This window comes from Methanoculleus sp. (assembly GCF_036677455.1).
In the GTDB taxonomy this organism is placed as follows: domain Archaea; phylum Halobacteriota; class Methanomicrobia; order Methanomicrobiales; family Methanoculleaceae; genus Methanoculleus.
On sequence record NZ_JAVBWL010000032.1, the window covers coordinates 1 to 57671 of the forward strand.

50 protein-coding genes (1 of these 50 running past the window's edge) are annotated in these 57671 nt (G+C 63.1%); 25 read left to right on the top strand and 25 right to left on the bottom strand.

The annotated features are described in order from the left end of the window. Positions 1-872 (bottom strand): ORC1-type DNA replication protein (locus V6K60_RS07435; RefSeq protein WP_332449885.1); only part of this gene is annotated, 872 nt, incomplete at its 3' end. Between the two features lie 147 nt (positions 873-1019). Further along, positions 1020-1262: a hypothetical protein gene (locus V6K60_RS07440; RefSeq protein ID WP_332449886.1), complete on the bottom strand. Its 243-nt coding sequence runs from the start codon at positions 1260-1262 to the stop codon at positions 1020-1022. A gap of 180 nt (positions 1263-1442) precedes the next feature. On the opposite strand from V6K60_RS07440, the gene V6K60_RS07445 reads away from it, so the two are divergent. Then, positions 1443-1949, top strand: a complete 507-nt coding sequence (locus tag V6K60_RS07445; RefSeq protein ID WP_332449887.1) for a hypothetical protein — start codon at positions 1443-1445, stop codon at positions 1947-1949. A 196-nt stretch (positions 1950-2145) separates the two neighbouring features. Here V6K60_RS07445 and V6K60_RS07450 read toward each other — a convergent pair whose 3' ends face one another. The 3 genes from V6K60_RS07450 to V6K60_RS07460 form a co-directional block, all read right to left on the bottom strand. Then, positions 2146-3330, bottom strand: coding sequence for an inorganic phosphate transporter (locus tag V6K60_RS07450; protein ID WP_332449946.1), 1185 nt, complete (start codon positions 3328-3330; stop codon positions 2146-2148). Between the two features lie 5 nt (positions 3331-3335). Then, entirely contained in the window at positions 3336-3965 is a 630-nt protein-coding gene (locus tag V6K60_RS07455; RefSeq protein ID WP_332449888.1) for a DUF47 domain-containing protein, read from the bottom strand. Positions 3966-4159: 194 nt separating this feature from the next. After that, positions 4160-4468, bottom strand: a complete 309-nt coding sequence (locus V6K60_RS07460; RefSeq protein WP_332449889.1) for a DUF1894 domain-containing protein — start codon at positions 4466-4468, stop codon at positions 4160-4162. Between the two features lie 164 nt (positions 4469-4632). Between V6K60_RS07460 and V6K60_RS07465 the strand changes: the two genes are divergently transcribed. After that, entirely contained in the window at positions 4633-5181 is a 549-nt protein-coding gene (locus V6K60_RS07465; protein ID WP_332449890.1) for a hypothetical protein, read from the top strand. Positions 5182-5250: 69 nt separating this feature from the next. Continuing rightward, complete coding sequence (locus tag V6K60_RS07470) at positions 5251-7893, top strand: aminotransferase class V-fold PLP-dependent enzyme (RefSeq protein WP_332449891.1); 2643 nt, start codon at positions 5251-5253, stop codon at positions 7891-7893. 368 nt (positions 7894-8261) lie between these two features. Here V6K60_RS07470 and V6K60_RS07475 read toward each other — a convergent pair whose 3' ends face one another. From V6K60_RS07475 to fdhF, 4 genes are all read right to left on the bottom strand, one after another. Beyond that, positions 8262-9002, bottom strand: a complete 741-nt coding sequence (locus tag V6K60_RS07475; RefSeq protein WP_332449892.1) for a formate dehydrogenase accessory sulfurtransferase FdhD — start codon at positions 9000-9002, stop codon at positions 8262-8264. A gap of 28 nt (positions 9003-9030) precedes the next feature. Beyond that, positions 9031-9495: a VOC family protein gene (locus tag V6K60_RS07480; RefSeq protein WP_332449893.1), complete on the bottom strand. Its 465-nt coding sequence runs from the start codon at positions 9493-9495 to the stop codon at positions 9031-9033. A 278-nt stretch (positions 9496-9773) separates the two neighbouring features. Further along, a complete protein-coding gene (locus V6K60_RS07485) occupies positions 9774-11012 on the bottom strand; it encodes a Coenzyme F420 hydrogenase/dehydrogenase, beta subunit C-terminal domain (protein WP_332449894.1) in 1239 nt (412 codons plus the stop codon). Further along, positions 11013-13082, bottom strand: a complete 2070-nt coding sequence (gene fdhF / locus V6K60_RS07490) for a formate dehydrogenase subunit alpha (protein ID WP_332449895.1) — start codon at positions 13080-13082, stop codon at positions 11013-11015. Positions 13083-13396: 314 nt separating this feature from the next. Here fdhF and V6K60_RS07495 point away from each other — a divergent pair, with 314 nt between their 5' ends. The 4 genes from V6K60_RS07495 (at position 13397) to V6K60_RS07510 (ending at position 17241) form a co-directional block, all read left to right on the top strand. After that, positions 13397-14038 carry an FmdE family protein gene (locus V6K60_RS07495; protein WP_332449896.1) on the top strand — a complete coding sequence of 214 codons (642 nt, stop codon included), beginning with the start codon at positions 13397-13399 and terminating at the stop codon, positions 14036-14038. A 63-nt stretch (positions 14039-14101) separates the two neighbouring features. Then, positions 14102-14908, top strand: a complete 807-nt coding sequence (gene tsaA, locus V6K60_RS07500) for a tRNA (N6-threonylcarbamoyladenosine(37)-N6)-methyltransferase TrmO (RefSeq protein WP_332449897.1) — start codon at positions 14102-14104, stop codon at positions 14906-14908. A 67-nt stretch (positions 14909-14975) separates the two neighbouring features. Further along, positions 14976-16805, top strand: coding sequence for a substrate-binding domain-containing protein (locus V6K60_RS07505; protein ID WP_332449898.1), 1830 nt, complete (start codon positions 14976-14978; stop codon positions 16803-16805). Positions 16806-16845: 40 nt separating this feature from the next. Then, positions 16846-17241 carry a nuclear transport factor 2 family protein gene (locus V6K60_RS07510; RefSeq protein ID WP_332449899.1) on the top strand — a complete coding sequence of 132 codons (396 nt, stop codon included), beginning with the start codon at positions 16846-16848 and terminating at the stop codon, positions 17239-17241. Positions 17242-17254: 13 nt separating this feature from the next. Here the strand turns inward: V6K60_RS07510 and V6K60_RS07515 are convergent, their stop codons facing one another. Together V6K60_RS07515 and V6K60_RS07520 are read right to left on the bottom strand one after the other, a co-directional pair. After that, entirely contained in the window at positions 17255-18112 is an 858-nt protein-coding gene (locus tag V6K60_RS07515; protein WP_332449900.1) for an META domain-containing protein, read from the bottom strand. A 180-nt stretch (positions 18113-18292) separates the two neighbouring features. Beyond that, a complete protein-coding gene (locus V6K60_RS07520) occupies positions 18293-19903 on the bottom strand; it encodes an META domain-containing protein (RefSeq protein ID WP_332449901.1) in 1611 nt (536 codons plus the stop codon). 255 nt (positions 19904-20158) lie between these two features. On the opposite strand from V6K60_RS07520, the gene gpmA reads away from it, so the two are divergent. Then, positions 20159-20905 (top strand): 2,3-diphosphoglycerate-dependent phosphoglycerate mutase, encoded by a 747-nt coding sequence (gene gpmA / locus V6K60_RS07525; protein WP_332449902.1) that lies wholly within the window; start codon positions 20159-20161, stop codon positions 20903-20905. Positions 20906-21017: 112 nt separating this feature from the next. Here the strand turns inward: gpmA and V6K60_RS07530 are convergent, their stop codons facing one another. Both V6K60_RS07530 and V6K60_RS07535 read right to left on the bottom strand, forming a co-directional pair. Continuing rightward, entirely contained in the window at positions 21018-21470 is a 453-nt protein-coding gene (locus tag V6K60_RS07530) for a HEPN domain-containing protein (protein WP_332449903.1), read from the bottom strand. A gap of 3 nt (positions 21471-21473) precedes the next feature. Continuing rightward, a complete protein-coding gene (locus tag V6K60_RS07535; protein ID WP_332449904.1) occupies positions 21474-22121 on the bottom strand; it encodes a nucleotidyltransferase domain-containing protein in 648 nt (215 codons plus the stop codon). Between the two features lie 446 nt (positions 22122-22567). Here V6K60_RS07535 and gap point away from each other — a divergent pair, with 446 nt between their 5' ends. The 3 genes from gap to ppsA are packed head-to-tail and all read left to right on the top strand — an operon-like array spanning position 22568 to position 27078. After that, positions 22568-23575 (top strand): type I glyceraldehyde-3-phosphate dehydrogenase, encoded by a 1008-nt coding sequence (gap, locus tag V6K60_RS07540; protein ID WP_332449905.1) that lies wholly within the window; start codon positions 22568-22570, stop codon positions 23573-23575. 12 nt (positions 23576-23587) lie between these two features. Beyond that, the gene (locus tag V6K60_RS07545; protein ID WP_332449906.1) at positions 23588-24643 is read left to right on the top strand and encodes an NAD(P)-dependent oxidoreductase; all 1056 of its coding nucleotides are present in this window, start codon (positions 23588-23590) and stop codon (positions 24641-24643) included. Next, entirely contained in the window at positions 24640-27078 is a 2439-nt protein-coding gene (gene ppsA / locus V6K60_RS07550) for a phosphoenolpyruvate synthase (RefSeq protein ID WP_332449907.1), read from the top strand. The genes V6K60_RS07545 and ppsA overlap by 4 nt, the downstream gene beginning before the upstream one ends. Positions 27079-27088: 10 nt before the next feature. Here the strand turns inward: ppsA and V6K60_RS07555 are convergent, their stop codons facing one another. Further along, positions 27089-29536: a plasma-membrane proton-efflux P-type ATPase gene (locus V6K60_RS07555; RefSeq protein WP_332449908.1), complete on the bottom strand. Its 2448-nt coding sequence runs from the start codon at positions 29534-29536 to the stop codon at positions 27089-27091. Positions 29537-29645: 109 nt separating this feature from the next. On the opposite strand from V6K60_RS07555, the gene glgP reads away from it, so the two are divergent. Next, a complete protein-coding gene (glgP, locus tag V6K60_RS07560; protein ID WP_332449909.1) occupies positions 29646-31418 on the top strand; it encodes an alpha-glucan family phosphorylase in 1773 nt (590 codons plus the stop codon). Between the two features lie 168 nt (positions 31419-31586). After that, entirely contained in the window at positions 31587-31784 is a 198-nt protein-coding gene (locus V6K60_RS07565) for a hypothetical protein (protein WP_332449910.1), read from the top strand. Positions 31785-32232: 448 nt separating this feature from the next. On the opposite strand, the gene malQ is transcribed toward V6K60_RS07565, so the two are convergent. From malQ to V6K60_RS07585, 4 genes are read right to left on the bottom strand one after another with little or no spacing between them, the layout of a single operon-like run. Further along, entirely contained in the window at positions 32233-33732 is a 1500-nt protein-coding gene (gene malQ, locus V6K60_RS07570; RefSeq protein ID WP_332449911.1) for a 4-alpha-glucanotransferase, read from the bottom strand. Positions 33733-33765: 33 nt separating this feature from the next. Beyond that, positions 33766-34578 carry a proline dehydrogenase family protein gene (locus V6K60_RS07575; protein WP_332449912.1) on the bottom strand — a complete coding sequence of 271 codons (813 nt, stop codon included), beginning with the start codon at positions 34576-34578 and terminating at the stop codon, positions 33766-33768. A 20-nt stretch (positions 34579-34598) separates the two neighbouring features. Next, the gene (locus V6K60_RS07580) at positions 34599-35402 is read right to left on the bottom strand and encodes a class I SAM-dependent methyltransferase (protein ID WP_332449913.1); all 804 of its coding nucleotides are present in this window, start codon (positions 35400-35402) and stop codon (positions 34599-34601) included. A gap of 6 nt (positions 35403-35408) precedes the next feature. After that, entirely contained in the window at positions 35409-36179 is a 771-nt protein-coding gene (locus V6K60_RS07585; RefSeq protein WP_332449914.1) for a TIGR04255 family protein, read from the bottom strand. A gap of 26 nt (positions 36180-36205) precedes the next feature. On the opposite strand from V6K60_RS07585, the gene V6K60_RS07590 reads away from it, so the two are divergent. Next, positions 36206-36901 (top strand): diacylglycerol/polyprenol kinase family protein, encoded by a 696-nt coding sequence (locus V6K60_RS07590; protein WP_332449915.1) that lies wholly within the window; start codon positions 36206-36208, stop codon positions 36899-36901. Between the two features lie 138 nt (positions 36902-37039). Here V6K60_RS07590 and V6K60_RS07595 read toward each other — a convergent pair whose 3' ends face one another. From V6K60_RS07595 to V6K60_RS07625, 7 genes are all read right to left on the bottom strand, one after another. Continuing rightward, positions 37040-37495 (bottom strand): hypothetical protein, encoded by a 456-nt coding sequence (locus tag V6K60_RS07595; protein ID WP_332449916.1) that lies wholly within the window; start codon positions 37493-37495, stop codon positions 37040-37042. A 240-nt stretch (positions 37496-37735) separates the two neighbouring features. Beyond that, positions 37736-38104, bottom strand: a complete 369-nt coding sequence (locus tag V6K60_RS07600) for a hypothetical protein (RefSeq protein ID WP_332449917.1) — start codon at positions 38102-38104, stop codon at positions 37736-37738. A 108-nt stretch (positions 38105-38212) separates the two neighbouring features. Beyond that, positions 38213-39166, bottom strand: a complete 954-nt coding sequence (locus V6K60_RS07605) for a methyltransferase domain-containing protein (RefSeq protein ID WP_332449918.1) — start codon at positions 39164-39166, stop codon at positions 38213-38215. Between the two features lie 228 nt (positions 39167-39394). Then, a complete protein-coding gene (locus V6K60_RS07610) occupies positions 39395-40162 on the bottom strand; it encodes a class I SAM-dependent methyltransferase (protein ID WP_332449919.1) in 768 nt (255 codons plus the stop codon). Positions 40163-41104: 942 nt separating this feature from the next. Beyond that, positions 41105-42253: a molecular chaperone DnaJ gene (dnaJ, locus tag V6K60_RS07615; protein ID WP_332449920.1), complete on the bottom strand. Its 1149-nt coding sequence runs from the start codon at positions 42251-42253 to the stop codon at positions 41105-41107. Between the two features lie 5 nt (positions 42254-42258). Continuing rightward, entirely contained in the window at positions 42259-44085 is a 1827-nt protein-coding gene (gene dnaK, locus V6K60_RS07620) for a molecular chaperone DnaK (protein ID WP_332449921.1), read from the bottom strand. A 4-nt stretch (positions 44086-44089) separates the two neighbouring features. After that, on the bottom strand, positions 44090-44599 hold the full coding sequence (locus V6K60_RS07625) for a nucleotide exchange factor GrpE (RefSeq protein ID WP_332449922.1): 510 nt from the start codon (positions 44597-44599) through the stop codon (positions 44090-44092). Positions 44600-44912: 313 nt separating this feature from the next. On the opposite strand from V6K60_RS07625, the gene purH reads away from it, so the two are divergent. The 11 genes from purH to V6K60_RS07680 form a co-directional block, all read left to right on the top strand. Further along, a complete protein-coding gene (gene purH / locus V6K60_RS07630) occupies positions 44913-46397 on the top strand; it encodes a bifunctional phosphoribosylaminoimidazolecarboxamide formyltransferase/IMP cyclohydrolase (protein WP_332449923.1) in 1485 nt (494 codons plus the stop codon). Between the two features lie 23 nt (positions 46398-46420). Further along, complete coding sequence (locus V6K60_RS07635; RefSeq protein ID WP_332449924.1) at positions 46421-46864, top strand: GNAT family N-acetyltransferase; 444 nt, start codon at positions 46421-46423, stop codon at positions 46862-46864. Between the two features lie 119 nt (positions 46865-46983). Further along, positions 46984-47676, top strand: a complete 693-nt coding sequence (locus tag V6K60_RS07640) for a DUF4013 domain-containing protein (RefSeq protein WP_332449925.1) — start codon at positions 46984-46986, stop codon at positions 47674-47676. Positions 47677-47883: 207 nt separating this feature from the next. Continuing rightward, positions 47884-48525, top strand: a complete 642-nt coding sequence (locus V6K60_RS07645; RefSeq protein ID WP_332449926.1) for a DUF4013 domain-containing protein — start codon at positions 47884-47886, stop codon at positions 48523-48525. A gap of 251 nt (positions 48526-48776) precedes the next feature. Next, a complete protein-coding gene (locus V6K60_RS07650; RefSeq protein ID WP_332449927.1) occupies positions 48777-49472 on the top strand; it encodes a DUF4013 domain-containing protein in 696 nt (231 codons plus the stop codon). A gap of 177 nt (positions 49473-49649) precedes the next feature. Next, positions 49650-50318: a DUF4013 domain-containing protein gene (locus tag V6K60_RS07655; RefSeq protein WP_332449928.1), complete on the top strand. Its 669-nt coding sequence runs from the start codon at positions 49650-49652 to the stop codon at positions 50316-50318. A 94-nt stretch (positions 50319-50412) separates the two neighbouring features. Next, positions 50413-51924 carry a 2-isopropylmalate synthase gene (locus tag V6K60_RS07660; RefSeq protein WP_332449929.1) on the top strand — a complete coding sequence of 504 codons (1512 nt, stop codon included), beginning with the start codon at positions 50413-50415 and terminating at the stop codon, positions 51922-51924. Then, positions 51896-53569 carry a biosynthetic-type acetolactate synthase large subunit gene (gene ilvB / locus V6K60_RS07665; RefSeq protein ID WP_332449930.1) on the top strand — a complete coding sequence of 558 codons (1674 nt, stop codon included), beginning with the start codon at positions 51896-51898 and terminating at the stop codon, positions 53567-53569. The genes V6K60_RS07660 and ilvB overlap by 29 nt, the downstream gene beginning before the upstream one ends. Continuing rightward, positions 53566-54069 carry an acetolactate synthase small subunit gene (gene ilvN / locus V6K60_RS07670; RefSeq protein WP_332449931.1) on the top strand — a complete coding sequence of 168 codons (504 nt, stop codon included), beginning with the start codon at positions 53566-53568 and terminating at the stop codon, positions 54067-54069. The genes ilvB and ilvN overlap by 4 nt, the downstream gene beginning before the upstream one ends. A 206-nt stretch (positions 54070-54275) precedes the next feature. Further along, positions 54276-55859 (top strand): sodium:solute symporter family protein, encoded by a 1584-nt coding sequence (locus tag V6K60_RS07675; protein ID WP_332449932.1) that lies wholly within the window; start codon positions 54276-54278, stop codon positions 55857-55859. A 299-nt stretch (positions 55860-56158) separates the two neighbouring features. Continuing rightward, a protein-coding gene (locus tag V6K60_RS07680; protein WP_332449933.1) for a sodium:solute symporter family protein crosses the window boundary here: on the top strand, positions 56159-57671 show its 5' portion. It continues 74 nt past the right edge of the window; only the first 1513 of its 1587 coding nucleotides appear in the window; its start codon is at positions 56159-56161; its stop codon lies beyond the right edge, outside the window.

Here is a 57671-nt window from a genome sequence, read left to right on the forward strand (position 1 = left end):
GCCCGGATGGTGCAGGCGAGGTGGACGTGCTTTGCCTGCTCGTAGGCCCTCGTGATATCCTCCTCGACGACCTCGGTGCGGGCGGCGCACTCCGCGTTCAGCACCGCCCGCTTCATCAGGTCAAGCCCCACCCGCACGTCGCCCGACGCCATCGTCTGCTCGACGATACGGTCGAGCATCGGCACAGAGAACACGCCAGGATAGAGCCCGACCCGGATCCGGTCCTGGAGGATGCCCCGGATCTCCCCGGCGTCGTAGGGCGGGAAGTAGATATCGGAGGGGCGGAACGGCGAGATGACCCACCTGCTCAGGTCACTCGCGAGGTCTATGTCCATGTCGCTCACCGTCGCAAAGACCGCTGCCCGGGCGCGGGGGTAGTCCTGGTGCAGCCGGAGCAGGGAGTTGACGACATCGCCGAGGGTGTTGTTGTAGTGGAGCAGGTTCGCGTCGTCCAGGCAGACGATCAGGCTTATCTCTCGCCGCTGCAGGGCGCCGCCGATCGCGTCCATCACCGACTTGATCGATATCCCGGTCCGCGCCGGAGCATGGCCGAAGACCGCTGCGTAGATCCGGGAGAAGACCATGTACTTCGTCCGGTCGTTCTGGCAGTTCACGTAGACCGGCACGATCTTCTTTGTGGTCTGCTCGAGTTCGGCAAAGATCCGGAGGACGCTGGTTGTCTTCCCGGTTCCGGGCAGCCCCCTGCAGATGGCGGAGAGAGCCCGCCCGCCTTCGAGTGCGGGGCGGACCTGGTAGGCAAGGTCGTTGAGCTGGCTCTCGCGGTAGTTGAAGAACTCGGGAACGTAGTCGATCTCGAAGACATCGATGCTCCGGAAGAGGGTCTGGTCGGCCATGAGGAGTCGTTTTCTCATGCAAGGATCGTCGGGGGGCGGCTATTTAAGCGGGAGCCGTGCGCATGGTGAAAGTGAAAAAGGGATTATGCCAGGATGACTTTTGCGCTCATATCGCCGTTGCTGGGTCCGATAGAGGCATTGTTTGCGAGAGTTCAATGTGGCCGATCACCCGCCGAGCACCCGCACAATCACCGCGACCACCCCGCCGACGACCCCGCCGGCCCCGGCACTGACCGTCGATACCCTCCTCTCTTCTCCCGCCTTCTCCGCCCGCCAGCCCTCCAGCGCCCGGATCCGGCTCTCAAAATCCTCGTCCTGCGCCTCCATCTGCCGCAACATCCGGCAGATCCACTTCACATCCCGGTTCGTCTCGTAGACGAGCTCCCGGGTAGTCTTCTCATTGGTCATCCTGGTAACCCTCCCGGAGAATGATAAGGAGTCGATGACAAAAAGGCTGACCGTAAGGATTATATTCGAGAATCGGAGTCAAATTCAGCGTCCCCGGTAAAGTCAGGCTAATCTCCTCCCCCGCTGACCCTATAGTTGTCTGTCATATTCCCGGGAGCATACAGACATGGAGAACCAACCATGGCAGACTTCGTGCAGAAGACCGTGAACAAATCGGCGGTCCGGGACCTCGCCGTCCCGATCGCCACCGTAACGTCGTTTAACACCCTCGTCGAGAGCGTCATCGCCGACAACCCCTTCGGGTGCGTCGGGTATACGACCAAAGCCGGCGAGACCATCGCCCCGGTCGTCCGGAACCGCGAGCACTACACCGCGAAGGTGAACTTCCTCGACGGCGAGGGGAAAAGGGTCGGGACCGTCTCCCTGCAGTCCCCCTCGATCGCCGCGTTCGAGGCGAACGCCGCGGAGGCTCTCGCGAACGCGACCCTCGCGGCCGCGATGGGCGGCTACGCCGAACGCGACTTCGGCGGCGAGAGCTACTACTGTCAGCTCAAGTGCCACGACCCGTCCGGTGACGACTACTACGTCACCTTCACCCGGAAGACCGTCCGGGTCTCGTCCTACCAGGACGACGCCATCAAAGGCAAGGTCGATACCTGGGCCGACGACGTCCCCGCGCTGGACTGAGAGGGGGAACCCCTCTCTCCTTCCAGAGGCTGAGGAAGATATCTTAGAAGACAGAGAGGCTATTCTCCCCGATACCTTCAGATAACCGCTCATTGAACGTTAAAGCATCATTCGCATGATGTGCTCTCCTATGACAATTGGAGCAAAGGGAAGTACCGGTTCGTCCCCACGGGTATGGGGAACGCGGGCGCCTCCCTCAAACGCCCCCACCAAACACCGCCTGGCCGGCGAGATAGCAGAGCCCGGCCACGATCGCCGCCGCCGGGATGGTCAGGATCCACGCGGCGACGATCTCGCGGACCACGCCCCACTTGACCGCCGAGTAACCGCGGGTTGCGCCGACGCCCATGATCGCGCCGGTCGTCGCATGGGTCGTCGAGACCGGGACACCAAAGATGTTCATCAGCGACAGGACGCCCCCGGCGGAGGTCGATGCGGCAAACCCCTGGTAGGGCCGGATCTTGGTGATCCGGTTGGCCATCTTGTCGACGACCCGCCAACCCCCGAGAAGCGTGCCGATGGACATTGCAAGCGAAGAGGCCAGTATCACCCAGAGCGGGACAGCAAACTCGGTGATCAGCCCGCCGGCAAGGAGCATGGCGGTGATGATCCCCATCGCGTTCTGGGCGTCGTTGCCGCCGTGACCGATCGCCTGGAGCGATCCCGAGAAGATCTGGAGGTTCTTAAAGATGCTAGATAAGCGCCGCGGAGCATAGTTGCGGAAGGTGTAAGCGACAACGATGGCGAAGATAAACGCGACTATGAACCCGAGCGTGGGGGAGATGACGATGAAAAGAATGACCCCGAGGATGCCGCTGACCTCCAAAAGTCCCATTATAATGGCGAGCGGGATGGTCAGCGTCACCCCGATGATTCCCCCGACGAGGAGGTTCCACGGCTTGAACTCACCCTTATGGTACGCAAATGCACCCGTGATGACCGCACCGAGGGCTGCGCCGATGAACCCATAGAAGAGAACCTGCTCGACTGTATCAAGCGACGGCCAGAGCACCGCTCCTGTCCCGGCAGCAGCAAGACCGGTGCCGAGGAGCCCCCCGATCAGAGCGTGGCTGCTCGATACCGGGATCCCGAGGAGCGACGTCACGAGGACCCAGAGGACCGCACCGATCAGGGCCACCAGGATCAGTGTCGGCGTGAGAATGCCGGCGTCGACGATCCCCCGCCCGATGGTTGCTGCAATTGCTGTGGTGAAGAGCAGGGGGCCGAGGAGGTTGAAGACTCCGGCGAGGAGGACCGCCTGCAGGGGGGTTAAGGCTTTGGTCGCGATGATGGTGGCGATCGAGTTTGCGGCATCGTTCAAACCGTTTGCAAAATTAAAAAGTAGCGCGAGAAGGATGCCGAGGATGATGATCGGATCCATGGCCATCAGGTGTGTCTGATGGCTATGTCGCTCAAGACGTTTGCAACGTCTTCACACTTATCGGTCGCCATCTCAAGGTTTTCGTAGATGTCCTTGAGCTTGATGATGGTGACCGCATCCTTCGTCTTGAAGAGGTCCATGATGGCATGGCCGAGGACGTTGTCTGCAATATTCTCCAGGCGGTTCACTTCGATGCACCGCTCTTCGATAAGGCCCGGGTCCTTGATCGACCGTATGCCGGTGACGGCCTTCTCGATCTCGATGACGCTGAGCTGGATCAGTTTTGCCAGCTGGATCATCGAGTCGTCGGTCTCGGTGATGCCGTAACCGTACATCTGCTGTGCGGTGCCGTCGATGTAGTCGAGGATGTCATCCAGCGCCGATGCGAGACGGGAGATCTCTTCAGGTTCAAGCGGCGTGATGAATGTCCGGTTCAGCTGCTCGTAGATCTGGTGTGTAATGTCATCTCCCTGGTGCTCGATCTGTTTCATCCGGTGACACTGCTCTTTCACGTTCTCGAAGTTCTCAACGAACTCAACGAGAAGATCGGCTGCGGAAACGACTGTTTTCGCCATCTCATCAAAGAGGTCAAAAAAAGCCTTATCCTGGGGGACTACCCACTCCTTAATGCCCACGATGATCGCTATAAGTTTCTCCCGTCAGGGGCTATATATCGATCGGTCATGCTATCCGGGAAGGGTGGCTGGATACGGCGAAAAGGAGGAGGAGGCCGCGCAATGCCTCCTGGTGAGCGCATCGACCGGCGGTCGGGAGCGGCCCGTCCGACGTGGTACCAGAGAACGGTGCGGAGCCGTTCCCGCACCGCCCCTCACTCCGAGACTTTCACGAGGTTGTCGCGGATGAACTCGATGTCCGCGTCCTTTGCCGCGATCTCAAGGAGCATCGTCCCGTAACCGGGGCAGGGCTTCGTAAACGGCAGCAGAATCCTCTTCTTCCGGATCTGGAGGCCGACGAGCATGGGCTTCTTCAAGAGCATTCGGATGTCCTTGAAGACGAATTCCGGCGGCATCTCGTAGTACTCTTTACTGTGCTTTCGCACGTAGTCGTTCACCTGATCAGGTGTCACATCCATGAGAAGCACCTGTCCACCCAGGTTGTTCACGCAGCGCGAGGCCATCTATAGATGATTCGTATTCAAACGAATAAACCTTGCGCTGGTTCCCCGGGCTGCCGCCTTCGAGGCCGCCCCATCACCGGGCATCGTGCCGCGTTGCTCCCAATATCGACCGCCCTTCTGTCGGGAAGAGGAATAGTTATCCCATACCGGGCAGATACTCCGGTATGAAGCCGTATGGAATGCCGGCCCGCTCGCCCCGGGCTCGTCTCTTCCTCCTGGTGGCTTTCTTTGCCTTCTTCATCATGCCCTGCTCCGTCTCGGGTGCAACGCCCCCGCTGCTTCCGTCTCTCACGCTCTCGGTATCAAACGACACCCTCTCCGGGAACGAAGACCTTGCTATCTCTGTCACCTGGAGCCGGGACGCGAGTTTCTACCACCCCCCGGGAAGCGTCGACGTGCTGTTCTACAGCGCCGGATCGCCCGTTGCAGGCTACACGATCCCGGGAGACGATCGTGCGGCCGCCGATGACAATACGCGGCATTTCCGCGGGACAGTAGCTGCCTCGGAGTTGCCGGAGGGGAGACTCCTGCTCGTCGCCACCGACCCGGTCTCCGGCGCCGAAGCCCGCGCCCCGGTCAACGTCACCGAACCGGGCCGGGACTTCTCCGGTACCCGGCCGGCGGGGTCTACCGACACCGCCTTTCTCCAGGTCGCCGTGGTCCTGCTGGTCGCCCTCGGTGCCGGTCTCGGCCTGCTCGTGCGGCGGCCGTGAAGGGGGACGCTACACCCCGGCGCCCCCCACCGGTTCCCTTAATGTCTGCAGAAAACAACTATTCTTTACGTGATCCGCGAACCGGCAGTAAAAAAAGTTCTCTACTGGTGCGACCAGTGCAACGTCCCCCTCATCGGGCGCACCTGCTCCTGCAAGACGAGGGTCCGGGAGATAGAACTCCTGCAGCCGCACGACGTCCGCCCGGCCCTCGCAGCGGATATGGCCCTCATACGGCGCCTTCTCTCCGAACGGTTCGGCGACGTACCCCTGCCCCACGTCGTGCTCCTGAACAAGACCGGCGGCGCCGACCGGGCTGACCTGGTGATCGTCCACGGCGACCGGTTCGGTTGGCTCTCGTTCGACCCGGTCACCCGGAAGTTCAGCCTAGATATCGCCCCCGAGGCACTTCCGTACATCCTCCCGTATGCAACGAGAGGCATCATCGATCTCGAGGCCGAGCCCGCTGTGCGTGCGCATAAGGGCCGCGTCGGCGGGAAACGGTTCGCCCTGGCGACCGGCGTGCCCGACGGGACAGTCATCGTCGCCTACAAGAACCGGTTCGGCACCGGCGTCGTCAAGGACGGACAGGTCCGGGTGAAGGAACTCGTCTCTGTTGCGCCCCGCACCCGGCCCGACCCGGACTGGGACGTGGTGATCGAGAGGAACCGCTACCACTTGAAGAACCTTGAGAGGAACGCCATCCGCACTATCAAGAAGCACATGAACGACCGGCCATGCGCGAACGTCTCGTTCTCCGGCGGCAAGGACAGCACCGCCGTCCTCCACCTCGCCCGCAAGGCGGGGGTGGAGAAGGCGTTCTTCATCGACACCGGGATCGAACTCCCCGAGACGGTGGAGTTCGTGGCGTCGCAGGGCGTCGAGATCATCCGGAAGGGCGGCGACTTCTTCCAGGCGGTCGAGAAGGCAGGCCCGCCGGGGAAAGACCACCGCTGGTGCTGCAAACTCCTGAAACTCCACCCCTTAAAGATCTACCTCGCCGATACCGGCCCCTGCGTCACCATCCAGGGGAACCGCTGGTACGAGTCCTGGAACCGTGCCGACCTCGACGAGACGAGCCAGAACCCGGCAAACCCCATGCAACTGAACGTCTCGCCGATCCGGAACTGGCGGGCGCTCGAGGTCTTCCTCTACCTCTGGTGGCAGGAGGTCCCCATGAACCCGCTCTACGAGAAGGGTCTTGAGCGGATAGGCTGCTACCTCTGCCCGGCGGCGCTCGAGAGCGAGTACGAGGGGCTCCGGGAGATGCATCCGGACCTGACGGATCGCTGGGACGAATTCCTTATCCGGTGGGCGGAGAAGAATGGGTTGCCGGATGCCTACCACCGGTGGGGACTCTGGCGGTGGCGGGCGCTGCCCCCGAAGATGCGCGAGGTCTGCCGGGAGCGGGGCATCGCCGTGAACGAGGACTTCACCCTGAAAGAGGCCCCGGTAACGAGAGCGGCCCAGGTGACACGTATGAAGACAGTCGGAACAACCCGTGAGCCGGCACCGCCGGCAGAAAAAGAGTTCGCCCCGGAGGATATCCGGAAGGACTTCCCGATCCTCGGCGATATCATATACCTGGACAACGCGGCGACGAGTTTCTCGCCGGAGCCGGTGGTGGAGTCGGTCGTCGAGTTCGAGCACCGTTACCGGGCCAATGTCGGGCGGGGCGTTCACCGCCTGACCCGGATCGCGACGCAGCGCTACTGGCACGCCCACGAGAAGGTGGCCCGGTTCATCGGCGGGGAGGCGGGGGTCACGGTCTTCACGAAGAATGCCACGGATGCAATCAACATGGTCGCGCAGGGCCTCTCCTGGAAGCCGGGCGACCGCGTGGTGACCACCATCCTCGAGCACCACTCAAACCTCCTCCCCTGGAGGGCGCTCGCAAAGCAGGGTGTCGCGCTCGACGTGATCGGGATCGATGCCGACTACGCGCTCGACCTTGCCGCACTAAAAGAGACCCTTGCCGGCGGTGGCGCCCGGCTCGTCGCCGTCACCCACGCCTCGAACGTCCTCGGCGTGACGACACCTGTTGCGGAGATCTCCCGGCTCTGCCGTGAGCACGGCGCGCTCCTCCTTGTGGACGCCGCTCAGTCGCTGCCGCACATGCCGGTGAACGTCGCGGAACTCGGCTGCGACTTCCTCTGTTTCGCGGGGCACAAGATGTTCGGGCCGATGGGAACCGGGGTTCTCTGGATGCGGGACCTGCTCCTTGAGTCGCCGGCTCTCGGCGGCGGCATGGTCACGAGCGTGACCGCCGACGGCTACGTCCCCGCGGAGGGTTACCAGCGCTACGAGGCCGGCACGCCGAACGTCGGCGGCGGGATCGCGCTCGGCGTCGCCGTGGACTACCTCTCGGCGATCGGGATGGAGAAGATCCACCGGCACGAAGAACGCCTGACTGCCCGGCTCATCGCGGGGCTCTCTGCGATAGACGGGGTCACGGTCTATGCCGCCCCGAGCCCGGGTGCCCGGATTGGGGTCGTCTCGTTCACGATCGACGGCGTCCACCCGCAGGAGGCCGCGCAGATGCTCGACGAAGAAGCGGATATCCAGGTGCGGTCGGGGCACCACTGCTGCCAGCCGCTCATGGAGCACCTGAACCTCCCGGAAGGGACGGTCCGGGCGAGCATGGCGGCGTTCACGACGGAGCAGGAGATCGATCTCCTGGTTGCGGCCGTCGAAGAGATCAGCCGGGGCCGGTGAGGGGTTTCTCAATCCTCTGGCCCTGCCCGGATCTCGGCGGCGTCAAGTTTCGGCAGGTGCGACTCGCGGCGTTCTGTCGGGAACGACTGCCCCGCAGCACACGAGTTCGAGGAGACTGAAGGCGTAGGGGTATGCCCCACCCCGCCCGCGCTTCGCGCTCCTCAGACGCACCTGCGGTGCTCATGCTCCGGCCCTACGGCCCGTCGCACCCCACACCAGGGGCGGGGGCAGTGCGTGGCGATAACCGGCGGAAAGCCGTGCACGGTTCTTTTCGGATCTTCATAAAGTTGGGCCATGGGATATTGCCATAGGGGAACGACGCTCCGCAGGACAGGAGTTCGACCACTGTCAGGTGCGGGGGAGGGCCCCTACCTCCCTACCCCTTCTATCCTCCCCGGATGCGTATACACCGCCATCTCCGGGGTTCCCGCGGACCCGACGATGGCAAGGCCGGTCTCCTCCGCGATCTTCACGGCAAGAGCGGTCGGGGGTCCGGTGGAGACCAGCACCGGGATGTTTGCGACGAGGCACTTCCGGACCATCTCGGAGGTGACGAGGCCGGTGCTGACCGCAATCGTCCGGGCGAAGTCGAGACCGTCACGGAGCCCCCGCCCGATCACCCGGTCAAGGGCGTTGTGCCGGTCGATGTCCTCGGAGCGGGCGGCGATGCGGCCTTCTAGAACAAGAGCGACCGCGTCGAGCGGTTCGGGGGCGGTGAGCGCGGCGACGGCTTTTACGAGATCCGGGACGGTAACCGAAAGATCGGAGTCTATCGCGGGCAGTTTCTGCGTGTCGATATAGGAGACGGCACCCCCGCACCCCGAGAGGATGGTCTTCTTCACGCTGACCCGCTTGAAGATGTTCGTCGTGAGGACGCTTATCCGGTTCTCCTCGATTCTGACCGACTCAAGCTCGCCGGTGTCCCTGATGATCTCTTCGGTGTAGAGGTAGCCGGTGACGAAGTCTTGAAGTCCGGTCGGGCTCAGGATCACCGTCGTCAGGTGCCGGCCGTTGACGAAGATCGCCACCGGTGCTTCTCGCGCGGTCTCCCGGGCGACCTCTCCGGCGGGGCCGCCGCCGATGCAGATACAGGTAATTTTCTTGAACATGACTCCTCACTTCGTCCGGTGCGCCGTCTCATATACACTGCCTGACGAACTCCTCGGGCATCAAGGTGCGCCGTGCCGTCTCTTCTATCGAGAGCCCGCTCGCGAGGAACCTTCTGGCAACGTTCTCCATGGGCTCGCCGACCTCGACGATGTGTCCATCCGGGTCGTAGAGCCGGACGGCCCGCTGCCCCCAGGGCTGCTCTACCAGACCGTGGACATACTCAATGGAGCCGGTATGGTTCAGCCGTTCGAGGAATGCGTCGAGATCGTCCTCTTCGAAGTAGAGCTCGGCGTTCTTCGATCGCACGGTGATATCACCTTCATCGACGCAGATGAGACTTGCAAAGTGCGACCGGAGGTGAATCGCAAAACCGCCCTCGAACGCCACGTTCTCACCGAGGTCATGGCCGACACTCTGGCCGAGCACCCCCTCGTAGAAGGCTCTGGACACCCCTACGTCGCGAACGACGATAAGCGGGCATATAAACTTCATCCTGCTCTCCTTACCTTTTCGTAGGAGATCACAGGAGTTCAGTCTTCCGATCGCCGGTTCCGTCGTGTGGAAAATCAGAACCGCTCCATCCGGGCAGAAGAGAGGTTTTCCTGGCCGCTCGATGGAGCGGGAGACCCTCCCGCATCCTCGGGCGTTACCCGACCCTTCTGCGCCCCGGCACGGGCACATCGAGGTCTTTTCTGGAACTCAAGTCAGTTGTTCAACGTTCGACGACAGGCCCGGCCGAAGCCGGCCGGGCCCGTTCTTAAGTGTTCAAGTTACTTAAAGACGTCGTAGATCTGGTCGCTGCCTGTCTCGAAGAGCCGCTGGCGTTCCGCCTGCTCCTCAACGAGCGCAAGGACCGGGAGCTCCATATCCACACCCGGGGTGTGGCCGAACATCTTCTCCATGTCCGTCTGGAGGGCGTGCATGTAGAGCGAGTTCGCGATCTCCATCGGGCAGTTCTCCTCGCACTGGCCGCAGTTGACACAGGAGTCCGACACGTGAGCGTAGCGGATCAGGTGGAACATGAACGGCACAGGGAGCACGCCCGGCGGGACCAGGTAGGGCTTCTTCGTGCTGCACTCGACACAGTAGCAGATCGGGCAGTTCTCGATGCAGGCGTAGCACTTGGTGCACCGGGACGAGTCCTCCATCATCGTCTGGAGGCGCTCCTTCCCTTCCCCGAGTCCCTCGAAGTAGCGTGCCCGCCACTTGTCGCCGAGTTTCAGCATCGAGTTCTCGACCTTGCCGCGGATCTCGATACCCTTCGGGTTTGCGGGCTCGGTGGCGAGGGCCCCGGCCTTGACAGCCGCGTTGAGGAGGTTTGCCCCCTTCTCGGAGCAGACCTCGACGAAGGTGGCCTTCCCGGCTTTTTCTCCGATGACGCCCCAGTTCCCGCAGGCGAGGTCCGCCTGGCGGGGGACCTTCATCTTGCACCGGCGGCAGTTGGAACGGCGGCCGAAGCCCGCCTCCTCGAGTTCGTCCATCGAGATGCCCTTGTGCTGGCCGTCCTTCGTGACGATGATGAACTGGCCCTTGTCGATCTCTTCCTTGACGACGTCGTTCGGGTCGACCCCGAACTTCTCGGCGATCATCTTCCGGGCAGCCACGGGGCTCACGGACCCACCGCAGTTGACGCCGATCAGGAGGAGGTTGTCCAGGTTGACCTGGTTGCGCTTCGCGAGTTCGTAGATGCCCATCGCGTCGCAACCCTTCACCGTCACCCCGAGACGCATGTCCCCGGCACCGTCCAGGTACTTCTTGATCAACTTCGAGAGCAGGAGCGTCCCGCAGTGGAGCGAGCCTGCCGTCTGTCCGAGCTCGGCGGGGTCGGTGATGATCGTGGGGACCGCATCGTAGAGGTCCACGCCCTTCTTGACCGCCAGCACGGCGTCGACGATCTCGTTTTCCAGGGCGTACTTAAGGAGCCCGGTCACCGCACCGCCGCACTCCGCCACCTTGGCGATGTCGGCGTTCGTCGTCCAGGCGTATACCATATCTCCCTTTGCTGCCATTTACTGCACCCCCGTGATCTTCTCGACGGCAACAGCACTGTGCTTCAACTCCGGCATCTTGGAGAGCGGGTCGAGCGCGGTGTTCGTCAGCTGGTTCACAGACCCCTTCCCGCCGAAGTGCATCGTCATCATCAGCACGCCGGGCGCGACTTCGTCGGTCACCCTGGCAAGGGCGTCCGCCTGCCCGCGCCTGCCGCGGAGCCGGATCTTCTCCCCGTTCAGGATGTTCAGCCGTGCTGCATCCTCGTTGTTGATCTGCACGTAGGCTTCCGGCACCTCCTGGTGGAGGATCTTTGCCCGGCCGGTCTGGGTCCGGGTGTGGTAGTGGAAGATCAGACGTCCGGTCATCAGGGTGAACGGATACTCTTCGTCGGCGACCTCCGCGGGCGGCCGGTGTTCGATGCCGAAGAAGTGTCCGAGACCATCGGCCGACGAGAACTTCTCGCGGTGCAGGATGGGGGTTCCGGGGTGCTCCAGGGTCGGGCAGGGCCAGTGGACGGACTCGGGCTTCTCCATCCTTGCGTAGGAGATGCCGGCCATCGACGGGGTGACCCGCCGCATGTCGTCCCAGATATCCTCCGGCGAGTTGAAGTCAAAGCCGTTGAGATTGAGTTTGTGGGCGAGGTCGACGAAGATCTGCCAGTCTTCCTTCGCGTCTCCGGGGGTATCGACGGCCTTACGGATCCGGTTGACCCGCCGCTCGCCGCTGGTGAACGTCCCGTCCTTCTCTGCAAAGGATGCGCCGGGCAGGATGACGTCGGCGTATTTCGCCGTCTCGGTCATGAAGATGTCCTGCACGACCAGGAAGTCGAGTTTCTCAAGCGACCGCATGACATGGTTCGAGTCGGGGTAGGAGACGACCGGGTTTAACGCGAAGATGTACATCGCCTTGATCGGGTCGCCGCACTGGGTGATCTGTTCGGTCAGGGTCACGCCGTAGTTGCTGGCAAGCCCGGTGACGCCCCAGAGTTCCTCCATCCGCTTCCTTGTGGCGTCGTCCTCGCACTTCTGGTAGCCGGAGAAGACGTTCGGGTAGGCACCCATGTCGCAGGCGCCCTGGACGTTGTTCTGGCCACGGAGCGGGTTGACACCGACACCGGGTCTCCCGACGTTGCCCGTGAGCATCGCGAGGTTTCCGAGCGACCGGACGTTGTCCGTGCCGGTGGTGAGTTCCGTGATGCCGAGGCAGTAAATGATCACCGCGTTATCTGCGTTGGCGTAGATCCGGGCGATCTCCTTGACCCGCTCGGTCGGCACGCCGGTGATCGACTCGACCTCGGCGTAGTTCTCCACGGTCTTCTTCAGTTCGTCGAACCCGCTCGTCCTCTTCTCGATGAACTCCGCATCATGGAGGTTCTCCTTGATGATCCAGTACATGATCGAGTTGATCAGGGCGATGTTCGTCGAGGGGTTGTAGCGGACGTACTCGTCGGCCAGACGCGCCGTGGGGGTGTAGCGCGGGTCGCAGACGATGACCTTCTTGCCGGCCTTCTTCGCCTGGAGGACCCGGCGGGCTGCGAGCGGGTGCGCCTCGACGCTGTTCGCGCCGATCATGAAGATGACGTCGGCGTTCTTGACGTCCTCGAAGGGGTTCGTCGCGGCGCCGGAGCCGAACGAGAGCGAGAGCCCGGCGACGGACGGCCCGTGGCAGATACGCGCGCAGTTGTCGATGTTGTTCGTCTTGAAGGCGACGCGCGCGAGTTTCTGCATGATGTAGCACTCTTCGTTCGGGGTCCGGCACGAGACCTGGAAGCCGAGGGCGTTCGGCCCGTACTTGTCGCTGATCTCCGTGAACTTCGAGGCGATAAGATCATAAGCCTCGTCCCAGGAAGCCTCGACGAACTCGCCGTTCTTCTTGATGAGGGGTTTCGTCAGCCGGTCGGGGCTCTGGACGAACTCCCAGCAGGTTGCTCCCTTGGGGCAGAGTTTGCCCTCGTTGATCGGGCTCCTCTTGTAGGGTTCGACCCCCACGAGTTTGCCGTCGTTCACCACGAGGTTGAGCCCGCACCCTACACCGCAGTAGGGGCAGGTCGTGGGGACGTACTGTAATTTTCCATTGGTTTCAGCCATTCATATTCTCCTGATGGTTGCATTCAACGTCTTGCCAAACATGTCGAAAGGTGGACATGTTCACAGTAGTTTTACTCTACTTCATAGTATATAAATTCAAACTAATCTGGTTAACAAAAACCGATATGTGGGGGAGTATAATTGATATTTATAAATTCCAAACCGCCGCATACGGAATAGTTGCCCTAATGTTGCGGCCCATGCAATTATACGACACTCCAACGATTGTATGCAATATCTATTCCTTCAGAGTTAATTAAATGTTATTAATTGATCCAAAATATTTACAACTCATCGTGATCAAATACTCCTCTGTGCAACCGAGACTGAACCATACCTGGGATGACATCGAGGCCCGGCTCAAGTCCAAAGGGTCCACCCTGGAATTGATCGATAATTTCCGGAGATGTATCGACTTTCACACCTATGCGGCCCCGGGGCTCCTGGTCGGGGTCTATATAGTGGACTATGCCCTGGAACTCCTGAATTCACCCGGTGATGAGAAGATCTACGCCGTCTGTGAGACGACGAAGTGTCTGCCCGACCCCCTGCAGGTGATCGCCCACTGCACAACCGGCAACCACCGTCTCCGGGTCATCCCGATCGGGAAGTTCGCCATCACCATGAACGGGCCTGCCGAATCCCCATACGTGGACGGGATCCGGGTCTTCGTCGACAGTGAGAAGATCGGGCGATATCCGACGTTTGCCCTGTGGTACACGAAAGACCCTCTCTTCGACCCGAGAACCCGGGGCATCGCGCTGATAGACGAGATCATCGATGCGGGACGCGATATGCTCTCGTATGAACGGGTGCGAGTAAAAGTGCCCCAGAAATGGCCCTGGAGGTCCGCAATCTGTTCCATCTGCGGCGAGCTGGTTCCCGACAACATGCTCGTCAACGGGGCCTGCGCGGACTGCCGGTCACAGTCCTACTACGAGAAGACGGCGTGTTGAGAACGAGGGATCTCCCCCTCCCCGTGCGGAGGGCTTAACCTTCAGCGACAGAGAATGCACCGCATGGAACTTCTCCCAACCGGGCTCGTGCGCTCACGTATACGTTCCCGCAGCGATATGCCGGTCCAGGGCGTCGACGCCGAGATAGAGGTCTTCCCGGAGTATGCAGCAGCACTGGACGGAATCAAGGAGTATTCGCACCTGATCCTGATCTGCTGGCTCCACGAGGCGGAACGGGGGGTCCTGAAGGCGGTGGCCCGGAAGGTCTCGAGCGACCTCCCGGAGAAGGGCGTCTTCTCCCTCCGCTCTCCGGTACGGCCGAACCCTCTCTCGGTCTCGGTGGTTCGCCTGCGCGGCGTGCGGGAGGGGCGGATCCTCGAACTCGCGAACGTCGACCTGATCGACGGAACGCCGGTGCTCGACCTCAAGCCCTACCAGACGGGATGGGACTGTGTCTTCTCGGCGACCGGTCACGACCGGACCGAGAAGATCCGGAAGATGGAGCCCGCCGAATACCGGGAGGGCCTCATCCGCGAGGCCGTGAACTACCACGGCGAACTCTGTCCGGGTGTGGCGGTCGCGGTCCGGCTTGCGGAGGAGGCGACGCGCATCCTTGCAAGCGACCTTGCGGTGCCGCGGGTCTCGGTCACGCTCGGGACTGAGCCCTGCATCGCCGATGCGCTCGTCGGGATCACCGGTGCGCGCCCGGGAAACTGCCGGTTACGTTTTTCAGAGGGAGATTGTTACGCTTTTGCCTCCCCGGGAGGGGAGGCGATCTTCCATCTCCGGCACATGCCCGCGAGCGTCGGAGAGATCCTGGCATGCCCCGGGAGATCGCTCTTCGACTGCGAGGTCCGCCCCCCGCCATGATCGACAGACTCCAGCATACTATGAGAGAGAATACCATATCTGCCGGGAGACCGGCAGGAGAAAGAGGATGGCGCACCGTTACCTGAACCTTACCCCGCTTCCCGATGCGCTCGCGGCCATGCGGCGGGCGTTCCCCCCCCGGGACCATATCGAGACGGTGCCGCTCTCCCTCTCGGTCGGCCGGGTGACGGTCGAACCCCTGTACGCCGGGTACTCCGTCCCCCCGGCCGATATCGCGAGGTTCGATGGGTATGCGGTGAAGAGCAGGGAGACCCTCGGGGCGCAGGACCAGCGGCCGCTGCCCCTTCGTGACTATCTCCGCATCAATACCGGTGATCTCCTTCCTTCGTCGTTTGACGCCGTCGTCATGATCGAGGATACCTGGGATGAGGGCGGCATACCCCGGGTCAGGAAGTCCGCTGCGTCCTGGCAGAACGTCCGGCGTGCCGGCGAGGACGTCCGGGCAGGCGACCTCGTCCTCCCGAAAGGCCACCAGATCCGGCCGTTCGACCTCGGCGCCCTTGCGACCTACGGCATAACCCGGGTCGCCGTCCGGTCGGTCCGGGTCGGGATCGTACCGACGGGGAGCGATCTCGTCCCGCTCGGTGTGGCACCCGGGCCCGGCCAGACGATGGAGACGAACACCCTCATGGCGGAGGCCTACCTCACCCGGATGGGAGCGACCTGCTGCCGATACGGGATCGTCCCCGACGACCCGGACCTGATCCGGGAGGCGGTGCAGAAGGCGGTGGCCGAGAACGACCTCGTCATCCTCTCGGCAGGTTCGTCGGCCGGCACGCGGGACTTCTCCCGGGACGTCGCCGGGGGGCTCGGGGAGATCGTCTTCCACGGCATCGCCATCCGGCCGGGAAAACCGGCGCTGCTCGCGAAGATCGACGGTAAACCGGTCCTCGGGATGCCGGGGTATCCCGTCGCCGCACAGACGATCCTCCGGGAGGTTGCCGGGGACCTGCTCGCGTGGTGGGGGCTTCGCCCGTTCCCGGCCGAGGAACTGGACGTCCGGTTGTCAAGGAGGCTGGCATCCGATCTCGGGTTTGACGAGTTCATCCCGGTCTCGGTCGGGCGGGTGGGCGGCACCTGCTGGGCGACCCCGCATCCCCGGGGCGGCGGCATCCAGATGGCGGTGGTCCGGGCGAACGGCTACCTCCACGTCCCCGCCGCTCGCGAGGGGGTCGAGGCGGGCGAGGAGATGCATCTCCGCCTCACCGTCCCGGCGGCCTCCATCGGACGCACGCTCGTCTGTGTCGGAGAGCGCGACCCCGCCCTCGCCGGACTCCAGAACTGCCTCGCGGACCTCGGCTACCACCTTCACTGCTGCAACGCATCGACGATGGGAGCGGTGCTCGCCCTGCGGGCGAAGACCTGTCATGCCGCCTCGATCGCTCTCCCCGAGACCGGGACGGCGTGGAACGACCTGGTGCTCCGGTACCTGCCGGGCGTGGACCTCCTGCGGGTGCAGGTGGCCCGGGTGGAACTCGGGATCGCCTCTGTCGTCGACCTGGACGACGCCGCGAAACTCCGGTTCGTCAACCGCCCGAAGGGCACGGCGGCACGGATCTTCCTGGATGCCTGGCTGGACCGGCAGGGGATCGAGCCCGGCGGAATCGACGGCTGCGAGGTGCGGACGCACGGTGCCGTCGTCGCGGCCGTCGCCAACGGGTCCGCGGACGCAGGGGTCTGCCCGGCCAGCACGGCGCGGGAGGCGGGGCTCCGGTTCACCCCGCTCGGGTACGAGTCGTGCGACCTCCTGGTCCAGAGGGAACTTGCCGCGGACGAGGGCGTCGCGAGTCTCATCCGGGCCGCCCGATCGCCTGCGTTCGGGGAGTTCATCCGGTCGACGGGACGGGACCGTACCGACCCGGTGGACGGCGCGTAGGCCCGAAAAACGTATCTTCTCTTCGAGACGACTACTCTTTATGATTGTCAGCGAACAGACGCAGGGCCAGATCATGGGGGTGCTCCGGCGGCTTGCAAAGGCCACCGGAGAGAAGGATATCGAGAGCATCATGGCGCTCACCGACCCTGATTTCTGCGGTCTCGGGACCGACGCCGGCGAGAAGGTGATCGGAAGGGAGGCCTACCGCCACCAACTCGAGCGCGAATTTACTCAGGCTGAGACGATCTCGCTTGAGTTCTCCGACGTCCGTATCGGTGCCGAGGGGACGGTCGCCTGGGTCATGGCCGATATGACCTACCGCTCTCAAGCCCGCGGCACCCCGTTGACCCTGAATGGGCGGATGACGGCGGTGCTCCGGGGGACGGGCCACGCGTGGGTCATTGCCCAGATGCACTACTCAATCCCGGCGGCATAACCTTTTTTCCCGGTCACTGGCGCCCGGTCTCAAAGAAGAGGATCGCCCTCCCTTTGCCGTCGATCACCGCGAGCGTATCCCCCACGATCCGGTAGCCCGCAGCCGACCGGAGGAGGGCGAGGTACGCGCCCTCCTGCTCCATGATCCCGGCCGGTTCGGCTGCGTTGGCTTTCGTCACGAGGACCCGTTCCACAGTGATCCCTGTCTCGTTGAGGAGGTAGGGGGCCGAATAGGCGTTGCACCCGGCAGACCCCGAGAGCGTGCCGTCGGGATCGATGGTCAGGGTGATCCCGGTGCCCGGGATGAGCGACGCGACGGTGCTGCCGCCGCCGGTGCTGTAGTGGATGAGGTGCCATTCTGTCGCGAGCAACGGTGCGCTCTCCGGCTGCGCGTCCCGGGTGAAGATGAGCAGGTCCTTGCCCGACAGCCCGGCGATCACCAGCCGGTCCTCCTCCACCCGGTAGGAGGCCGCCGCGGCCAGGAGTTCCCTGAACCGGGCCTCCTGCTGCACGAGGCCCGGTTCCGCTGCAGCCATGGTGCCGGTGACCGGCTCCACGGATAGGGCAGAGCCGTTGATCCGGTAAGAGGCCGAGTAGAGGTTGCACCCGGCAGACCCGGAGAGCGTCCCGCTCTCGCCGAAGATGATGGACGGCTCCGACCCGGGCAGGGGCGCGATGATCGAGCCGTTATCGGCACGGAACGCGGCCAGGTGCCATGCCATCCCCGCAAGCGGTTCGGCGACCCTGTCGGCGGCGCCGGGAGGCGTGCCCGTCACGCTTGAGTAGCCGATCGTGACGAGGCAGGCCGCGACGATGACCAGGAGCGCGAGTTTCGCGAGTATCCTGTGCCCGTCCTGGCCCATCGGTGCCATGGTTAGGCGTGGGCGGCAGGAGAAGAAAAACTAACTGATTTTCATTGAGATACAGGCAAACCCTCTTTTCCTGATGGCCAGACGGACGCTGCGTCGATTCGTCGAGGAAGCCTCAAGAAGGCTTTTTCGCGCGAGAAGCCTTTTTATCCAGAATGGATAGGAAAAAGAGGGGTGGGGCGCTCACCGGTCAGAGTGAGTGACATTCCCCTCTTCATCGAGGAGGTCGTCGGCCTGCACGAAGGTGAGCAGGTCGATGCCTGCTTCGTTCGTGAGGGCCAGATGGTCGCCGTCGACCCGGTAGGACGAGACGCCGGCGAGGAGGTTCAGGTAGGTGCTCTCCTGCTCCATGAGACCTTCCGGCTCACCGCAGTACATCTTCGTGCTGATGGGCGGCGAGATCGTCATTTCTCTGCCGTCGGCCTGGTAGTCGGCCCCGTAGAAGTTGCATCCGGCGTTCCCGGTGACTTTGCCGTCAGGGCCGAAGGCCGCCGTGACCGTGGTTCCGGCGATCACCGAGGAGACGGACTCCCCCTCGGGGCTGCTGTAGGACTCAAGCGTCCACGCCGTCCCGGTGAGGGGTGCCGGCGGCACCACCGGCGCCTGCACGAAGAAGAGGAGTTCGGTTCCGTCCGCATCCGTGAGGGTCAGGCGGTCGCCCGCGATTCGGTAGGACGAGGCATTTCCGAGGAGGGCAAGGTAGGCGCTCTCCTGCTCCATGACGCCGGGCGTCTCGCAGTACATCAGGGTGCTGAAGAGGGAGGAGATTGTAAGGTTCCCGCCGTCGAGGGAGTACCCGCCGCCGTAGTGGTTGCATCCGGCGTTCCCGGTGACGTTGCCGTCAGGCGCGAAGGTCACGGTGACGGTCGCCCCCGCGATCACTGAGGAGATTGCGTCCCCTCCGGTAGCGTAGCTGTCGAGGACCCAGTCCGTCCCGACGAGCGGGAGGTCGGGCGTCGGGACGATCTTCGCGAAGACCAGGATCACGGTAGCGTTCGCGTCCGCGAGGGTCAGCCGGTCATCCTCCATCCGGTAGGAGGCGACGTCGTCCAGAAGCGCGAGGTAGCGGTCCTCCTGTTCCATGATGCCGGGCGGCTCGCTGCAGCACATCTCGGTCCTGACGGTGGACCCGATGGTAAGGGTTGCGCCATCTGTCGTGTAGTTTGCGCCGTAGTGATTGCACCCGGCGTTTCCGCCGATGTTGCCGCCAGCGTCGAAGACTGCCGTGACGGTCGTCCCGGCAAGGACCGGTACCATGGTGCCGTTCTCCCCGGCGAGGCTCGCGAGCGTCCAGGACGTCCCGGCGAGTTCAACGGGCGCTGCCTTCACGAAGACGAGGGCGTCGGTTCCGTCCGCGTCGGTGATGATGAGCCGGTCGTTCTCGATCCTGCAGCCCGCCGCCGAGCCGAGGAGGTCCATGAACCGTGCCTCCTGGTCCATGATGCCTTCGGGCTCGGTGCAGAACTTCAGCGTCTGGGCAAGCGAGGAGACCGAGAGGGTCGTGCCGTTCTGGAGGTAGTCGCCGCCGTAGCCGTTGCACCCGGCAGAGCCGGTGACCTTGTCGTCAGGACCGAAGGCCGCCGTGACCTCCGTTCCCGGCAGGACCGGGACGAGCGTGCCGTTCCCGGTGAGGTAGGAATCGAGCGTCCAGGAGGTCCCGGCAAGCCCGGCGACCGCCCCGGGCGCCGATGTGCCCGACAGGCATCCTGCAGCGATGATGCTCGCCACGACGATGACGAGGAGCGACGCCGTCGCAAGGATGTAATTTCTGTTCTTTCTTCTGTTCGGTGCCATACACCAGCATATGGGCGGGAATGAGAGATAAATGAATGGTAAACTACGAAAAAAATTGAACCCATACGTGACGCATTTGGCAAACCGGGAGATTATATCGGTAATTTGGTTTGGGCCGCCTCATGCCCCGTTGAGGTTGCACGGGCGGCGCCATCGGGCATCCGGACGTTTCGGCCGCTCTGCGAGGAGTGTCCCCCTGCATGCATGTCATTTATCCGGGAAGGCGGATTATACCGGGCGCGGGAGATGAGTGCAATGGCGACGTTGATCCTTTTACGGCACGGCGAGAGCCTCTGGAACAGTGAGAACCGGTTCACGGGCTGGACCGACGTGGACCTCTCGCCCCACGGTATCGAAGAGGCCCACCGGGCGGCGGAACTTCTCGAGGAAGGCGGATATACGTTCCGCGTCGCTTACACCTCCGTCCTGAAGCGGGCCATCCGGACGCTCTGGATCGTCATGGACGACCTCGACCTCATGTACGTCCCGGTGCACCGGTCGTGGCGACTGAACGAGAAGAGTTACGGCGCCCTGCAGGGCTTGAACAAACAGGAGACCGCGGAGAAGTACGGCGCTGAGCAGGTGCACCTCTGGCGCCGGGCATACGACGTCCGGCCGCCGCCGCTCGCATGGGACGACCCACGGCACCCGCGGTTCGACCCCCGTTATGCGGACCTCGACCCGGAGAGCCTTCCTGCGACTGAGTCCCTGCACGATACGCTCAAGCGCGTGCTCCCGTACTGGGAGAGCCACATTACGGGGGACCTCCGAAGGGGCGGGCCGGTCCTGGTCGCCGCCCACGGCAACAGCCTCCGGGCCCTGGTTAAGCACCTGGACGGGGTTCCCGACGACGAGATCGCGGCCCTCAACATCCCCACCGGCTATCCCCTCGTCTACGAACTGGACAATGACCTGAAAGCGATCAGGCATTACTACCTTGGCGACCCGGAGGAGGTCGCGGCGGCCGCACGGGGCGTGGCCCGGCAGGCCGGGCCGGGATAGGTGAGGGTGGTGGCCCCCTCCCGGAGGGGATACGCATACGTGCGCGCCGGCCTGCGGGAGAGTCAGGGAAGTAAAGTGTGTTATCATTACCCTCCGCCGGGCATCTCTGCGATTACGGTGAGGGCGTCTTGAACCCGTGTTTTGCAAGATAGCCGGAAATAATCTCGAAGATCTGCTCCGCATCCTGCACGGTTCCGTTTGCAGAGGCTTCACCGTACGTCAGACCATAGTCGGCTGCCTCTCGTGCAGTCTTCGCTCTCCGGAGGTCGGAGACGATTGCAGGAGGCAGGATTCCTCTATCGGTGAATAGTTCCTCGATGGCGGCTATAAGGCACTCGTGGCTCTTCTCGACGTACCCGGCACTGAAGAGCAGCGATTTGCAGGCATGGAACATGGAATAGTATGCCTTGATGATGGTCCACTTGTAGTCGGATTCGAGAAGCGATTTCTTTGCCGAGTCGAGATCTCCCTTTGCCTCAGCGAGCTCCCTCTCGACCGTCGCCCTGCTCGCGGGCCGTTTGACCACACCCCGACGGCTCACGCAGTCCTGGAATTTGTATGACATCCCTCACCCAATAAGAACAATACCCTGCTGGATGTTATCGAAGAATGGGGCGTCCTCGGTCTTTAATCGATAGGTTTCATCCGGCGTGTTGATGATCGAGGAGAGTTCTCGCGCAAGGGTGTTCTGGTGCATATGTAAGATCTCCTGGATAGGCTCTTTGTCGAGGGTCTCGATATAGAGGTCGATATCGCTTGCGGGCGTATCCTCTCCTCGCGCACAGCTGCCGTAGAGGATAACGTTCGTCGTCATACCCCGCAGGTCCCGGATGAGGGGCTGCAGTTCAAGGAGCGTGAACCAGACCTTCATCTGCCGCAGGAGGACGCTCTCCATATTCGCCTGATAAAAGGCGAGATTTCCTACGTCCTCGCGGGTGACCAGATCCATTGCCCCGAGATCTTTGAGATTTTTGCTGACGAGTGAGACGTCGCGATGTACTATCCGGGAGAGCTCCCGGACGTGGAACTTCCTCGTGTAGTCCCTCCCGAGCAGGACGAGGAGGATCAACGACGATCTCCGGAAGAGCGATCCGTATGCGTCCAGGAAGTCCCAGGGGTGAGGGTTGCCGGGCGGGGTGTTCCCGTCTGCTGTGGGTGTCTCTTCATCCAGGAGCTGCCGGCCGGGGTTCTCATTTTGTTGAATATTATTCAACATATGTTGATTTTCTCTCATCACTTGTTGAGTATATATCAGCGAGGGTACATAAAGGCATCCCGGGGGATCCGGTCAGTTGCCGGCATTTTTCCGGGGATCTCCCCGGGCAGAATGTCACCCCAAAGTTCTTCTCCGGCATCCCCCGCCCCCCCTCCCACGCGGTTCGAGGCCGGTCATGGCGATTGCGATGGATGGGACATCCGGAGCACGAGCACCGTCAGGTGCGATATCCGGTGGAGATCCGTGGCCCCGGAAGGCGACCCTCGCGCCGGCCTTCAGAGAGTGTCGGCCTCCGGCAGTGTCGCAGGGTCCGGCCGGTGCGAAACCCTGCGGCCGGAAAACCAAAACCGCCCCCGAACCGGCGAATTTCCCCGGCACCATCCCCGGGCAAAGATCATATATACCCTCCCGCAGAGGGGGCCCCTGTCTGACAAGGGGGAAGTGATATGAAGAAGGTTGCCATCAACGGATTTGGGCGGATCGGGCGGAAAGTCCTCTACAACTACCTCACCGACCCGCCGGAGAATATCGAGATCGTCGCGGTGAACGACCCAAGCCCGACGGAAGAACTCGCCTACCTGATGAAGTACGACTCGGTCCATGGGCGGGCGCCGTTCCCGGTCGAGGCAGGGGCGGACCGCCTCCGGTTCGGGTCAAACGAGGTGCGGGTGCTGCACGAAAGGGACCCCGCACGCCTCCCGTGGAAGGACCTCGGTGTGGATATGGTGCTTGAGTGCACGGGGCACTTCACGGAACGGGCGGGCTCTGCAAAACACCTGGATGCCGGGGCGTCCCGGGTCGTCATCAGCGCACCCTCGCCCGACGCCGACCATACGGTCGTGCTCGGGGTCAACGAGGAGACGTATGACCCCGCAAAGCACACCGTCGTCTCGAACGCCTCCTGCACGACCAACGCACTTGCCCCGGCGGCAAAGGTCTTGAGCGACGCCTTCGGTGTCGAACGCCTGATGGCGACGGCGATCCACGCCTACACCGCCACCCAGGCACTGGTTGATCGGGCCGCGAAGAAACCGCGCCGGGGACGGGCCGCGGCCGTCTCGCTCATCCCGACATCGACCGGGGCCGCCGTCGCCACCACCCGGGTTCTCCCCGAACTCACCGGGAAGATGGACGCGATAGCAATCCGGGCCCCGATCCCCGATGGGTCCGTCATCGATATTGTTGCGGAACTCTCACGCGGCGCAACAGCGGATGATGTGAACGCCGCGATGAAGCAGGCGGCGGAAGGAAGGATGAAGGGATACCTCGCGTATACCCTGGATCCGATCGTATCGGCCGATATCGTCGGCGACCCGCACTCCGGGGTCGTCGACGGGCTCTCCACGAGCGTCGTCGGCGGCCGGATGGTCAAGGTCCTGGTCTGGTACGACAACGAGTTTGGGTACGCTAAAAGGATGGTCGATATCGCCTCTTACATGGCCTCCCGGGAGTGAGGGGATACACTGATGACTAAATTAGTCTTCTTCGGCCTTGATGAGCACGAGCAGGATGTGATCCGGAGGGCGTTCGCCGGCGAGGCCGGCTACGATATCGACCTCCATGCCGAACCCCTCACGATCGAGAACGTCTCGCTTGCCCATGGCGCCGGGGGCATCGGGGTCTTCGTCATGTCGCGCGTCACCCGCGAGGTCCTCGACCGGCTGCCCGACCTCAAGGTGATCGCCGCCATGTCCACAGGGTTTGACCATATCGACTCCGTCGCCTGCCGGGAGAGGAAGATCGCCGTCTGTAACGTGCCGCACTATGGTGAGTCCACGGTGGCGGAGTTCGCGTTCGGGCTCATCCTGGCCCTTGCCCGGAAGTTCAGGCCGACGTTTGAGCGAACGGACCGGGGCGACTTTTCGCGGGCCGGCCTCTCAGGGATGGATCTTGCCGGTAAGACTCTCGGCCTGATCGGGACCGGGCGCATCGGGTCGCACCTCGCCCGCATCGCCCACGCGGCGGAGATGGAGGTGATCGCCTACGACCTGCGGCCGAACCCGGCCCTCACGGAGGAGTACGGTGTCCGCTACATGGACCTCGACGACGTTCTCCGGCAGGCGGACGTCATCAGCCTGCACGTCCCCTACACGAAGGCGACGCACCACCTGATCGACGCCGAGCGGCTGCGGCTCGTGAAAAATACCGTGCTCCTTGTCAACACCTCGCGGGGCGGCGTGGTGGATACGGGAGCGATCGCGAGCGCGCTCCGCGAGGGCCGGCTCGGGGGAGTCGCGCTCGACACCTTCGAGGGCGAAGAGGTCTGGATCCAGGAGGAGTTCCAGGGGGCCGGCGAGGCATCGGAGGACGAACTCCGGGATGCGCTCGAGAGTTTCGGCCTGCTCCACTCCGACAGGGCGATCCTCACCCCCCATAACGCCTTCAACACGCGGGAGGCGGTCGACCGGATCCTCGATGCAAGCATCGAGAATATCAGGGCGTTCTTTGCCGGGAACCCGCAGAACGTCGTCGCCGGGACCTATCGGGTGCCGGCAGAGGCGCCCGCAGGAGGGAGAGCATGAAGCAGGACGCTACTTACATCCGCTGGCTTGCCGACACGAGAAACGAGGATGTCGGCCTGGTCGGCGGGAAGAACGCATCTCTCGGCGAGATGTACAGCGAACTGACCAAAAAAGGCGTGAAGATCCCCGACGGGTTCGCCGTGACCGCCGAAGGCTACCGGCACGTCCTTGCATCCGCAGGGATCTTCGACGACCTCAAAGAGGCACTTGCCGGGCTCGACCGGAGCGACGTCGCCGACATCGCAAAGCGGGGAAGGCGGGCCCGCGACCTGATCCTTTCGGCCGGGGTCCCCGAAGACCTCTGGAATGAGATCCGGACAGCCTACGATATGCTCTGCGACGAGTACGGGCCCGATGCCGACGTCGCCGTCCGGTCGAGCGCCACCGCTGAAGACCTCCCGACGGTCTCGTTCGCGGGCCAGCAGGAGACTTTCCTGAACATCCGCGGCTACCAGGCGCTCCGGGAGGCCTACGTCCGGTGCCTCGCCTCTCTCTTCACCGACCGGGCGATCGCCTACCGGGTGGACAACGGCTTCGACCACTTCAAGGTCGCCCTCTCGGTCGGGATCATAAAGATGGTCCGCTCCGACCTGGCATCGAGCGGGGTCATCTTCACGCTCGACACCGATACCGGTTTCCGGGATGTCGTCCTCATCACCGGTTCCTATGGCCTCGGCGAGATGATCGTCCAGGGCGCCGTCAACCCCGACGAGTTCTACGTCTTCAAGCCGACCTTCCGGAAGGGCTACCGGGCGATCGTCAGGAAGAACCTCGGCGAGAAGAGAGTGAAACTGATCTACGGCCACGGGGGGACGAAGGAGGTCACCCGGAGGGTCGATGTCCCGGAGGCCGAACGGAAGAGGTTCTGTATCGACGACGACGATATCCTGACGCTTGCCGGATACGCGCTCACGATCGAGGACCACTACTCGGCGAAGGCCAATAAACCGGTGCCGATGGATATCGAGTGGGCAAAGGACGGCGAGACCGGGGAACTCTTCATCGTCCAGGCCCGGCCCGAGACTGTGCAGTCGCAGAAGGCGGGAGACGTCCTTGAGACCTACCGCCTTGACGAGCGCGGGACGGTACTGGTCACCGGAAAGAGCATCGGCGATAAGATTGCCGCCGGGAAGGCCCGGATCATCACCGACGTCAGCCGCCTCCCGGAGTTCAGACCCGGGGAGATCCTGGTCTCCGATACCACGACGCCCGACTGGGAGCCCGTGATGAAGACGGCCGCCGCGATCGTGACGAACCGGGGCGGGCGGACATCCCACGCGGCGATCGTCAGCCGGGAACTCGGCATCCCTGCGATCGTCGGGACGGGCGACGCGACCGAGAAGGTCCCGACGGGTCGCGAGGTGACGGTGAGCTGTGCCGAGGGGGAGGAAGGGTTCGTCTATAATCGAGCCCTCCCGTTCCATGTCGAGAGGACCCGGCTCTCGGACCTGCGGCGGCCGAAGACCGAGGTGATGATGAACCTGGGTAACCCGGACGCGGCCTTCGGATTGGCGATGGTCCCGAACGACGGCATCGGCCTCGCCCGTATGGAGTTCATCATCAGCAGTTACATCAAAGTCCACCCGATGGCGCTCGTCCACCCCGAACGGGTCGAGGACGAATCCGTCCGGCAATCGATCGCGGACCTCACCTACGGCTATCCAGACGGGGCGGAGTACTTCGTCGAGAGGCTCGCGGAGGGCGCCGGGACCATCGCCGCGGCGTTCTACCCGAACCCCGTGGTCGTCCGGACGAGCGACTTCAAGACGAACGAGTACGCAAGCCTCCTCGGCGGGGCCTACTTCGAGCCTGCGGAGGCAAACCCGATGCTCGGCTTCCGCGGCGCCTCCCGCTACTACGACGAGCGCTACCGGGAAGGATTCAGCCTCGAATGCCGGGCGCTGAAGCGGGTCCGCGAAGAGATGGGCCTCACGAATCTGATCATCATGATCCCCTTCTGCCGCCGGGTTGAGGAGGCAAAGCAGGTCATTGAGGAACTCGGGAGGAACGGTCTTTCGCGCGGCGAGAACGGTCTCCAGGTATACCAGATGTGCGAGGTCCCGAGCAACGTCGTCGAACTTGATGCGTTCAGCGAGTACTTCGATGGGTTCTCGATCGGCTCAAACGACCTGACCCAGCTCGTCCTCGGCATCGACCGCGACTCGGCGGTCGTGGGCGGGGCCTTCGACGAGCGCGACCCGGCGGTCAAACGGATGGTCGCGATGGCCGTGGAGGGCTGCCGGCGGAACCATCGGCACAGCGGGCTCTGCGGCGAGGCGCCGAGCACCTACCCGGAGTTTGCCGACTTTTTGGTAGAGCAGGGAATCGACTCGATATCGGTCGAGCCCGATGCGATCCTGAAGATCACCCTCCGGGTGGCGGAGGCAGAAGAGCGCCTTCGGGGCGCGAAGAAGGCGGTCCCGGTGCCCCGGTGAGGGATATCCCTCACCGGACAAACGGTATGCTGCCGCGGTCGATGAGGCGATAGATGTAGACCTTTATCGGGTCCGTGATCACAAGCGCCCAGACGAGCGCGTAGACCCAGACGAAGACCGCAAGCGGCCAGCCAATGGGCGTTATGATGAACCCGTAGACGGTGATCAGGGTCGCGACCGTCTGTGTGACGATCACCGCCCCGAGCAGGGCCGGGGCGGGCCGGACAGACCAGAACGGTCCCCGGGTGCGGACGACGAAGACGGTGAGATGGCCGGCGACCGCGAGTTTGAGGAAGATGAGCGACCGGATGACGTCGAGGTCAAGGTTGAGCGGCCCCTGTGCGATGGCGAGCATAGTAAACGAGGATACGACTCCCACAAACCCGATGAGCGTCGCGAGCGTGAGGATCTCGCGCATCTTCCACCGTTCGGGGGACCGGGAGTAGAGGACGTTGTCCCAGGCGATGCTCATGATCGGGATGTCGTTTAAGAGGGCAAGGAGGACGATCATCAGGGCGGTTATCGGGAAGAACCCGAAGATCAGGATCGAGAGGGTGATAAAGAAGAGGACGCGGATGGTCTCGGCGATCCGGTAGGTGACGTAGTGGCTCATGCGCTGAAAGATCCGCCGGCTCTCTTTGATCGCGTCGATGATCACCGAGAGGCCCGGTTTTGTGAGGACGATCGCGGTCGCCGACTTCGCTGCATCCGTGGCTCCCGCGACCGCGATCCCGACGTCCGCCTTTTTGAGAGCGGGAGCGTCGTTCACGCCGTCGCCGGTCATGCCGACGATGTGTCCCCGGGACTGGAGGAGGGAGACGATCCGGTACTTGTGTTCCGGGAAGACCTCGGCGAACCCGTCCGCTTGCTCGACGATCTCCGCGGCTTTTGGGTCGCTCTCCTTTATGAAGGCATCGGCGGTGACGATATCGGCCTTGAGGTTCACCTCCCTGGCAACCTCCCGGGCGATCGCCACGTGGTCGCCGGTGACCATCTTGACGTCGAGCCCCATATCAGTCGCCGTTTTGATGGTTGCCGCGGAATCGTCGCGGGGCGGGTCGTGGAGGCCGAGGACGCCCATATAGGCCCAGGTGCCGGGGGCGTCGCTCCTTGCGACCCCGAGCATCCGGTAGCCTTTCTTCGCGAAGGTTTCGGAGAGGCGGTCGATCGTCCCGGTAAGGTCTTTTCCTCCGCCGGCGAGGGCGAGGATCACCTGCGGGGCGCCCTTTGCGACCGAGAACTCCCGGCCGCCGCTATCCCGGACAGCGGCCTCGGTACGCTTTATCACCGCATCGAAGGGCTTAAAGCCGGTCACGGTGAAGGAGGAAAGCCGTTCTTTGAGACCCTGCGCCTCTTTTGATTCGATGATCGCGACGTCGATGGGGTCCCGGTCCTCTTCGCGGGATGCGAGGATGGCGGCGAGGATTACGTCGTCCACTTTGAATCCCTCAAAGGGGACAACCTCGGCGAGGGTCAGCCTGTTCTCCGTGACCGTCCCGGTCTTGTCGGTGCAGAGGACATCCACCCCGGCCATCTCCTCGATGGCGACGAGTCTGCTGACGATGGCCTCCTTCCGGGCAAGCGCCGTCGCCCCTACGGCCATGGTGATCGAGAGGACGGCCGGCATCGCCGCGGGGATCGCCGCCACGATCAGGACGAGCGCGAACTGGAGAGTTTCGAGGAGACTCTCATGCCTGATGAGCGAGACGATGAAGACCACGGTGACGAGGGCGACTGCGAGCACGATCAGGTAGTCGCCGATCCTGACGACGGCCTTCTGGAAGTGGCTCTCCGTCGCCGCCTCCCCGGCGAGCCGGGCGGTCCGGCCGAAGAAGGTTTTTTCACCTGTAGCCACCACGAGCGCGGTCATCTCGCCCTGTTTGACGGTGGAGCCGGAGTAGGCGATATCCGATGTATGTTTATCAACCGGCATCGATTCCCCGGTGAGTGCGGACTCGTCGGCTGAGAGGAAGTCCCCTTCGACGAGTTTGATATCGGCGGGCACGACGTCCCCGTTCCGAATCCGAACGATATCGCCGGGGACGAGATCCCGTGCGGCGATCTTCTGCCACTTGCCGTCGCGAAGCACCCTCGCCTCGAGCGCGAGCCTCTTTTTCAGCATGGCGATGGCGTTTCCGGCCTGGCGCTCCTGCCAGAAACCGACGATCGCATTGACGAGGAGGAGGGCGAAGATGATTGCGAAGTCCTCCCAGCGCCCGATGACGGCTGATATGATGAGCGCCGCCTCGATCATCCAGGGGATGGGGCCCCAGAAGTAGCGCAGGAACTTTTTGACCGGGCTCTCCTCCTTCTCGGGGATCTCGTTGTAGCCGAACCTCTGGATACGGTCGTTCGCCTCGGACCCGGACAGACCGTCCCGCCGGGAGGAGAGGGCCCGGTAGAGGTCGTCGACGGCCATGCCCCGGGCCTCATCGGTGCTGATCGCCTCGTGCTCCATGGTTCTCCCGCTCGCCCCTCTTTATGGGATCATATATAGGTGCCGCCTGCCTGACGTCCCGCACCGGGGGTGGCGGCAGGTTCATATGATGTCCGGGGGATGCAGGGCCATGGCGGCGAGGGACCCGGTCTGCGGGATGCTGGTGGACCCGGCAACGACGGCGTACTCGGTGGAGGCCCGGGGCGAGACCTACCACTTCTCAAGCGAACTCTGCAGGGATACGTTCATCAGGGGCGAGAAGATCGCCTACTTCTCGATGGAGATCGGCATCGAGAGCGAGATCCCGACCTACAGCGGCGGTCTCGGCGTGCTTGCCGGGGACGTCATCCGGTCGAGCGCCGATCTCCTCATCCCGATGGTCGCGGTGACGCTCATCAACCGGAAAGGCTACGTGCGGCAGCGGCTGACCCCGGAAGGCGACCAGATCGATTCTGCGGATGAGTGGGACCCAAAGGAGCACATGCGGGAACTTTCCCGGCGAGTGACCGTGCGGATAGGAGACGCCAACGTCGCGATCCGGGCCTGGCTCTACGATTACTGGAGCCCCGTCGGCGGCCTCGTGCCGGTCTTCTTCCTTGATACGGACCTCCCGGAGAACGCACCGGAAGACCGGGGGATAACCGACCACCTCTACGGCGGCGACCAGGAGTACCGCCTGAAGCAGGCAATCGTGCTCGGGATCGGCGGGGCCCGGATGCTCGCTGCGCTGGACATCAGGGTCGGCAAGTATCACATCAACGAGAGCCACTCAAGCCTCCTCACCCTCGAACTCCTCAGGCATCCGGGGATGGACGAGGAGAAGGTGCAGATGCAGTGCATCTTCACCACCCACACCCCGGTGGCGGTGGCGTTCGAGACGTTCCCCCGGGATACGGCAATTCGCCTGCTCAGCGCCGAGATCCCGCCGACCCTGCTCGATGAGTACATCGGTGAGGACGGACTTGCCCTCGCGACCCTTGCGTTCCGCCTGAGTAAATACGTCAACGGCGTGACGACGGCGCACATGAACTTCTCACAGCAGCTCTTTCCCGGGTTTCATATCCGGGCGGTGACGAACGGCGTCCACCCGCATACGTGGACGTCAGGATCGTTCCGGGACCTCTACGACCGCTACATCGCGGGCTGGGCGCAGGAGCCGGAACTGCTCGTCAGGGTCGATGCGATCCCGCACGAGGAGATCAGGCACGCTCACCGGCAGGCGAAGCAGGCCCTGGTGGATTACGTCAGGGAGAAGAACGGCGTCGACCTGGACCCCGAAGCCCTCACGATCGGGTTTGCCCGGCGGGCGGCGGCCTACAAGCGGGCAACCCTGCTCTTCTCGGACCTCGATAAACTGCGGGAGGCCGGCAGGCGGGGAGCGATCCAGCTCGTCTTCGCCGGGAAGGCCCATCCGGCGGACGCCGTCGGCAAGCAGGAGATCCGCGAGGTCCACGACGCCCTGCGAGACCTTGATGGGGAGGTGACGGGCGTCTACCTCGAGAACTACACGATGGATATCGCGGGCCTGATGACCGCGGGGGTGGACATCTGGCTGAACACACCCCTCCCCCCCTTTGAAGCGAGCGGGACGAGCGGGATGAAGGCCGCCTTGAACGGCGTGATCAACTTCAGCGTCCTCGACGGCTGGTGGATCGAGGGCTGGATCGAGGGGACGACGGGGTGGGCTATCGGCCCCGGACCCGGTGCGCCGGTGAGCGAGGAAGAGCGGCGGAGGCAGGAACTTCAGGACCTCTACAGCAAACTGGAGTACCTGATCATCCCCACCTACTACCTCCGGAAGGATGCGTGGGTGACGATCATGCGGAGCTCAATCGCGAAGATCGCCTACTACTTCAACACGCACCGGATGATGCGGCGCTACGCGACGGAGGCGTATCTCTAAAGAGGCCGGGGCCGAAAGGAGGCGGATCTTCTGCCCGGCGTCTACCCGATCAGCGCATGTAACAGATATGTTACAGGATCTCCGGAAATGTAACAATATTGTAACGATCTTGACTCTCGTGTAACAAAACTGTAACGCATAAATCCACGGCCGGAAAACCTCTCTCTCATGTCAAAAGTCGTCCGGGTCGACGAAGAGGCGCTGGAGGTCGCCCTCAAGTATGGGAAAAACCTCTCGCTCGGGGTCATGAAGATGGAGGAGATGCTCAAAAAACAGGAGAAGGCAAAGCGCGACTACACCGCCATCGAGGAGATGGTCCGCCGGACTATCCGGGAGGAGCTCGAAGTTTTGACTTCCAGATATTGATCCGGGGTGGTGCTCTCACAGGCAAATGATGCCGCGGGCACTCTTGCACTATGAGTTGTGGCACTGGAGGAGACATTCTGATAGAGTTACTACCATAGTATCGGGCGCCAGTCAGGAGGGGATCAGGACTTGCATGATCCGGCTTTCCCCGACAAGACTGGTGCAGTGGACCGTGGTGGCTATCCCCACGCGAGGGGGGTGGGGACAAAGGCGAGTGCGAGCGTAGTGAGCATGAGAAACCCGAAGGGTTTCGAGGGGGGATGCTCCCCCCTCCCCTGCAACCCCTCCCCCAGACGCGATATCCCCTTGGAATCCGTATCCTGGAGTGCCTCGAAGAAGACCTTCTGTTAGGGAACGCCTAATCCCTAAGCGGACTTTTGGTGTGAATACAGGTTATTACTCCAGGAATTTAGTTTAACTTCTGACGTACCCCCGGCCCACCGCCAACTCACCCCCGGCCGCTGAGTTCCGTCAACCCCCGGAGCCAGTCGAACGGAGCCGTATCGAACTCCCCCGGCGTCATCCGCCACATCCAATTCCCTTCTGCCGTCGAGGGGTAGTTCATCCGTGCCGCGGCGCCGAGACCGAGGATGTCCTGCATCGGGATGATGCAGACCCGGGCAACCGATCGCATCGCAAGAAGGACGAGTTCCCGGTGGACCTCGTCCGCCGCAACCTCCCGGCCGATGTAGGCAAAGAACCGCTGCCTGTCCTCATCCGTCGCCTCCTCCTCGAACCACCCCCGGGCCGTGTTGTTGTCGTGCGTCCCCGTGTAGCAGATGAGGTTTGGGACATAGTTGTGGGGGATGTGGGCGCTCTTTTCAATCCCCTCGCCGAACGCGAAGAGCAGGATCTTCATCCCCGGGAACCCGAACCGGTCCAGAAGCCCCTGGACGGCCGGGGTGTTCGCCCCCAGGTCCTCGGCGACGATGGCAAAGCAGGGGAACCGCCGGGCGAGCGCCTCGAAGAACTCAGCCCCCGGCCCGTCGACCCAGGTGCCGTGCTCGGCCGTCGGGTCGCCTGCCGGGACCTCGTAGTAGTCGGCGAACGCCCGAAAGTGGTCGATCCGGAAGAGGTCGTAGAGCTCGCCGGAGCGGGCCACCCGGCTCACCCACCAGGCGTATCTCCTCTCACGGAGCACGGCCCAGTCGTAGACCGGGTTCCCCCAGAGCTGCCCGGTTTTGCTGAAGATATCCGGGGGCACGCCCGCCACGACGGTCGGGCGGAGGTCATCATCGAGTTTGAAGATCCCGGGGTGCGCCCAGACGTCGACGCTGTCGTAGGCGACGTAGATCGGGATGTCGCCGATGACCTGGATGCCCCGCTCCGTGCAGTAGCGCCGGAGGGCCGACCACTGCCGGGCGGCGACGTACTGGAGGAACGACTCTTTCCGGATCGCTTCTCCGAGGCGTTCGCGCATCTCTTTGAGGGCTTCCGGCTCCCTGCCCCGGAGCTCCTCCGGCCACCGGGTCCACGCCTGCCCGCGGAAGTGGTCCTTGAGCGCGACGAAGAGCACGTGGTCGTCGAGCCACCATCCCGCCTCGTCGCAGAAGTTCTCGAACCCGCGGTCCGGCCCGGAGTGCCGGAACCGTTCGTAGGCAACCGCAAACAGCCGTTCCCGGTACCACGCGGCCGCCTCGTATGCCGCCCGCTCCTCCGGAAAACCGGGCGCCGGCTCCAGTTCGCTCTTCCTGAGGTAGCCTTCCCGGACGAGCATCTCCGGGCTGATGAGGAGGGTGTTTAAGGCGAACGCCGAAGGGCTCGAGTAGGGGGAGTGGGCGTATGCCGCCTCCGTCGGGTTGAGCGGCAGGATCTGCCAGTAGTGCTGCCGTGCTCGCTCAAGCGCCTCGACGAACCGGTATGCCGCCGGGCCGAAGTCCCCGGTGCCGTACGCCGACGGCAGGGACGTGATGTGCAGGAGTATCCCGCTTCCCCGTGTCTGGATCATCTCTCAATCCTCCCGGGCGGGAGACCTGCGCCGTTACGGCACCGGCGCCCGCCCCTCCTCCGCGAGCCTTGCGAGGTAGGCCTCGCGCCGGGCGACATAGATAGTCGCCTGTTCCCCGAAGGGCACGTACTCAGCGACAGCCCTCCCCTCCCCGGCGAGCCGGAGCTTCGTCTCGTCGGCAAGCCCCATCAGGAACGCGAACTCGATCGTCCCATCCGGGTGCTCTGCCAGCCACGCGACCAGGTCGGGATCGTGAGTGCCGGCCGAGAACGGCACGCCCCGGTCGATGAGGTCCGCGGCAAGCGTCCGGAAACGCTGCCGGACCTCATCGAGACCGACTACATCTCCCCCGTAGGCTCCTTTCACCAGGCGGGGCCGGATCCCGTGGCGGACGATCCGCTCAAGGTCGTCCGGGGTGCGGTCGAGGGAGACCTGGAGGGCGAGCGTCACCGCCGTCCCCTCCCGGGCGCAGGCGACGGCGGCCTCGACCGTCGTCTCCACAAGCCCCCGCCCCTCCATGTCCACCTCGAACCCGACACCGTGCTTCCGGGCCTCGTCGCAGAGCCGGAGCAGCGAGTCGCGGGCGGCTTCCCGGTCGAAGGATGCACCGAGCGCGGTCATCTTCACCGAGAGGGATGCGTCGAGGGCGTGCTCATCGATCGCGGTTACGGTGGCGGACGAGCGCTCCAGGCTCTCCCGGGCCTGCTCCTCGCTTCGGGCATACTCGCCGAGGGCGTCGAGGATACAGCGGACCCCCCGGGCGTTCTCTGCCCTGCAGTGCCGGACTGCCGCGTCGAGGTCGGACAACGTCCAGCGGCGAGCCCTGCCGGGGGTCCCGGGGAACACCGTATCCTCTCCACCCGGGCCTACGGCTTCCTTGCGAGCAGCCACCCGCGCCCGACCAGCCCCTGTTCGGCAGCCTTCTCCCAGAGGCCGAGCCCCCGCAGGGCGTCCTCGTATGCTTCCTCCCCGAAGAGTCCGACGACCGCCTCCTTATGGTCATGCTCGAGTCTCTCGCGGATCTCCCGGATCTGCCGGGCCGGGTCGCCCGGAACCTCCCCCCGATCCGTGACCACGAAGCCGTTTCGCTCAAGGAGCCCCGCGTAGCTCTCGATGGTCTCGAAGTACGGGTAAATCCGGAAGGTATCAGGGGTGTGCCACTCGTCGTCGCTGGCCCGGACCTGCACCCAGTCGGTGAACGCGAGCGTCCCTCCCGGCTTTAGGACCCGGAAGACCTCGCTGACCATCCGGTCTTTGTCCGTCACGTAGCACCAGGCATCCCGCCCCCGAACACCGTCGAAGATCCCATCGTGAAATGGCATATCAAGGGCATTGCCCTGCTGGAAGTCGGTTCGGCCGGTGAGTCCGGCCTCTTCCGTCCTCCGTACCGCCTCGTCGACCATCTGCGGTATCGTGACAAGCCCGATGACGGTCGCCCCATACTTCCGCGTGATTGCCCGTGCCAGGCCTCCCGGTCCCGCGAGAAGGACGAGCACCCGCGTCGTCCCATCAAGCCCCGCTCTTTCCCAGGGGGCGTCGAGGTCGGCCTTGCTATCCTTGCCTGCGAGCAGTTCCCAGATGAGTCCGACCGGCCCCCCATAGACACTCTCCACGTCGCCGACGTTGAGGTCCATCATCGTCATCCATTTCCGCCGCACAATGTCGCCCATACTAGATCACCGCGCCGCCACCGGCGCCTCCTCCTCCCGGATGGTGAACCGGTCGCGGAGAGTGTCCTTGATACAGGCCTCGAAGATGTCCCGGACGTGGGTGTGGGCGATCTCGAGCCAATCTCCGACCCCGTCCGGCGGGATGCTCTTCTCCTCGGCCAGGAAGTAGTCGATGTTCAGGAGGTACGCGTTGTTCTTCGTCGACTCCGGCACGGCGTCGGTGAGTTCCACCCGGCAGTTGTCGCGGTTGTCGTGGAACGCGAACTCGCACCCGGTGATGAACCCCGCCGGCGCCCGCGCGAGTTCCGGCGGAAGGACCGGGTAGAAGGCGAAGTAATCCGAGAGCGTCACCTCCCGTTCCGGGATCTCGATGATATTGACGTAGCGGAGGTTCATGGTGCCGATGGCATCGGCCCCGATGACCTCCTGGAACCGTTCGAACGCCCCCCTGATCTTCTCCGAGAAGGCCTCCCAGTGGACGTAGGGCTTCTGGCAGCTCACGGTGAGGAGACGGGGGCCGACCTGGACCGCACAGCCCTCGTCCTCGGCGAGGAAGACCGACCGTTCGCTGACCAGGAGTTCTTCGCGGAGGCCCTCCGGCCCGAGGAGCATCACCACCTCGCGCACGTAGCGCTGGTCCCGCTTCGGGTAGTCATCCTTCAGACTGCTGTAGAGCACGCCGGGGTAGGTCATGTCCCAGGGAGTATCCTCGGGGAACCGGAACTCGCATATCACTTCGGCAGCGGGCGGGTTTACATACTTTCGTACCTCAGCCATGATCTTCGTCCTCAAGAGAGTGTAGGATGGAAGGAGACTATTTTAAACTGACTCCTCTCTCCGGGCGAGAGGCCTGGTACCTGCCGGCATACGTTACTGAAGAAGAACACCTGCACGATGTTTTATCCGTCGGGGCTGCATATTCCGGCGCGATGGGCGAGACGTTCCGCCAGACCATCCATCTGCTCATGGGGGTCCTCGGCGCCGCGGTGATCCTCCGCCTGGACGACCGGGGAGCATTCATCTTCGTGAGCGCCGTCCTCGTCGTCCAGTTCCTCGCCTGCGACGCCATCACCCGCGGCTACGACGTCCCGGTCCTCTCCCGGGTGATGGACGAGTCGGAACGAAACGAGAAGATGCCGCTCAAGGGGGGGATCGCCTACGCCGTCGGAGCGCTCTTCTGCCTTGCGGTCTTTTCGCGGGAGTACGCGGCGGTCGGCCTCGTCACGGTCGGGGTGCTCGGTAGCGTCTCAACGCTCGTTGGGATCCGGTTCGGGAAGCACACTGTCCGGGGAAAAAAGTCGCTTGAGGGGACGGTTGCCGGAATCATCGCGGCCGCGCTCGCCCTCTCTCTCCTGATCCCCTGGTGGGCGGCGGCGGTCGTCGCGGCGGTCGGCGGAATCATCGAGGCCGGCTTCCCGCTCGACGACAACGTGGCGGTTCAGGTGGGGGTTTGTGTGGTGCTGGCGGGGATGGGGGTCGGGGTGGGGTTTGTCTGGTAGGATAGAAACACGGAGCGTTCAGAGAAAGGGCGGAGACCCGGGGTACAGGCATCGTTGCCAAGAGGTCCCGTCGCAGTAGTCCGGGATCAGGGCCGCGATATCCCGGATATCCCCGATGAGGATGATGCCGCTCGCGACCTAGCCGCCGAGGTAGAAGATGTTGGCGTGGTCGTCGGCACCCCACTCGCCGAAGACGGCGCCGAGGAGGAACTCGCGGCCCATCTCCAGCGGCCCATAGCGCTCCTCGTAGACCAGCGGGTCGTAGTCGGGATCGTTCCACTCCTCATAATCGGAGTGGCCGTCCCCATCGGTATCGGCCGACCAGAGATCGGTCCCGATCGCCCATTCGAGGGCATCGGAAAGCCCGTCACCGTCGCTGTCCGCGCAGAGCGGGTCGCTCTCGATCGCATCCTCCAGGTAGTCGTCGAGGGCGTCACCGTCAATGTCGATCGTATCCGGATCGAGGGTATGCCACCTGCCGAAGCCGTCGCGACACCCGTTCTCCTCGTAGATGTCCGGCAGGCCGTCCCCGTCCGGGTCGTCGTTGGTCAGGGTCGCAATCACCTGCGCGGTCTGGCCGTTTTCGACCGTCACCGCGACGGTGAACGGGGCGTAGCCGTCCTTCAGGACGTCGACCGGTGGGGGGGCCGAGGGGGATGCCTAAAAGGGTCTCTGAGAGCCAGCAGTTCCTGCTGGACACAGGTTACGATGAAAATCGTGCAGAAAAGAAATAGCGGGGAAAAGCCTACTCAATCCCCCGGAAATTTACACGGCCGTACGCATGGGTGTAGCCTCCCGCTTTAAGCTGGGGGAGGCTGAGCGGACCGGCCCCCTTCAGTGCTCGACTCCCCGCCGCTTGAGTTCCTCCGACTTCCGCTTCGAGCACGCCTCGCACCGGAACTCGGGCGTTGGATCGCTGGTTCGGTCATAGTTCTTTGCCCTGACCAGGCGATAGCCCCGGGCGACCGTGCCGCAGTCCACGCACCGGACCTCCTCTTTGACCTCCCACTGGGCGGCGAGGGTCTCGGAGGTGAAGATGAACCGGTCGACCCAGAAGAAGATGAGGCCGCCGATGAAGTTCGCGACGATGGTGGCGGCGAGCGCTCCGAGGCCCGCGAGCCAGTAGAGCACGACGGCGAGGATAGGCGTCGAGAGCTGCCACCGGATGAGGTAAAGGCCGTATCGTTTAAAATTTACTTCCACATATGAAATTCGCCCGGACCCCTCATAAAACCGGGGCCGGCACCCGGCAGGAAGTCACGCCGGGCTGTGCGGAAGATGGCATCACTGGCCTCCGTATCCCCGGAACCGTCAGGACAGAACCAGGATCCGGCGGGTCAGGCTCTTGTGCACCCGCTGCTCGTGCTCCTGCAGGACGGTGAAGTAGCGGGCGGCGATTCCCGTGATGTCGCGGTTGGTGACGACGACCGCGCGCCGCCCCGGCCGGAGGACACGCCGGATCTCCGCAAGCGATCCGTCGTAGAGCCGGTCCATGCTCTCCGCACGGATGCGGACCGACTGGCCGTAGGGGAGGTCCGTCACGACCGCGTCGAGCGCCTCGTCGCAGACCGGGACCATCGTAGCGTCGGCGATCATCACGTCCGACCCCGGGAGGTTCTGGCGGTAGCCGGCGACCATCGCGGGGTCGAAGTCGCTCCCGAGGACCCGGACGCCGATCTCGCGGGCCTCAAGCAGGATGCCGCCGGTGCCGCAGAAGGGGTCGAAGATCACTTCGCCGGGCCGGGCCAGGGAGATGTTGACGAGCGCCCGGCCCATCCGGGGCATCATCACGCCGGGGTGGAAGAACGGCCGGCGCATGGGGTTTCGGGCGTCGAACCCACCCCGGTCGATCTTCAGGATGACCCGACCGAAGTAGCAGCGATCCTCCGAGATGACGGCGCGGTACTCTTCGATCGGGTCACGGAGCGAGACCGGGCCGCTGATCAGGGTCCCAATCAGCCGCTCGAGTTCAAGGTGCGTCACGTCCATACGGCTCCCCTGGATCGTCTTCACCCTGCCCGCAAACGGCTTATCGGTCCGGATGGCGAGGTCGCGGAGGAGGGCCGTGAACGCCTCGCGGGTGGCCTCGCACTCCCCGAGGTACTCCATCACCACGTGCGTCAGGGCGAGCCGTCCGGCGGCCGCCGGTTCCGGGCACTCCGCGACCGCGACCTGGGTCCGCCGGTCGAGCACCGTGCCCACGCACTCCAGTTCCATGGCCGGGAGGTCGGGGTGCTCGCCGGAGAGTTCGAAGAGGAGCTTCATCCTCAGGATGTTCGCTCCCCGGGGCGATAAAGCGGGGGGATGGGGGGAGCGACCGGCTGTAGGGTGCGACGGAGAACCTCCGGAGTTTGAGAGGTTGCCAGGCTTCGAGCAGGAGCTCGAGAAGAACGAAGTTCTTCGAGCGACTGGATGCTATAGGGGTCGAGAGCCTTGCAGATCTGATTGGCCGGACTTGAAATCTAGCACATTCTCGGATTCACGGAAACAACTTTACATCTTTTTCCCGATATAAAACACATATCCATAGTACTGTTTGTATTTTGAATACAGGTCTGCCTCGCGCCTCATAAATGCAATCGTATCCTCAACGGTCTTATTCCCCGCGTGTTTTTTCAAGAACTCCTCTTGCCTTGCTTTTTGCGGAACAAAATAATTGTCTATCCAGCAACTTTCGGGCAGCGTAAATGCGGCAACAGGAATATAACCCGTTTTTTGCATGAGGGAAATGTTATGCCCTATTGTGCTGATCTCAGGAACTGCGTCCAACCACCACTTCTCAATTTCAGCAGGGCGTTCATCGGTAAACCATGACTCATAGGTTACGGCAACATAACCATCTTTTTTGAGGAAGCGTTTCCAGTGGTTCAAGCCTTTCTCAAAACCTATATTGGCAATAGCCCCCTCAGACCATATAAGATCAAATTCGTCGTTCAGAAACGGCAAATCATCCATTGAACCGACAATACCTTTTACCCTGTTCTGCAAACCAAGTTCTCCGGCTCTTGTGTTCAGTTTATCAATCGAGCCGGCATAAAGGTCGAGGGCGGTGATGGTTGCTTCAGTATTTTGTGCCAGAACCATTGTTTGAAAGCCTGTGCCGCAGCCTAAATCGGCAATTTTTGTTTTGTTTGAAAGATTGCCGATAAAACCTAATGCCCTGATGGTTTCTTCGGGGCTGCCGGGTCCCTGTCGCTCAAGTTCTGTGAAAAATTCATTGATGAGGGTAAAATCAAGTTCGTGGATTGTTGTTTCTTCCATTGTCGTACTCCTTATCCTCTAATTGTGCCATTAGTTCTTCTGCCTGAACTATTTTTATTATGTTTTTACGCTTCTGCTCCTCTGCCGCAAGGTAGATTTCAGCGTCCTCAGCATAAGCGTTCTCAGCCTTTAGCGTTCGATAGGACTGCGAGCGCTCTACCCGGGATTGGAACACCGGTCAGCCTATCTGAACGCGCTCGCGAGAGCGGATGACGGGGACTGTGCGCCGATCATCGAGACGCTGTATACCCTCTACAGGGAACAACCACAGGCGTACTGCAGAAGAGGTCAGGCAGAAGTTTTCCGGCGGGAAGAACAGAACCGGGGAGGAGAACGCCAGACTTGCCCGGCAGTTTGCCTGGTTGGAAAAAGGTTTGATTTTTCGGCTTCCGGCATCAGATGATGCTCGTTTTGCAGGCTTTTTCACCGCTTCTCCCACAGTTTTCTCTGCCGTTTACAAAACATAGCATCTGCATTGACAGCAGTCTCGAAACACGGGGACAACAGTCAGAGGCTTATACGGTAGAGACAGGGGAGGGGGCACGCCCCCTCCCCGTCAGCCCCTCCCCCCGGGGGCGATACCCCCACGGTCCACTGTATGGGGGGTGCCGGGAGAAGGACGGTTTTCAGACTCGCCTCCCCGGGCACGGTTTTCCACCGGGTATCGCCCCGCACTGCCCCCGCCCCTCGCGGGCGGGGGAGGAGCGCGGAGCGCGGGTGGGGTGGGGGTTACAGGAATCCTTATGGGGTGGCGACCGGGGAGAGGGGCTGTGCCTCCTTTCCTGCGTGGCGGTATCCGGCAAATACCCGTGTGAGTAGATACAAGTAACTCCTATCACCCGGACTTCAACGCTCGAATCAAAGCCTGCCGACCCACCAACCCGGGCTCACACCAGACCCACTACCAAAAAAGCCGAGCCGCCGAAGCGAGGGGCTCCCCCCTCACTTCACCGTCTCTTTCACCTTGTCGACGACGTCCTGAAAGAAGCCCTTGCTTGCCTTCTTCGCGGAGGGCTTCTTCCCCTCCATCTCGAGCAGGCGCCCGTAGAGCTCGCGCGCCTCATCCGTCAGGCGCGTGGGCACGACGATCTGCACCCGCACCAGCATGTCGCCGGGCTTCGTCTGCCACCGCACCCCTTCGCCCGCGATCTTCAGCCCGGTGTTGTGCTGCACACCGGCCGGGATATCGAGGACGATGGTCCGCCCGTCGATCGTCTTCACCTCGACCTCGGAGCCCAGGACCGCCTGGGCCGGAGTGATATCGACGGTCGTCTCCAGGTCGTCGCCCCGCCGGGAAAACGTCCGGTGCTGGGCGACGCTGATCTCGATGTAGAGGTCGCCTGCCGGCGCGCCGTACTCCCCGGCGTCGCCGTAGCCCTCCATCCGGAGGCGCATACCCGTATCCACGCCCGGCGGGATCCGGACCTTCACAGTCTGCCGGCCGCGCCGGTGCCCGCTGCCGCCGCAGGTCTTGCACCGGGACTCGGGTATCTTCCCCCGCCCGCCGCAGGCGGTACAGGGGGCCATCCGGACGAAACTCCCGAACATGGACTGGCTCATCTGCCGCATCTGGCCGCTGCCGCCGCATGTCGGGCAGGTGGTGAACTTCTTCGTCTCGCTCCCCGACCCGTCGCACGCAGGGCAGGGCTCGACATGGTCGAGGCCGACCTCCTTCTCGGTCCCGAACGCCGCCTCCTCAAGCGTGATGCGCATCTTCATCAGGAGGTCGGCCCCGGGGCGTGGGCCGGCACGCTGCCTGGCCCCACCGCCGCCGAAGAAGGTCTCGAAGATATCCCCGAACCCGGAGAAGTCCGCGTTGAACCCGCCGGAGAACCCGCCCCCGCCGGAGTACGACCCCCGGGACGCGTTGCTGTAGGCATCGTGCCCCATCTGGTCGTACTGGGCGCGTTTCTGGGGATCGGAGAGGACGCTGTAGGCCTCGTTGATCCCCTTGAACCGTTCCTCGGCCCCCGGCTCCTTGCAGACGTCAGGGTGGTATTTTCGTGCCAGGTCCCGGTAGGCTTTCCTGATCTCCTTATCGTCGGCGCCGCGCGGGACGCCGAGGATATCATAGTAGCTGTCCGGACCCATCGACCTCACTCTTTGACTTCGTAATCGGCATCGACGACGGTATCATCCTTCTTTGTGGCCCCCTCCGCCTTCTGCTGTGCAGCCTGCTGCTGTGCCTGCTGGTACATCTTCGTCGTGACCGCATATACCGCTTCGGTCAGGGTGTCCATCTTCTGCTTGATGGCCTCGAGGTCGTCGCCTTCGAGCGCCTTCTTGAGGTCGGCGATCGCGCTCTCGATCTTCTCCTTCTCCGCGGCCTCGACCGCGTCACCCGCATCTTTGAGGGCCCGCTCGGCGGTGAAGACCGCGGTGTCGGCGGTGTTCCGTAGATCAATCTCTTCGCGCTTCTTCTGGTCTTCCGCCTCGAACTTCTTCGCGTCGTTCATCATCCGCTCGATATCGGCCTCGGACGGCCGGGAGTCCTGCGGCTTGATGGTGATCGACTGCTCGTTGCCCGTACCGAGGTCCTTTGCCGAGACGTGGACGATGCCGTTTGCATCGATATCGAACGTGACCTCGATCTGCGGGATCCCCCGGGGTGCTGCCGGGATACCGGTGAGCTGGAACCGGCCCAGGGTGAAGTTGTCCTTTGCAAGCGCCCGCTCTCCCTGCATCACGTGGATCTCGACCGATGTCTGGCCGTCGGCCGCGGTCGAGAAGATCTGGCTCTTCCGCGTCGGGATGGTGGTGTTGCGCTCGATCAGTTTCGTCGCGATGCCCCCGAGCGTCTCGATGCCGAGCGAGAGCGGGGTCACGTCGAGGAGCAGGACATCCTTGGTCTCGCCCGTCAGCACGCCGGCCTGGATGGCGGCGCCGAGAGCGACGCACTCGTCGGGGTTAATCCCCTTGTCGGGCTCCTTCTTGAGGACCTTCTTCACGGTCTCCTGCACGAGCGGCACCCGGGTCGACCCGCCGACGAGGAGGACGTGGCTGATATCGTCGGCGCTCAGTTTTGCATCGGAGAGCGCCTGTTTCACCGGCCCGAGGGTCGAGTCGACGAGGTCGGCGATCAGGCTCTCGAACTTCGCGCGGGTGAGGTCGAAGTCCAGGAACTTGGGGCCGCTCTCCGTCGTGGTGATGTAGGGGAGGTTGATGTTGGTCTTCTGGACGGTGGAGAGCTCGATCTTCGCGTTCTCGGCCGCGTCGCGCAGCCGCTGCATCGCGACCGGGTCCTTCCTGAGGTCGGCGCCCTCCTTCTTCCGGAACTCATCGACCAGGTAGTCGACGACCAGTTTGTCGAAGTCGTCGCCGCCGAGACGGTTGTTGCCGGCGGTCGACTTGACCTCGAAGACACCGTCGCCGAGCTGGAGGATGGAGACATCGAAGGTGCCGCCGCCAAGGTCGTAGACGAGCACCGTGGACTCGCCTTCCTTATCGATGCCGTAGGCCAGCGCGCTCGCGGTCGGTTCGTTGATGATCCGGAGGACCTCGAGGCCGGCGATGGTCCCGGCGTCCTTCGTCGCCTGCCGTTGAGCGTCGTTGAAGTAGGCGGGCACCGTGATGACGGCCTTCGCGATCTTCTCGCCCAGGTACTCCTCTGCGTCCAGTTTCATCTTCTGGAGGATCATCGCAGAGATCTCCTGCGGCGTGTAGCTCTTCTCCCCGATCTCGACCTTCTCGTTCGTGCCCATCTTTCGTTTGATCGACTGAATGGTGCGCTTCGGGTTCGTGATAGCCTGCCGCTTTGCGACGGTGCCGACCAGCCGCTCACCCTCCTTGGTGAACGCTACGACGGACGGGGTGGTCCTGCCGCCTTCGGCGTTGGCGATGACCGTCGCCCGCCCGCCTTCCATGATCGCCATGCACGAGTTGGTCGTTCCAAGATCGATACCGAGAACTTTCTCTGAAACCATCTGTTTACTCCTCCTTTCCCTTAGAAACTACGACTTTTGCACATCTGATGACTTTATCCTGCATGCAGTACCCGCGGATAGCCTCATCGATCACGGTACCCTCTCTCGCGTCCGAAGGCACGTAGGCGATCGCCTCCTGCCGTTCCGGGTCGAAAGGAAGGTTCCGGCATTCGATCGGCGTGATGCCGTGCCGCTCAAGGATGGTCGTAAAGAGCTTCTTGATCTGCTCCATCCCTTCCTTGAGGCCTGCACTCTCGGTCTTCTCCGCCCGCTCGAAGTTGTCCATGACGTCGAGCAACTCAACCGCGAACTCTTCGATGGCGAAGGTTGTACGGGCGTCGATCTCCCGGGCCATCCTTTTACGGTAGTTGTCGAAATCCGCTGCAAGACGCAGATAACGGCTGTTCAAGTCGTTATATGCCTTCTGCAGATCTTCAAGCGATGAAGATGCCGCATCCGCGGATCTGGTGAGATCCTGTTTGCTCTCGTTTGGTTCGGATGTATCTCCCTTCATACGCTTAACCTGCTTCAGAATGATGTAATGTATTGGTTCGATTATTTATTGTAATGTGGTTCTATATAATACTATCGTATGTGGCCGGCATCCGGCTCCGGTAGCAGGTCAGATCTCCGATCGGGAACTCATCTATCGATATTCTCCCGCCGGTATGCAGATCCACGGGAGATGGGGCCCCCCTCCCCTCCCACCGTCCCGGCGCTCTCCCTGGCACCGGGACCCACGTTTCCCGGGGGCCGGCAGGGTAAAAGGCGGCCGTTCTCGTGAGCGGCGCCAAATATATATCCCTCTATCCCGCTCACCTGTATCCATGAAGTGGGCACTGCTGTCTGTCTGGGATAAAGCAGGCATCGTCGATCTGGCAAAGGTTCTCGTCGAACACAATTACCGGCTCCTCTCCTCCGGCGGCACCGGGGCCGCACTGCAGCAGGCGGGCGTTCCGTACATCGATGTCGCCACCTACACGGGCTCCCCCGAGATGATGCACGGGCGGGTCAAGACCCTCCACCCGAAGATCCACGGGGGCATCCTCGGCCGCCGCGGCATCGACGACGCTGTGATGCAGGAGCACGGCATCGAGCCGATCGACCTCGTGGTGGTGAACCTCTACCCCTTCGAGGCGATGCGGGACGCAGGTCTCGGCGTCGATGAGATCATCGAGTTCATCGATATCGGGGGGCCGGCGATGGTGCGGGCGGCGGCGAAGAACCATAAGGACGTCGCGGTCGTTGTGGACAGCGCCGATTACAGCACGGCGGCGGCAGCCGTCCGGCGGGGCGGGTTTACGGCCGAAGAGCGGCTGGCTCTTGCCGCGAAGGCGTTCGCCAGGACAGCGGCCTACGACGGCGCGATCGCGAACTACCTGACCGGGATCGACCGACCGTTCCCCGACGTCCTCACCCTCCAGTACCGGGGCGGGAGGACGCTCCGCTACGGCGAGAACCCTCACCAGGCAGCGGCGGTCTACGGCGATGCCGGCATCGCCGGGGAGCAGCCGCTCCAGGGCAAACAGATGTCCTACAACAACTACCTCGACGTTGACGCCGCGGTCGGCCTGCTCCGGGAGTTCGAGGAGTGCGCCGTGGTCATCGTCAAGCACAACAACCCCTGCGGCGTCGCGACGGGGGAGATCCTCCTCGATACCTATATCGCTGCCCGCGAGGTCGACCCGGTCTCGGCCTACGGGTCGATTGTTGCCATGAACCGTGAGGTCGGGGAGGATGTCGCCCGCGAACTCACGGGGACGTTCGTCGAGGTCGTCGTCGCCCCGTCCTACACGCCGGAGGCGCTCGAGATCATGAAGGCAAAGGAGAACATGCGGGTGCTCCGGCTGCCCGAGCCGGTGGTGCAGGACGAGGTCCGGAGCATCGACGGCGGCGTCCTGGTCCAGCGGACAGGGTCCTACCGCGAGGATTGGCGGGTCGTGAGCGAGCGGGAGCCCACCGCCCACGAGATGGAGGCGATGAAACTCGCCCTGAAGGTCTGCAAGCACACGAAGAGCAACGCCATCATCTTCGCAAACGAAAAGGCGGTCATCGGGATCGGCGCCGGGCAGATGAACCGGGTCGAGTCCGCGGAGATCGCGGTCCGGAAGGCCCGGAGCCCCCTCGCCGGCTCGGCGGTCGCCTCGGACGCCTTCCTGCCGTTCCCCGACACGATGGAGGTCGCGGCGGCGGCGGGCGCGACGGCGCTCGTCCAGCCCGGCGGCTCCATCCGGGACCAGGAAGTCATCGACGCGGCAAACCGGCTCAATGTCGCGATGGTCTTCACCGGCGTGCGGCACTTCCGGCACTGATCCCTTTTTTCGCAGGATTCGCCATGAAGGTTGAACAGATCCGGGATGATAAGCGGCGGTTCCTTGACCTGCTGCTCGAAGGAGACGAGCAGGAATCCATGATCGATGCCTACCTGGACCGCGGGGATATGTTTGCCCTCTATGACGGCGATCTCAAGAGTATCTGCGTGGTGACGCACGAAGGCGACGGCATCTGTGAACTGAAGAACATAGCCACGTATGAGGAGTTCCGGGGCCGGGGCTACGGCAGGCGGCTCGTGGAATACATCTTCGAACACTACCGGGGCAGGTGCCGCGTCATGCTCGTCGGCACGGGGGACCCTCCCCGTATCCTCCGGTTCTACGAGCGGTGCGGGTTTACCCTCTCCCACCGGGTCGAGAACTTCTTTGTCGATCACTACGACCATCCGATGTACGACTGCGGCGAACAGCTCGTCGATATGGTCTACCTGAGAAAGGACCTCTGACCATCTGGGGCTCTGTCAGACCCCGGTTCGGGTGTCGGGACGGCGCACCGGCTCAAGAACGCGGCTGTTCAAAACGTTTATACTCCCACCGCCCCTCCCACGGCCGAAGGTGATATACTATGGACTACGGCAACCTCATCTCACGGTCGCTTGACTACACGAAAGATGCCCTCTGGGGCGAATGGGGGCGGTGGCTCGTCCTTGTCATCCTCTCACTCATCCAGACGTTCACGCTCTTTTTAATCCCGCTCTACAATGGCTACATCGTCCGGGTGCTCGCCGGAAGGCGGCCCGCCCCCGACGTGAACGAGTGGGGCAGGCTCTTTGTCGATGGGTGGAAGTTGAACATCATCACCCTCATCTACCTGATCCCCGTGATCCTGGTCCTGGCCGTCTTCGGGGGGATTGCGGCGATCTCCGCCATAGCGGCAAGGGGGCTCGACAACCCCGACGTCTGGGCTTCGGCCATCGCCGCTGCCGTCACCGGGATCGCGATCGCGGCCGTTGTCTGGGTCATCATATCGTTTATCTCCCTCGTTGCCATCGTGCGGTTCGCCCACATGGGAAGTTTCTTCCAGGCGTTCAGTTTCGGGGCGATCTTCTCACACATAGGCCGGATCGGGTGGGGGTCCTGGATCGTCGCGGTCATCATCCTCGCTCTCATCGGCCTCGCCTATGCGGTCGTGACCGGGCTGATCGTCTCGGTGCCTGTCGCCGGCTGGATCATCAACCTCTTCCTCGGGGTGGTGTACGGGATCTTCCGCGCCCGCTACCTTGCCGCGGCCTACGAGAGCGCTCCGGCGCCGGGGTGATGCGGCCCCCTTCCCTTGCATCATCGCTGGCGGTCTCTTCCCCCGGCAGAGGTATCTGTCGGGGCGCCCCGGCTCCCGTAAGGGCGCCTTCACAGCGATCGCCCGGCACCGGTTGCCACATTTCTGCGAAGGAGGGCTATGAATTAAGTAAACATAGCAATGCTTTTATGTTGGATTATCTCACCGTAAACCGTAGGTGATTTATCTATGGATTACGGTAACATGCTGAGCGATTCGTTCAGCTATGCAAAAGACGCTGTATGGGGCAAGTGGTTCCAGTGGATCCTGCTCGTCATCAGCACGATCATATTCCCGCTGATCATGGGGTATATGGTCCGCATTTACAGCGGTGTAAAGCCGGCTCCCGAGACCGACAACTGGGTGGGAATGTTCATTGACGGCATAAAACTCCTCATCATCGGGATCATCTACGCCATCCCGGTCTTCATCGTCATGGCCCTCTTCATCATACCTGCGGGCATGATGAGCGATCCCATGGCCGCCCTCGGGACGGTTGGCATCGGTATCCTGATCATGATCGTCGTTGCGATCATCATATCGCTCATCGCGGCGATCGGTATGATCCGGTTCGCACAGAAGGACAGCATGGGCCAGGCGTTCGCCTTCGGCGCCATTCTCGAGCACATCGGGAAGATCGGCTGGGGCAGTTACATCATCGCCCTCATCGTTCTCTGGATCGTCGGGATCGTCTTCGGTTTCATCGTTAGCATACTGAGCATGATCCCGGTCCTCGGCTGGCTGATCATGCTCTTCCTGTACCCTGTCTGGTACATCTTCACGGCACGGTACATGACGCTGATCTACGAGAGCGCCGCGGCACCGGCTTAAAACCCAACCTCTTCTTTTCGTGACCGGGATCGCCCGGCAGGATACGGGCACGGTACAGGGTCAGCACCCCTGCCTGGACCGGGGTATATATGCTGGGGCGCTCCGGTTCTTGCCCGGGCAGACTGTGTTGGTATTGAGGCGTTTATACGAATATAATTGCACTATTTTCTGGAAAACGCCAGGTGTGTAACCTGATTGATCCAATATATTTATATCCCGTTTTCTCACATCTACTCGTAGGTGATACACCTATGGAATACGGTACAGTAGTCTCCAGGGCATTTGAGTACACCAAGGATGCCCTGATAGGAAAGTGGATGCACTGGGTCATCCTGGCCGTCCTGTCACTCGTGCAGGCGCTCACCCTCTCCCTGATCCCGCTCCTCAACGGTTACATCGTGCGGGTGCTCGCGGGGAAGACGCCGGCCCCCGAGGTCGACGACTGGGCCAGGCTCTTTGTCGATGGATGGAAGATGAACATCATCACGCTGGTCTACATGCTCCCGGCGATCCTGGTCTTCCTGATCTTCGGTGGACTCGGCGCAATCGGGGTGCTCGCCAGTGAGGCCGCCGGCGGCGACCCTGCAGCAGCAGGCGCTGCGGCGCTGAGCCTTATCGGAGGCTTCCTGATCGCCGGGATCATTGCGGTCATCATGGCGTTCATTGCCCTGTTCGCCGTGTTGCGCTTTGCTCACACCGACAGCCTCGGCGAGGCGTTCAACTTCGGGGCGATCTTTAGCCACATCGGCAAACTCGGTTGGGGAACCTGGATCATCGCGGTCATCGTCCTCCTGGTCATCGCGTTTGTTTACAGTTTCATCGTCGGCCTCCTTGCCTCGATCCCGATCCTGGGCTGGCTCATCGCCGCCTTCCTCAACGTGGCGTTTGCCATCTTCTACGCCCGTTACTTTGCCCAGGTCTACGAAGAAACACCCGCTCCCGCGTAAGGATTGGAGAATAACCCAATTTTTCTTTCTCCCGGCCCACTTCTGCCGGCATCCTTTGCGGCAGCCCACATCCCTCTACGGATATTGCCCTGCCGCCTTGCAACGCCGTTTGCAAACAAAACAGCGTGTTTATCTCCCCAAACACGCGATGCTTTACCCCAACATACGGTGATACCCATGGACTACACCCGGTTACTCAGCGACTCCTTCGACTACACGAAGGAGGCCCTCTGGGGCAGGTGGACCCGCTGGCTCCTCCTGCTCGTCAGCACGATCATCTTCCCGCTCATCTACGGCTACAGCGTCCGGGTCATGAGCGGCACAAAGCCCGCCCCCGAGCCTGAAGGCTGGATCGGACTCTTTATCGACGGTATCAAACTGCTCGTCATCACGATCGTCTACACCATCCCGGTCTGGATCCTCGCGGTCGTCGGCTTTGCGGCGTACTTCATCCCGGTCTCGGTGACGACGACTCAGGGGACCGGCACCGCTCCCGGCCCGGAGACGGGCATCTTCGTGCTCCTTGCTCTCCTCGTCATCTTCGTCGTCCTCGCCATCGTCATCGGGCTCCTCTCGACCTTTGCGGTGGTCCGGTTCTCCCGGACGGGCAGCGTGGGCGAGGCCTTCCGGTTCGGCACCCTCCTCTCCCACATCGGCAGCGTGGGGTGGCTGAACGTCTTCATCGCCCTCCTTGTCATGGGGATCGTGATCACGGTGGTGCAGTTCGTCCTCATGCTCATCCCGGTCCTCGGCGGGCTTCTCGTCTTCATCCTCACGCCGGCGTTCATCGTCTTCTCCTCCCGCTACGTCGCCCTCATCTACGAGAGCGCCCCGGCGCCGGCGTAAACCCCCTCCCTTTTTCTCCTGCACCAGAACTCCCCAAATGCCCAACATTTAAGTAGCCTTGCCGCCAACTCTCTGTCGGTGAATTGCACTATGAGTGATCGTTTTATTTGTTGAATCGACACGCTTTTTTGACACTACCTTACGGGACGGCGAACAGACACCGGGTGTCTCTCTCACGCCGGCACAGAAACTTGAGATCGCAACGCACCTCTCCGACGTCGGCGTTCACGTCGTCGAGGCCGGTTCTGCCGCCGCATCGGCGGGAGAACGCGAGTCCATCCGCGCCATCGCCGACGCCGGGCTTGCCGCCGAGACCTGCACCTACGTCCGGGCCCTTGCCGGGGACATCGACCTCGCCGCCGACGCCGGCGCCGACTCCGTCCACCTCGTCATCCCGGTGAGCGACCTGCACATCAGCAAGAAGCTCAGGAAGACCCGTGAGCAGGTCTCGAGTATGGCCTGGAGCGCCGTTGAGTACGCGAAGGAGCGCGGCCTGATTGTGGAACTATCCGGTGAAGACGCGTCCCGTGCCGACCAGACGTTCCTTGCAGAGGTCTTCCGGGAAGGGGTGGACCGGGGAGCCGATCGGCTCTGTTTCTGCGACACCGTCGGGCTCCTCACGCCCGAGCGGGCAGCCGCGATCATACCGCCGCTCCTCTTTGCCCCGCTCTCGATCCACTGCCACGACGACCTCGGCTTTGGGCTCGCAACCACCGTCGCCGCCCTCCGGGCGGGGGCGACTTGCGCCCACGTCACCGTCAACGGCCTCGGGGAGCGGGCGGGGAACACCGCCCTCGAAGAACTGGTGATGGCGCTTGAGATTCTCTACGGGAAGAAGACCGGGATCCGGACCGAGGAGCTGTACCACCTCTCGACCCACGTCGCCCGGCTGACCGGGGTGCCGCTTGCGACCAACAAGCCGATCGTCGGCGAGATGGCCTTCACCCACGAGAGCGGCATCCACGCTCACGGGGTGATGCGAGACGCGAGCACTTACGAGCCGCTCCAGCCGGAACGGGTCGGACGGAAGCGCCGGATCGTCCTCGGTAAACACTCCGGGTCGGCGGCGGTCGAGGCCACCCTCCACGACATGGGGTATGCCCCGGACAGTGCGCAGCTTGCCGAGATCGTCGGCCGGATCAAGCAGGTGGGGGATACCGGGATGCGGATAACCGATGCCGACATCATGGCGATCGCCGATACCGTCATGGAGATCGCGTTTACGCCCTGCCTTGAACTCCGCCAGTTCACCATCGTCTCGGGAAGCAATGCGGTCCCGACCGCCTCGGTGACGATGCTTGTCAACGGCGACGAGATCACCGGTGCCGCAGTCGGGACCGGGCCGGTGGATGCGGCGATCCGCGCGCTCCAGCGATCGGTCGCGGTCGTCGGGAGTGTGCGACTCGATGAATACAGCGTGGACGCGATAACCGGCGGTACAGACGCTCTCGTTGACGTCTCGGTAAAACTCAGCAAGGACGGGAAGACCGTAACCTCGCGGGGTGCCCGGACCGACATCATCATGGCAAGCGTCGAAGCAGTTATCGCCGGGATGAACAGATTACTCAGGGAAGAGCATGAAGACCGGAGCCAAGACTCTGATTGAAGCGCTGCAGCGTGAAGGGGTGGATACCATCTTTGGCTACCCCGGCGGCGTGGTGTTGCCGATCTACGATGAACTCTACGATTCGTCGATCCGGCACATTCTGGTAAGGCATGAGCAGGCAGCGGCGCACGCGGCCGATGGCTACGCGCGCGCGAGCGGCCGCGTAGGAGTATGCCTTGCCACCTCCGGTCCCGGTGCCTGCAACCTGGTCACGGGGATCGCGACGGCCTATATGGACTCGATCCCCGTCGTGGCGCTCACCGGCCAGGTGCCGACCGGTCTTCTCGGGAACGACGCCTTCCAGGAGTCGGACATCACCGGGATCACGATGCCGGTGACGAAGCACAACTACCTGGTCAAAGATGTCGCCGATATCGACCGCGTGGTGCAGGAGGCGTTCTACATCGCCAGGACCGGCCGCCCCGGCCCGGTGCTGGTCGACCTCCCCAAAGACGTCACCACGAGCGTGGCAAAGAGCAACCCCGTCCTGGAGACGGTCTCCCTCCGGGGCTACCAGCCCACCTACCAGGGGCACGTCCGGCAGATCGACAAAGCGCTCGACCTGATCGCCGGGGCAGAGCGGCCGCTCATCTACGCGGGCGGGGGGGTGGTCCTCTCGGGAGCATCGGCCGAACTCCTTGAGTTCGCAGAGACGACCGCCATCCCGGTGACGACGACCCTGATGGGCCTCGGCGCCGTCCCGGGCGATCACCCGCTCAACCTCGGGATGCTCGGGATGCACGGCACCCAGTCGGCGAACTACGCCGTCACGGAGTGCGACCTCCTGATAGCCGTCGGCGCCCGGTTCGATGACCGGGTGACGGGGAAGATCGAGACCTTCGCGCCGAACGCGGCGATCGTCCATATCGATATCGATCCGGCCGAGATCGGGAAGAACAAGGTGGTCAACGTCCCGATCGTCGGCGATGTGAAGGCGGTGCTCCAGACGCTCCTCCGGCGGATGCAGAAACGCGGCGATACGGCGAACTGGGTTGCCAGGACGAACGCCTGGAAGGCGCAGTTCCCGCTCAGTTACCGCGACGACGGCCTTCTCCACCCGCAGTACGTCATCCAGGAGCTCTCCGACGTCCTGAAGGGCGAAGGGATCATTACGAGCGAGGTCGGCCAGAACCAGATGTGGGCCGCGCTCTACTACTGCTTCAAGAAACCCCGGACCTGGATCACCTCAGGCGGCCTCGGGACGATGGGCTACGGGTTCCCGGCGGCCATCGGCGCCCACTACGCCTGCCCGGACGTTCCGGTCGTCGACGTCGCCGGCGACGGGAGTTTCCAGATGAACATCCAGGAGCTCGGGACGGTGGCGCAGTACGAGATCCCCGTCAAGGTCGTGATCTTGAACAACATGTACCTCGGCATGGTGCGGCAGTGGCAGGAACTCTTCTACGACCGCCGCTACTCCTACACGGAGCTCCCGCCGGTGGACTTCGTCAAGATCGCGAACGCCTACGGGGTCGATGGGCTCCGGGTCGAGGAGAAGGACGGCGTCCGGGAGGCGATCGAGACCGCGCTCGCCACCGACGGGCCGTTCGTCCTGGACTTCCGGGTCGAGCGGGAGGAGAACGTCTTCCCGATGGTCCCGGCCGGTGCTGCGATCAACGAGATGATCGGGGTGAGGCAGCGATGAAACCGCATACGGTGAGCGTCCTCGTGGAGAACCGGGCAGGCGTCCTGAGCCGGGTCGCCGGGATGTTCTCGCGGCGGGGGTTCAACATCGAGAGCCTTGCCGTCGGGCCCTGCGAAGAGCCCGATATGAGCCGGATCACGATCGTGGTGAACGGCGACGACGGTGTCGTCGAGCAGGTGATGAAGCAGACCAACAAGCTCATCGACGTCATCAAGGTCTCGGACTTGACGGAACGGGAGAGCGTGGAACGGGAACTCGCCCTCATCAAGGTTGCCGCCGAGAGCGGCCCGGCCCGCGCCGAGATCCTCCAGATCGCCGATATCTTCCGCGCCCAGGTCGTGGATGTCGGGTCAAAGACGCTGGTCCTCCAGGTGACCGGGGATACGGAGAAGATCGACGCGCTGGAGAAACTCCTGCGCCCCTACGGCATCAAGGAACTCGTCCGCACGGGTAAGATTGCTCTCCTCCGGGGCGCAAAGACCGTGAAGAGTTCCAAGTAATATCCTTTTTAGATCTGGCGATTTCAGCCTCAACGAGACAGGCTTCCGGGATTTCTTTCGATTGTGTTATATGTTAGCATGCCTCACGCTAACACTGCATGTTCCTCGGATTACCTCTCCAGACAGGGATCATCGTGGGCGGCGCCGTCGTCCTGGCCGTCGTGCTGCTCGCCCTCTGGGGGCTCCGGTTCAGGGAGGCCCCCTGAATGGCAGACCTCACAGTACTCGCCGTAATCGGACTCTACTTCGTCGTGCTCATCCTCATCGGGAGCTGGGCATCGAAGAAGATCCATAACACCGAGGACTACATCCTCGCGGGCCGTTCGCTCGGCTTCTGGGTCTTCACGATCCTGATCGTCTGCTCGATCTGCAGCGGGATGAGCCTCCTCGGCGTCAGCGGGTTCGGATACACCTCGGGCTGGCCGGGCATCTGGGAGCAGATCTTCGTCCCGCTCGCGGCCTCGTTCTGCATCATCTTCTTCGGGGTGAAACTCCACACCCTCGGAAAGGAGCGGGGTTACCTGACCGTCCAGGATTACCTCGCCGAACGGTTCGAGAGCCCCCGGGCGGTCCGGGCGCTCGCGGCAACCTCCGGGATCGTCGTCTCGCTGATCTACCTGGTCGGACAGTATGCCGCGATCAGCATCGTCCTCGTCTGGCTCTTCGGCATCCCGCACTGGCAGGCGCTCCTCATCTCCGGGGTCATCATCACCGCCTACACGGTCGTCGGCGGGCTCTACGCCGTGTCGTGGGCAGGTCTCATCCAGGGCCTCATCCTGATCCTCGGCGTCCTCCTGATGGCCCCGCCGGTCATCATGAGCGCCGGGGGCCTGACCCATATCAATACCGTCCTTGCCGGGGCCGACCCGAACTTCGTCGAGCCCTGGTTCCCGACGGCCTACGCTTCGTACGCCTACGCGACGCCGGAGTTCCTCTTCTCGTTCGGGATCCTCCTGATGGTCGGGCTCGCCTGCGCACCGCACGTCGTCAACAACGTCCTCGCGGCAAAGGAGGCCCGCTACTTCAAGTGGGCGCCGCTCGTCGCCTTCCTGATCTACGCGGTCGTGATGTTCCTCGTCAAGATCGTCGGGTTCGCCGTGCGGTCGCTCGTCGAGGAGGGGACGCTCGTCCTCCCGGACGTCGTGAACGCCCAGGACTACTCCTTCATCGCGGGCGTCGAGCACGCGATGCCGAGCGTGGCGTTGTGGGCGCTCTTCGCGGTGATCGTCCTCGCGGCGGTGATGTCGACGACGGATAGGCTGATGCTCACCGTGGGGACGTCGTTTGCATGGGACATCTACAAGAACATCCTCCGCCCTTCGGCGACTGACAGGGAGGTGATCCTCGTCTCGAAGGCCGCTCTCGTCCTCGGCGCCGGCGGGACGCTCCTCCTTGCGATCAACCCGCCGACGATGCTCGCGTGGCTGATCTGGATGGGGATCGGGGTGATGCTCGCGACGTTCGCGGTCCCGCTGCTCGCCGGGCTCTACTGGCGCGGCGCGACGAAAGAAGGGGCGATCGCGAGCATGGCGGTCGGGCTTCTTGCGTCGGGCATCTTCGGCTACTGGCACCAGTTCGTGGCGCCCCTCCCCATGCACTTCAGCATCTACGCGCTCGCGTTCTCGATCCTCGCCATGATCGTGGTCAGCCTCATGACCGTCAGGAACTCCCAGGACGTGCTCGATAACACCCGGACCGGCTGGTTCATCCAGTCCCCCGGTCAGCCTTCACCGGCCGCGAGCCCGGGAGAGACCCTGTTTGTCGACCGGGACTCGCCCCGCCGGAACTGACGGCGGAACCCTCCCGGTCTCCCGGGCGTCATCTTTTTCTTCATGGACAGGACTGCTTTCCTTTGCGGGGTAAAAGCCGTGATGACCTCAAAATGAGTTTCTCTTGATCCGGCAGTCCGGGCCGTTCATCGGGGAGATCTCGCTGTCCGGATCGATTGTGTTATATGCTAGCGTGCCACACATTGGCACAGTATGTTCTACGCACTCCCTCTCCAAACAGCAATCATCGTGGGCGGCACCGTCGCCCTGGTCGTCGTGCTGCTCACCCTCTGGGGTCTCCGGTTTACGGAGGCATCCTGATGGCGGACCTCGTTACGCTCGCCCTGATCGTGCTCTACTTTGTCGTGCTCGTCGGCATCGGGAGCTGGGCATCGAAGAAGATTCACAACACCGAGGACTACATCCTCGCCGGGAGATCGCTCGGCTTCTGGGTCTTCACGATCCTGATCGTCTGCTCGATCTGCAGTGGGATGACCCTGCTCGGCGTCAGCGGGTTCGGATACACCTCGGGCTGGCCGGGCATCTGGGAACAGATCTTTGTGCCGCTCGCGGCCTCGTTCTGTCTCATCTTCTTCGGGGTGAAACTGAACGCCATCGGAAAGGAGCGGGGTTACCTGACCATCCAGGATTACCTCGCCGAACGGTTCGAGAGCACGCGGGCGCTCAGAGGTCTCTCGGCCGTCGCGGGCATCGTCGTCTCGCTGATCTACCTGGTCGGGCAGTATGCCGCGATCAGCATCGTCCTCGTCTGGCTCTTTGGCATCCCCCACTGGCAGGCGCTCCTCATCTCCGGGATCATCATCACCGCCTACACGGTCGTCGGGGGGCTCTACGCCGTATCCTGGACGACCCTCTTTCAGGGCGCCATCCTGATCCTCGGCGTCCTCCTGATGGCCCCGCCGGTCATCATGAGCGCCGGCGGGCTTGAGCACATCAACACGGTCATCGCCGGAGTCGACCCGAACTTCGTCCAGCCCTGGTTCCCGAGCCCGGCCTACGCTCCCTACGCCTACGCGACGCCGGAGTTCCTCGTCTCCTTCGGGATCCTCCTGATGGTCGGCCTCGCCTGCGCCCCGCACGTCATCAATAACGTCCTTGCCGCAAAAGAGGCTCGTTACTTCAAGTGGGCACCACTCGTCGCGTTCGGGATCTACGCGATCGTGATGTTCCTCGTCAAGTTCACCGGGTTTGCCGTCCGGTCGCTCGTCGAAGAGGGGACACTGGTGCTCCCGGATGCCGTAAACGCACAGGACTTCGCCTTCATCGTCGGCGTCGAGCACGCGATGCCGAGCGTGGCGTTCTGGGCGTTCTTTGCGGTGATCGTCCTTGCGGCGGTGATGTCGACAACCGACCGGCTGATGCTCACCGTCGGCACCTCGTTTGCATGGGACGTCTACAAGAACATCCTCCGGCCCTCGGCGACTGACAGGGAGGTGATCCTCGTCTCGAAGGTCGCGATCGTCCTCGCGGCCGGTGGCACGCTCCTCCTCGCGATCAACCCGCCGGAGATGCTCGCCTTCCTGATCTGGATGGGGATCGGGGTGATGCTCGCGACGTTCGCGGTCCCGCTGCTCGCCGGGCTCTACTGGCGCGGCGCGACCGGCGAGGGGGCGATCGCGAGCATGGCGGTCGGACTTCTTGCATCAGGCATCTTCGGCTACTACTCCAAGTTCGTGGGATCGCTCCCGGTGCACTTCAGCCTCTACGCCCTCGTCCTCTCGGCCGTCGCCATGGTCGTCGTCAGCCTCATGACCGCCAGGAACTCCCAGGACGTGCTCGATAACACCCGGACCGGCTGGTTCATCCAGTCGC

Excerpts from the sequence above, each read along its gene's own strand:
- V6K60_RS07445 (WP_332449887.1), top strand. The coding sequence starts at position 1,443 with ATGGCAGACTTCGTGCAGAAGACCGTGAACAAATCGGCGGTCCGGGAC.
- V6K60_RS07585 (WP_332449914.1), bottom strand. The coding sequence starts at position 36,179 with ATGGCTGAGGTACGAAAGTATGTAAACCCGCCCGCTGCCGAAGTGATA.
- V6K60_RS07610 (WP_332449919.1), bottom strand. The coding sequence starts at position 40,162 with ATGGAAGAAACAACAATCCACGAACTTGATTTTACCCTCATCAATGAA.
- V6K60_RS07510 (WP_332449899.1), top strand. The coding sequence starts at position 16,846 with ATGATTGTCAGCGAACAGACGCAGGGCCAGATCATGGGGGTGCTCCGG.
- V6K60_RS07515 (WP_332449900.1), bottom strand. The coding sequence starts at position 18,112 with ATGGCACCGATGGGCCAGGACGGGCACAGGATACTCGCGAAACTCGCG.
- V6K60_RS07565 (WP_332449910.1), top strand. The coding sequence starts at position 31,587 with ATGTCAAAAGTCGTCCGGGTCGACGAAGAGGCGCTGGAGGTCGCCCTC.
- V6K60_RS07605 (WP_332449918.1), bottom strand. The coding sequence starts at position 39,166 with ATGAAGCTCCTCTTCGAACTCTCCGGCGAGCACCCCGACCTCCCGGCC.
- malQ (WP_332449911.1), bottom strand. The coding sequence starts at position 33,732 with ATGATCCAGACACGGGGAAGCGGGATACTCCTGCACATCACGTCCCTG.
- glgP (WP_332449909.1), top strand. The coding sequence starts at position 29,646 with ATGGCGGCGAGGGACCCGGTCTGCGGGATGCTGGTGGACCCGGCAACG.
- V6K60_RS07640 (WP_332449925.1), top strand. The coding sequence starts at position 46,984 with ATGGACTACGGCAACCTCATCTCACGGTCGCTTGACTACACGAAAGAT.
- V6K60_RS07625 (WP_332449922.1), bottom strand. The coding sequence starts at position 44,599 with ATGAAGGGAGATACATCCGAACCAAACGAGAGCAAACAGGATCTCACC.
- dnaK (WP_332449921.1), bottom strand. The coding sequence starts at position 44,085 with ATGGTTTCAGAGAAAGTTCTCGGTATCGATCTTGGAACGACCAACTCG.
- dnaJ (WP_332449920.1), bottom strand. The coding sequence starts at position 42,253 with ATGGGTCCGGACAGCTACTATGATATCCTCGGCGTCCCGCGCGGCGCC.
- V6K60_RS07675 (WP_332449932.1), top strand. The coding sequence starts at position 54,276 with ATGGCAGACCTCACAGTACTCGCCGTAATCGGACTCTACTTCGTCGTG.
- V6K60_RS07450 (WP_332449946.1), bottom strand. The coding sequence starts at position 3,330 with ATGGATCCGATCATCATCCTCGGCATCCTTCTCGCGCTACTTTTTAAT.
- tsaA (WP_332449897.1), top strand. The coding sequence starts at position 14,102 with ATGGAACTTCTCCCAACCGGGCTCGTGCGCTCACGTATACGTTCCCGC.
- V6K60_RS07590 (WP_332449915.1), top strand. The coding sequence starts at position 36,206 with ATGGAAGGAGACTATTTTAAACTGACTCCTCTCTCCGGGCGAGAGGCC.
- V6K60_RS07650 (WP_332449927.1), top strand. The coding sequence starts at position 48,777 with ATGGAATACGGTACAGTAGTCTCCAGGGCATTTGAGTACACCAAGGAT.
- V6K60_RS07645 (WP_332449926.1), top strand. The coding sequence starts at position 47,884 with ATGGATTACGGTAACATGCTGAGCGATTCGTTCAGCTATGCAAAAGAC.
- V6K60_RS07580 (WP_332449913.1), bottom strand. The coding sequence starts at position 35,402 with ATGGGCGACATTGTGCGGCGGAAATGGATGACGATGATGGACCTCAAC.
- V6K60_RS07485 (WP_332449894.1), bottom strand. The coding sequence starts at position 11,012 with ATGGCAGCAAAGGGAGATATGGTATACGCCTGGACGACGAACGCCGAC.
- V6K60_RS07635 (WP_332449924.1), top strand. The coding sequence starts at position 46,421 with ATGAAGGTTGAACAGATCCGGGATGATAAGCGGCGGTTCCTTGACCTG.
- V6K60_RS07460 (WP_332449889.1), bottom strand. The coding sequence starts at position 4,468 with ATGGCCTCGCGCTGCGTGAACAACCTGGGTGGACAGGTGCTTCTCATG.
- V6K60_RS07545 (WP_332449906.1), top strand. The coding sequence starts at position 23,588 with ATGACTAAATTAGTCTTCTTCGGCCTTGATGAGCACGAGCAGGATGTG.
- V6K60_RS07520 (WP_332449901.1), bottom strand. The coding sequence starts at position 19,903 with ATGGCACCGAACAGAAGAAAGAACAGAAATTACATCCTTGCGACGGCG.
- V6K60_RS07530 (WP_332449903.1), bottom strand. The coding sequence starts at position 21,470 with ATGTCATACAAATTCCAGGACTGCGTGAGCCGTCGGGGTGTGGTCAAA.
- purH (WP_332449923.1), top strand. The coding sequence starts at position 44,913 with ATGAAGTGGGCACTGCTGTCTGTCTGGGATAAAGCAGGCATCGTCGAT.
- V6K60_RS07535 (WP_332449904.1), bottom strand. The coding sequence starts at position 22,121 with ATGTTGAATAATATTCAACAAAATGAGAACCCCGGCCGGCAGCTCCTG.
- ilvN (WP_332449931.1), top strand. The coding sequence starts at position 53,566 with ATGAAACCGCATACGGTGAGCGTCCTCGTGGAGAACCGGGCAGGCGTC.
- V6K60_RS07480 (WP_332449893.1), bottom strand. The coding sequence starts at position 9,495 with ATGAAGTTTATATGCCCGCTTATCGTCGTTCGCGACGTAGGGGTGTCC.
- V6K60_RS07475 (WP_332449892.1), bottom strand. The coding sequence starts at position 9,002 with ATGTTCAAGAAAATTACCTGTATCTGCATCGGCGGCGGCCCCGCCGGA.
- V6K60_RS07655 (WP_332449928.1), top strand. The coding sequence starts at position 49,650 with ATGGACTACACCCGGTTACTCAGCGACTCCTTCGACTACACGAAGGAG.
- V6K60_RS07505 (WP_332449898.1), top strand. The coding sequence starts at position 14,976 with ATGGCGCACCGTTACCTGAACCTTACCCCGCTTCCCGATGCGCTCGCG.
- V6K60_RS07465 (WP_332449890.1), top strand. The coding sequence starts at position 4,633 with ATGAAGCCGTATGGAATGCCGGCCCGCTCGCCCCGGGCTCGTCTCTTC.
- V6K60_RS07440 (WP_332449886.1), bottom strand. The coding sequence starts at position 1,262 with ATGACCAATGAGAAGACTACCCGGGAGCTCGTCTACGAGACGAACCGG.
- ppsA (WP_332449907.1), top strand. The coding sequence starts at position 24,640 with ATGAAGCAGGACGCTACTTACATCCGCTGGCTTGCCGACACGAGAAAC.
- ilvB (WP_332449930.1), top strand. The coding sequence starts at position 51,896 with ATGAAGACCGGAGCCAAGACTCTGATTGAAGCGCTGCAGCGTGAAGGG.
- gpmA (WP_332449902.1), top strand. The coding sequence starts at position 20,159 with ATGGCGACGTTGATCCTTTTACGGCACGGCGAGAGCCTCTGGAACAGT.
- fdhF (WP_332449895.1), bottom strand. The coding sequence starts at position 13,082 with ATGGCTGAAACCAATGGAAAATTACAGTACGTCCCCACGACCTGCCCC.
- V6K60_RS07555 (WP_332449908.1), bottom strand. The coding sequence starts at position 29,536 with ATGGAGCACGAGGCGATCAGCACCGATGAGGCCCGGGGCATGGCCGTC.
- gap (WP_332449905.1), top strand. The coding sequence starts at position 22,568 with ATGAAGAAGGTTGCCATCAACGGATTTGGGCGGATCGGGCGGAAAGTC.